Here is a 57,671-nt window from a genome sequence, read left to right on the forward strand (position 1 = left end):
GGGCTGGGGGGGGGGGGGGGGGGGGGGTTGGGGGGGCCCCGGGATCCGGTAGTGTTGGGGGCAGCCCCTCGTGTGGCGTTATCTCTCTGAACTCCCCCAGGGCCGGAAGGCAGCAAGGGTAGGAGGGCTCTGGCGGGTGCGCGAGGGGTCTTTGCGTTCCCGGGGGCCGGTGGGGGTGCGCGGATCGAGGGGCGACGCGTTTGTCGGTCCGTCCCGATATCGTCGGGGGTGTGTCCCTAGCCCTGTACCGCCGCTACCGCCCGGAGACCTTCGCGGAGGTCATCGGGCAGGAGCACGTGACCGCTCCGCTCCAGCAGGCCCTGCGCAACAACAGGGTCAATCACGCGTACTTGTTCAGCGGCCCACGCGGCTGCGGCAAGACCACGAGCGCCCGCATCCTGGCCCGCTGTCTGAACTGCGAGCAGGGGCCGACGCCCACGCCGTGCGGTGAGTGCCAGTCCTGCACGGACCTCGCCACGGGCGGGCCCGGGTCGATCGACGTGATCGAGATCGACGCGGCCTCGCACGGTGGTGTGGACGACGCGCGCGACCTGCGGGAGCGGGCGTTCTTCGCGCCGGTGCACAGCCGGTACAAGATCTTCATCCTGGACGAGGCGCACATGGTGACCTCGGCCGGCTTCAACGCGCTGCTGAAGGTGGTGGAGGAGCCGCCGGAGCACCTGAAGTTCATCTTCGCCACCACCGAGCCGGAGAAGGTGATCGGGACGATCCGGTCCCGGACCCACCACTACCCGTTCCGGCTGGTGCCGCCCGGCACGCTGCGCGACTACCTGGCGGAGGTGTGCGGCCGGGAGGGGATCCAGGTCGAGGACTCCGTGTTCCCGCTGGTGGTGCGGTCGGGCGCCGGTTCGGTGCGTGACTCGATGTCCGTGATGGACCAGCTGCTGGCCGGCGCCGCCGAGGGCGGTGTGACGTACGGGATGGCCACTTCGCTGCTCGGGTACACGGACTCGGCGCTGCTGGACGAGGTGGTGGACGCGTTCGCCGCGCACGACGGGGCGACGGTGTTCCAGGTGGTCGACCGGGTGGTCGAGGGCGGCCACGACCCGCGCCGGTTCGTCGCGGACCTGCTGGAGCGGCTGCGGGACCTCGTGATCCTCGCCACAGTGCCGGACGCGGGGGAGAAGGGGCTGATCGACGCCCCGGCCGACCGGATCGCGGTGATGCAGGCGCAGGCGGACGCGTTCGGGGCGGCGGAGCTGAGCCGGGCGGCGGACCTCGTCAACACCGGGCTGACGGAGATGCGCGGCAACGCGGCACCCCGGCTCCAGCTGGAGCTGATCTGTGCCCGGGTGATGCTGCCGGGGGCTTACAGCGACGAGCTGTCGTTGCAGGCGCGGCTGGACAAGCTGGAGCGGCGTGCCGCGAGCGGTGGGTTCGCCGCGGCCGGCGGCCCGGTGCCGGCGGCCCCGACGATGCCCACGACGCCGACGACGCCGATGGTGGCGGCGCCGATGGCACAGGCGGTGCAGGCGCTGGCGGTGTCCGAGGCGCCGCAGGTCGCGCCGCCGGTGCAGGTACAGCCGACGCCCGCCCCCACGCCGACGCCCACGCCCGCCCCGGCCCAGCCGGCCGGGCCGGCGCCCGGGGCGTGGCCGATCAAGCGGAGCTTCCCGCCCGCCGGGGAGCCGCCCGCGGCGGAGGCTCCGGCCCCCGTGGCCGCGCCGTCCCCCGCGCAGTCCGTTCCTCCGGTGGCCGCGCCGGCCGCGCCCGTTCCGGCCCCCGCCCCCGCTGCGGCGTCCGGCGGGCAGCCGTCGGCGGCGGCGCAGCAGGGCGCGGGCCAGGTCCGGCAGCTGTGGCCGCAGATCCTGGAGGCGGTGAAGAACCGGCGCCGTTTCACCTGGATCCTGCTCAGCCAGAACGGCCAGGTGGCCGGGTTCGACGGCAGCGTGCTCCAGGTCTCGTTCATCAACGCGGGTGCCCGCGACAGCTTCGTGAGCAGCAACAGCGACGACGTGCTGCGGGCCGCGCTGGCGGACGCGCTCGGCGTGGACTGGCGGATCGAGTGCATCGTCGACCCGTCCGGTGGCGCCGGCGGCCCCGGCGGGGGCCCCGCTGGTGCGGGGGCCGCCCCGAGTGGGGGCGGGGGCGGCTGGGGTGCCTCACCGGCGCGTCCGGCGGCGCCCGCGCCCCAGATGGCGCCTGCCGCGCCGGCTCCCGTTACCGCGCCCGCTCCGGCGCCCCGTCGGGCCGCCGCGCCGAATCCCGCGCCGGCCGCGCCGGTGCCGCCGCCCGTCCAGGCCGCGCCCCCGGCGTACCCGGCGCAGGGGGTGGCCCCGGAGGACGACGTGCCGGAGGAGGACGACCCCGATCTGAACGAGGACGTGTTCTCGGGCCAGGAGCTGATCATCCGCGAGCTGGGTGCCACGGTGCTGGAGGAGATCCGGCACGGCGGCAACTGAGCAGCACGTAGGCTCGTCGAGGACGTAGCAGGAGCCGACCGAACGCAAGGAGTGAGCCGTGTTTCCCGGTGGTGGCCAGCCCAACATGCAGGCGCTGCTCAAGCAGGCGCAGAAGATGCAGCAGGACCTCGCCCAGGCGCAGCAGGAGCTGGCCGAGGCCAAGGTGAGCGGTTCGGCGGGCGGCGGCCTGGTCGAGGCGACGGTGACCGGTTCCGGCGAGCTGGTGGCGCTGACCATCGCCCCCGCCGCCGTCGACCCGGAGGACACCGAGACGCTGGCCGACCTCGTCCTGGCGGCCGTTCGCGACGCCAACCAGGCCGCGCAGAAGATGCAGGCCGAGCGGATGGGCCCGCTGACCCAGGGCCTCGGCGGCGGGATCCCGGGCCTGCCGTTCTGACGGTGACGACCGGTCCGGCCGTGACGGTCCGACCGTGACGCCCCGCTGTGACGGACGACCGTGACGGCCCCGCCGTGACAGCGGGTACGGGCCGGGGCAGCGGAGCGTACGGAGCGGACAGTCGGGTCCGGAGTTCGGACAACGGACCTGTGTGATTAATGCGGGAGTCGGGCGCCGGGCGATGCGCCCGGTGTCCGATTCGTTGGATGATGGCACCGGAGCCCCCCGCGCGGGTGCCACCGGTCCAACCCGAGGGAAGGCGCGACGTTGTACGAGGGCGTGGTTCAGGACCTGATCGACGAACTGGGCAGGCTGCCCGGCGTCGGGCCCAAGAGCGCGCAGCGGATCGCCTTCCACGTCCTGCAGGCCGACCCGGTCGACGTCCGCCGGCTGGCGCACGCGCTGCTGGAGGTCAAGGACAAGGTCCGGTTCTGCGCCGTCTGCGGCAATGTCGCGGAGGCCGAGCGGTGCCGGGTCTGCCTGGACCCGCGCCGCGACCTCGCGGTCATCTGCGTGGTCGAGGAGTCCAAGGACGTCGTCGCCATCGAGCGCACCCGGGAGTTCCGCGGCCGCTACCACGTGCTGGGCGGCGCGATCAGCCCGATCGAGGGCGTCGGCCCGGACGATCTGCGGATCCGGGAGCTGCTGGCACGGCTCGCGGACGGCACCGTCACCGAGCTGATCCTGGCCACCGACCCCAATCTGGAGGGGGAGGCGACCGCCACCTACCTGGCCCGGCTCTGCAAGCCGATGGGCCTGAAGGTGACCCGCCTGGCGAGCGGCCTGCCCGTCGGCGGGGATCTGGAGTACGCGGACGAGGTCACACTCGGTCGCGCCTTCGAAGGGAGACGACTGCTCGATGTCTGACCGGACGATCAACCAGCAGCCCCACGCACCCCATCAGGCCGGGCCGGAGGAGGAGCGGGACACCGCGCAGGTGCCGCGCCCTCCGCACACCCATGCCCACGGCTCGGAACCGGACGACTTCGCGGTGCAGATCGCGGACTCGGTGGAGAGCTTCGTGCTCTCGGTGACCGAGGTCGCCAAGGGTGACGAGCCCGGCAGCGCGGTCTCCCTCCTCCTGCTGGAGGTCTCGCAGCTGCTACTGGCCGGCGGCCGGCTGGGCGCCATCGAGGACGTCGTCCCGGAGGACCGGTTCGAGCCCGACACCGGTCCGGAGCCGGACGGCGAGCAGCTGCGGGAGCGGCTGGCCGTGCTGCTCGCGCCGATCGACGTCTACCACGAGGTCTTCGACCCGTACGGGCCGCCGGAGAAGCCGAGCGCGTTCCGGATCTCGGACGACCTGGCCGGGGTGGTGAGCGAGCTGCAGCACGGGCTCACCCACTACCGCGAGGGCCGGGTCAGCGAGGCGCTCTGGTGGTGGCAGTTCTCGTACCTGTCCAACTGGGGCACCACCTGCACGGCCGTTCTGCGGGCGCTGCAGTCGCTGATCGCGCACGTCCGGCTGGACAGCCCGATCGGGGCGGCACCGGACGGGGCGGACACCGACAACGACGGCCTCACCGACGAGCAGCTGGAGCAGCAGGCCGGTGACCTGATGGCGGCCGAGCTCGGCGGGGGTCACTAGCCGGGTCACCAGCCGGTGGACCGAGCGTCATCGGACCGAACGCCACCGGCGCCGACCGAGGGCGCAAGGCCGCAAGGGCGACGGAGCACAGGGCCGGGAGCGCAGGGCCGCAACGGCGCGGAAGAGCAGGGACGCAGGCTGCCCGGGGCCCGGGCGGCGGGAGTGTGACGGACACCTCACTCCTGGCCACCGGACGGAAAACCCCGGGGCAGCCGTCCCTTCGTCCGCCGATTCTCCGGAACGGCGGACACCTGCCCGCAGACCTGCCGGTGGCAGCATCCGCACCCCCGCTCACCTGCTGAAACGTGTGTCTCATCATATGGAAAGCAGAGGTCGGGGCACCCCCGCTCGGTAGACTGGCGCCGACCGCACAGCCCCCGCCACCCGGGGGTGCGGGGGCCGATCGCCCCCGGAAACGACACAAGTCGAGGAGCGCACGTGGGCCTTGTCGTGCAGAAGTACGGCGGCTCATCCGTTGCGGATGCCGAGGGCATCAAGCGCGTGGCCCGTCGAATCGTTGACGCCAAGAAGGCCGGCCATGAGGTCGTCGTCGTGGTGTCCGCGATGGGCGACACGACGGACGAGCTCATCGAACTCGCGGAGCAGGTGTCACCTCTCCCCGCCGGCCGCGAGTTCGACATGCTGCTGACCGCTGGAGAGCGCATCTCCATGGCGCTGCTGGCCATGGCGATCAAATCCCTGGGCCACGAGGCGCAGTCGTTCACAGGAAGCCAGGCCGGCGTCATCACCGACTCCGTCCACAACAAGGCGCGCATCATCGATGTCACGCCGGGCCGCATCCGCACCGCCCTGGACCAGGGCAACATCGCGATCGTGGCCGGCTTCCAGGGCGTCTCGCAGTCGAGCAAGGACATCACCACGCTCGGCCGGGGCGGCTCGGACACCACCGCCGTCGCCCTCGCCGCCGCTCTCAAGGCCGAGGTCTGCGAGATCTACACCGACGTGGACGGCGTGTTCACCGCCGACCCGCGCGTGGTGAAGAAGGCCCGCAAGATCGACTGGATCGCCTACGAGGACATGCTGGAGCTGGCCTCGTCGGGTTCCAAGGTGCTGCTCGACCGCTGTGTGGAGTACGCGCGCCGCTACAACATCCCGATTCACGTACGCTCGTCGTTCTCGGGTCTTCCCGGGACGATCGTCAGCAACGACAACCCGCACCAGCCCGAAGGGGGCGAGATGGAGCAGGCCATCATCTCCGGAGTCGCCCATGACACGTCCGAGGCCAAGGTCACGGTCGTCGGTGTCCCCGACAAGCCGGGCGAGGCGGCGCGCATCTTCCGCGCCATCGCCGACGCCGAGGTCAACATCGACATGGTCGTGCAGAACGTCTCGGCGGCGTCGACCGGTCTGACCGACATCTCCTTCACCCTGCCGAAGACCGAGGGCCAGAAGGCCATCGACGCGCTCGACCGGGTCCGGGAGGGCATCGGCTACGAGTCGCTCCGCTACGACGACGCGATCGGCAAGATCTCGCTGGTCGGCGCGGGCATGCGCTCCAACCCGGGCGTCACGGCGACCTTCTTCGAGGCCCTCTCCGCGGCCGGCGTCAACATCGAGCTGATCTCCACCTCGGAGATCCGGATCTCGGTGGTCACCCGCGCCGACGACGTCAACGCGGCGGTGCAGGCCGTCCACTCCGCCTTCGGGCTGGACAGTGAGTCGGACGAGGCCGTGGTCTACGGGGGCACCGGGCGATGACCCGGCGGCCGAACCTCGCCGTCGTCGGCGCCACCGGCGCGGTCGGCGAGGTGCTCCTCGGCCTGCTCTCCCTCCGCCAGGACATCTGGGGCGAGATCCGTCTCGCCGCCTCCCCGCGCTCGGCCGGCCGCAAGGCGGTCGTGCGCGGGGAGTCCGTCGAGGTCCTCCCGCTGTCCGAGGAGCTCTTCGACGGGGTGGACGTCGCGCTGTTCGACGTCCCCGAGGAGATCGCCGCCCGCTGGGCGCCGATCGCGGCCGCCAAGGGCGTCGTGGTGGTCGACAACTCCGGGGCCTTCCGGCTGGACGAGGCCGTTCCCCTGGTGGTGCCCGAGGTCAACGCGGCCGCCGTCCGGATGCGCTCGCGCGGGATCGTGGCGAGCCCGGACTCCACCACCCTGACCATGATCGCGGTGATCGGTGCCCTGCACGCCGAGTACGCGCTGGAGTCGCTGGTGGTCGCCTCCTACCAGGCCGCCTCCGGGCTCGGCCGGGACGGTACGGACGCGCTGCGGGCCCAGCTCGCCCAGGTGGCCGGCACCGAGGTCGGCGAACAGACCGGCGACCTGCGGGCGATGATCGCCGACCACGGACCGTTCGCCGCCCCGCTCGCGCTCAACGCGGTGCCCTGGGCCGGGGTGCTGACCGACGGCGGCTGGTCGTCGGAGGAGCGCACGGTGCGCGACGAGTCCCGCAAGATCCTCGGCCTGCCCGGGCTCAAGGTCTCGGCGACCTGTGTGCGGATCCCGGTGGTGCGCACCCACGCGCTCGCCGTGCACGCGGTGTTCGAGCGCGAGGTCACCCAGGAGCACGCCCACGAGATCCTCCGCGACGCCCCCGGGGTGCTGCTGTACGACGACCCGGCGGCGGGCGAGTTCCCGACGCCGAACGACGCGGTGGGGACGGACCCGGTCTGGGTCGGCCGGCTGCGGCGCGCCCTGGACGACCCGAACGCGCTGGACCTCTTCCTCTGCGGCGACAACCTGCGCCGGGGTGCGGCGCTGAACGCCCTTCAGATCGCCGAGCTGGTGGCGCGGGAGATCGCCGACCGGGCCGCGGCGGCCGAAGCCGAGGGTGCCGGGACGGGCGCGGACGGTGTCGGAGCGGGCTGATTCCGCCCGTCCACCCGGAGTCTGCGCGGTTTGTTCGCGGACTGCTTGACGAATCCTCGCCGAATTCCCTGGAGGGGCGTTCGGCCCATGCGCGAGAATGTGCGTCGGGCCGGGCAACCATGACAGGGGATCGAGTGTCCAACGGGCGTGGCGAACGTGATGGTGGGGGCAGGGGCGGGCATCTCGGCGGCAGTCGCGGTGACGTTCCCGTCGCGTGTCCAGTGGCCTGCGGATAGGCCGGAAGAAAGCCAGATGACGGCAGTTGCACCCGGTGCCGCGGGTCCTGGCGCCGGTACCGCTGCCGGTGCCAGCGAGGACCTGCTCACCGAGACCTATCAGGCGCACTACCGCTCCTTGCTGCGGCTGGCCGCGCTGCTCCTCGACGATCTGTCGAGCTGTGAGGACGTCGTCCAGGAGGCCTTCATCCGGGTGCACGCGGCCAGGCGGCGGGTGCGGGAACCGGAGAAGACCCTCGCCTATCTGAGGCAGACCGTGGTCAACCTGTCCCGGTCGACGCTGCGGCGGAGGATCCTCGGCCTCCGGCTGCTGCCGAAGCCGATGCCTGACATGGCCAGTGCAGAAGAAGGCGCCTACGATGCGCTGGAGCGGGACCAGTTGAAGGTCGCGCTACGGGGACTGCAACGCCGTCAGCGGGAGGTGCTGGTGCTGCGCTACTTCGTGGACATGACGGAGGCGCAGGTGGCCGAGACCCTCGGCATCTCGCTCGGTTCGGTGAAGGCGTACGGCTCACGGGGGCTCGCCGCGCTGAGGGTCCAGATGGAGGCCGGGCATGGCTGAGGACGGTCGGGCGGGTGACGGCGGTCGGACGGGCGATGTCGGCCGGCCGGGTGGCGACGGTCGGGCGGGTGACGGCGGTCGGGCGGGTGACGGCCGTGGAGCCGGTCAGGAGGAGCGGCTGGTAAGGGAGTTGATGCTGCGGGCGGTCGCCGGCGTCCAGCCGGATCCCGGCGGACTCCAGCGCATCCGCCGGGCGGTGCCGCGGCGGAGGGCCGCCCGGCGCGGGGCCTGGACCGGCGCCGCCGCCGTGGCCGTGACCGCCTCCTTCCTCCTCCCGGCCCTGCACACCACGGACCACCTCGGCCTGTCCGGCGGTCCCGGCTCGTCCGGTGCGGGGAGCGGCGGCGCCTCCCCGAGCGTCACGAGCACCGTCCCCGGCGGAGGCACCGGCGCTGCCCACCGGCCGCCGGTCTCCGACAGCGGGACCTCGACCGCCCCCGGCAGTCCGTCCGGCAGCGTCGGCAGCGGGCCGAGCGCGGGGGGCAGTAGTGCCGGTTCGCTGCCCGGCACCTTCGACCCGAGTCCCTCCACCACCGGTGGCGGGGCCGACACCCCGGTCCTGGCGCTGTGCACCCGGGCCGACCTCGGACAGGGCAGCGCGCAGCTCGGTGCCCCGGACACGGAGGGCCGGGTCTACGGCTTCTTCACGATGACCAATGTCTCCGGACGCAGCTGCCGGCTCGGCGGGCCCGGATCGGTCACGGTCACCGGCAGGACGGGAGCCTCGGGCACCGGCGGCACCACGGGGGCGGACACCGCGAGGATCCCGATCGTCTTCCACACCGCCGGCGACCCGGCGACCGGTCTGCCCGCGCCCGGGCCCTCGGCCGGACCCGCGGCGGGGGCCGACGCCGGGAGCAACGGCCTCGTCCTCGCACCGCGCGCCGCCTACCGGGTCGACTTCGCGTGGATCCCGGACCAGGCGGGCTGTCCCGTCCCCGGCGGGACGACCTCACCGAGCGCCTCCGCCGGTTCCGGGGGAGCGGGCTCGACCGGCGGTACTACGGCGGGCGGCAGTCCGTCCGGCGGCGGGGAGACCGGCGGCGGCGGGGCGACCAGCAGCGCCACCGGGTCCGCGGGGGGTGACGGCGGCGCGACCGGCGGCCCCGGGACGGGCGGAGGCGGCGCGCTGCCGGGGGCCGGTGGTCCCGGCGGGGCCGGGGGCCCGAGCACCACGGGCTCGGGTTCCGGTGCCGGTCCCGGCTCCAGTGCGGGTGCGAGTCCGGGCGGTAGTACCGGCTCGGGTCCCGTCGGCCTCGCGGCGACCAGCGCCCGGCCGGGTGGGCCGGGGACGTCGACCGGCGGTCCGGCCGGGGCGAGCGGGGAGAGTGGGGAGAGTGGGGCGAGCGGCGCGACTCCGGCGGCCGGTCCCACCGGGTCGCCCAGCACGGCCCCGCAACCGAGCGGTTCGACGACCGGGGGAAGCACCGGGACCCCGAGCCCGTCCGCGACTCCGGCGCCCGGGCCGAGCAGGACCTCGGCGAGCGTCACCCTGGCGTACACGCCGGCCCCGGGCAATCCGGCCGCCGCGCGGGTCGTCCTGGCCGACGCCTGCGCGGGCACCGTCTACCGCACCGCGCCGCGGGCCGTCGTGCCGGACGCCCAGGCCCCGGCGCCGGGCGCCTCGCCGTCGGCGGGGTGAGGGCGGCGGGGTGACGTCCGGGGGGTGACCTCCGGGCGGGGGTGACGTCCGCCGGGTGACGTCCCTCGGGCAGCCGCGTCGTCGGGCCGCCTGGCCGGAGTCGCGCGCGAGAAGTCGGCGGGACCGACTTTCGGGTCCGAGGTGGGGGCCTGGGCGCGGGCGGAGTGTGAGGAGTGGTTACCGTGGGGGGTGTGTACCGGTTTCTCCTCACCCCGCGCTGGCTGAGCGGCACCGCGCTGGCCGTGACGGCCGTGGCGGTGTGCGTCTGGCTCGGCTCCTGGCAGCTCGGCCGGTTCGAGGACCGCGTCTCCTCGCACGAGGAGATCAGCCGGGCCGTGAACGACGCCGGCGCGCCCCGTCCGCTCGGCGAACTGCTGGCCGCCGACCGGCCGCAGGTCACCACCGACACCGTCGGCCGCGCCGTGACGGTCACCGGCACCTTCGATCCGGAGCACCAGCTGCTGGTCCCCAACCGGGTACTGGACGGCCGGCAGGGCTACTACGTGCTCACCCCGCTGCGCACCGCCGACGGCAGGACGGTCGCGGTCGTCCGGGGCTGGGCACCCGGGACACCGCCGGCCGGGGCGTCCGCGCCCGGGGAACCGGTGGACGCGCCCACCGGCGAGGTCACCCTCGGCGGCCGGCTCCAGGCCGGCGAGACCAGCGGCAGCAACGGCGCCGTGGCCGGCGGCCTCCCGGAGGGGCAGCTCGGCACCATCAACCGTGCCGCCCTCGTCAACAAGCTCGCCCTCGACGGCTGGTACGACGGCTGGGTGTCCGCGGACGTCGCGCCGGACGGGCTCACCCCGGTGCCGACCGTCCAGCCGCAGGGGGGTGACGGCCTCTCGCTGCGGGCGTTCCAGAACCTCGGCTACACGCTGGAGTGGTTCGTCTTCGGCGGTTTCGTGGTGTTCATGTGGTTCCGGCTGCTGCGCCGCGAGGCGGAGGCCGAGCAGGACCGGGCCCTCGGACTGGACCCGGTCCTGGACTGACCGGCCGGCGCCACCGGGGCCGGGGCCACCGGTGCCGCGGCACTGGGGCCGTCGCGTCAGCGGGTCGGCTTCGCCGGTGGCACGGCCGGTACCGCCGACTTGGACGGCAGCACCGGTGCCGGCGCCGGTGCCTTGCCGGACGGCGTCGGTGACGGTGGGGCGGTCGTCGACGGAGCGGCGGTCGGCGGCGGGTTGTCGCACCGGCGGCCGTTGTTGTTGCCGCTGCCGTTGGAGCCGTCGTCCGAGTCGTACCGGTCGGTGTGGTGGCGTGTGGTGCGGCCGCTCTTGGAACTCTTCGACCCCTTCGAGCCCTTCGAGCCCGACTTGGCGAGCAGGACCACACCGGCCTCCTCCCCGCCCGCGGCCACCGCCGTACGGAAGGCGGCCTTCACCACCGTGGAGGTGGCCGTCGGCGGAGCGACGGCGGACGGCGGGGACGACGAGGGCGGGGACGACGGCGCGGTTGAGGACGGCGCGGCGGAGGACGGCGAGACGGGCGGCGGACAGGCCGCACTCCCGCCACCGTCACCGCCGTCCTGCCCCGAGCAGCCGGTGAGCACCAGTGCCCCGGCCACCCCCGCCCCCAGGATCGTCAGCAGGCGTCTCACCCGTGTCCCCCGTTCGCTACTTCTCGGTGTCCGCCCGATTCTCGCCGACCGGCAGGCCGCCGAGGTACCGGCGGACGAAGTCGATCTCCAACCGCAACTGCTTGATCCGCTCGTCCACGACCAGCGAGCCGTGCCCGGCGTCGTACCGGTACACCTCGTGCGGCTTGCCGAGCTGCTCCAGCTTCTCGACGTAGTTGTCGATCTGCCGGATCGGGCAGCGCGGGTCGTTGACCCCGGCGCTGATGTAGACCGGCACCGCGACCCGGTCGATGTACGTCAGCGGGGAGGAGGCGGTCCAGCGCTCGGGCACCTCCTCCGGCGTGCCGCCGAAGAGCGTGCGGTCGATCGCCTTCAGCGCCTCCATCTCGTCGTCGTACGCGGTCAGGTAGTCCGCGACGGGCACGGCGGCGACGCCGAGGCTCCACAGCTCGGGCTGCACGCCGAGCCCGAGCAGGGTGAGGTAGCCGCCCCAGGAGCCGCCGGCCAGCACCAGCCGGTCCGGGTCGGCCAGCCCGCTGTCCACCGCCCAGCCGCGCACGGCCGCGATGTCCTCCAGCTCGATCAGGCCGACCCGCTCCCGCAGCGCGTCCGTCCAGGCCTGGCCGTAGCCGGTCGAGCCGCGGTAGTTGACCCGGACCACCGCGAAGCCGTGGTCCAGCCAGGCGGCCGGACCGGCGGCGAAGGAGTCGCTGTCGTGGTGGGTCGGGCCGCCGTGGATCTCGAACACGGTCGGGAACGGGCCCTCGCCCGCCCCGGCCGGACGCTGGACCAGCGCGTGCACCCGGCCGCCGGGCCCGTCCACCCAGACGTCCTCGACCGGCACCGAGCCGGGCGGAACGCTACCGGGCGCGCGCAGCACGACCGTGCCGGCGGTGGAACGGACGGCGGACGGGTCGGCGGCGGAGGACCACAGGAACTCCACCGTGCCGTCGGGGCGGGGGGTGGCGCCGCCGACCGTGCCGCGCGGGGTGTCCAGCCGGGTGAGCACGCCGTCGTCCAGGGAGTAGGAGAACAGCTCGCTGCGCGCCTCGTACTCGTGCTCGATCAGCAGCGCGCGGGCGCCGGGGCGCCACTGGGCGGAGAGGTCGCCGGGCAGTTCGCGGCCCTGCTCGTCGCGGAGCGCCAGGGCGGTCTCCTTGCCGGTCGCGACGTCCCAGATCATCGGCTCCCAGCGGCCGGTGCGCTGGTGGGCGACCAGCAGCCGGGTGTCGCCGTCGACGGGCGCGAAGCCCAGGCAGGCGACCCCGCGCGGGTGCTCGTGGCCGGTGACCTCGTCCAGCTCGGCGACGGTGGGGAGGGCGGTGGCTTCGGCACCGGAGACGGCGGCCTCGGCACCGGAGACGGCGGCCTCGGCACCGGAGACGGTGGCATCGCCGCCGGAGAGGCGGACGACCCGGATCGCGCCGTGCATCGCGTCACCGTGCTCGGTGTGGTCGATGGCCAGCAGGGTGCCGTCGTGGCTCAGGTCGCCGACGCCGCCGTACTCGGCGTGCCGGTAGATCTCGACGGCCTCGGCCGCGCCCGGGCGGCGCAGGTGCAGGGTGGTGCCGTCCTCGTCGGTGGACCGGCCGACCACCACGGTGCCGTCCCGGCCCAGGGCGAGACCCGCGTCGTAGGACGGGGCCAGACCGGGGACGGCCTCCTCGTCCGGACCGGCGGCGCCCTCGGGACGGCCCGCGAACGGCTGGCGGCGCCAGACGCCGTACTCGTCGCCGTCGCTGTCGTCGAACCACCAGATCCACTCGCCGTCGGGGGACAGCTCGGCGTCGGTGGTGCCGTTCGGTCGGTCGGTGGCCCGCCGGTGGGTGTCGGTGGCGCGGTCCCAGGCGTAGACCTCGTAGGTGCCGCTGGAGTTGGACACGTACAGCGCCCGGTCGGGGGCGTCCTCGGCCCAGTCCGGCAGGGAGACCCGTGCCGCCCTGAACCGCTGCTCCCATGCCGGTACGGCGCTCTTCTCCTCGCTCATCCACCCACCCAACCAGATCGGGGCGAGGAAACGGAACGGGACGGGGAAACGGGCGCGGGGAGGGCCGGCACGGCCCTCCCCACACCCGTTCCTTCGTGCCCCGCGTTTCGCGCTCCTGCCGGTCCTGCCGGTCCTGCCGGTCCTGCCGGTCAATCCGCCCATGCCGGTCATGCGGGCCCTGCGGGTCCTGCCGGTCACGCTGGTCCTTCCGGCCCGCTCACCCCCGCCGGCGGGGCAGCAACTGGACCAGGCCCGCCAGCAGCACCTCCAGGACCGCCAGCGCCCCCAGGCTGCGCCCGAACGCGGTGGCCGGGTCGGCGGCGCCGTAGTAGAGGATGCCGATCAGTGCGACCCCGAGCGCCCCCGCGACCTGCTGGACGGTGGCCACCAGACCCGCGGCCGAGCCGGCGAGGCGGGGTTCGACGCCGGCCAGCACCAGCGAGGTCACCGGGGCGATCACCAGACCCATCCCGAGGCCGTCCACGAACAGGCCCGGTGCCAGCCACCAGACGCTGCCGGTGGTGCCCGCCAGGTGCACGGCCAGCCCGAGCAGACCCAGACCGGCGGCCATCAGCAGCCCGCCCAGCGCGATCGCCTGCCGGCCGAGCCGGGCGGCCACCCGGTGCGCGGTGGTGGAGGTCAGCAGGTAGCCGAGGCCGATCGCGGTGAAGACCAGGCCCGCCCCGAGCGCGTCCAGGCCGAGGCCCGGCTGCAGGTAGAGGGCGAGCACCAGGAAGAACGAGGCCTGGCCGAGCCAGAAGGCCAGCTGGGCGAGCAGGCCGGTGGTGAACGCGCGGTCCCGGAACAGCCGGGTGTCCACCAGCGGCGAGCCGCCCGACCGCCCGCGCCGGTGCTGGTGGACGGTGAGGAGCACGAGCAGCGCCGCCGCGCCGCCCAGGCAGAGCCCGGTCCACAGCGGCCAGCCGCTCTCGCGGCCCTGGATCAGCGGCAGCACCAGGCCGGTCAGGGCGAGGGTGACCAGCACGACGCCCACCGGGTCGAGACCAGGCCGGTGCGGGCTGCGCGACTCGGGCAGGCAGCGCCGCACCAGGGCCAGGGCGGCCAGGCCGACCGGCAGGTTGAGCAGGAAGCAACTGCGCCAGTCCAGGCCGAACAGGTCGGCGCGGATCAGCACGCCGCCGATCAGCTGGCCGAACACCGCTCCGAGCCCCATCGTCAGCCCGTACATCGCGAACGCCCGGGCCTGCGCCGCGCCGCTGTACGCGGTCCGCAGGATCGCCAGCACCTGTGGGCCCATCAGCGCCGCGGCCAGCCCCTGGGCGACCCGGGCCCCGACCAGGGTGCCCGCCGTCGGGGCCAGGCCGCAGGCGGCCGAGGTCAGGGTGAACAGGGCCAGGCCGAGGCCGAACATCCGTCGGCGGCCGTACCGGTCGCCCAGCCGGCCGGCGGTGATCAGTCCGACGGCGAGGGCGAGGCCGAAGCCGGCCACCACCCATTGGACGGCGGCGGGGCCGGCTCTCAGGTCGGTCTGGAGGGAGGGGATGGCGACGTTGACGACGAAGACGTCGAGGGCGGTCATGAAGGTCGCGGTCAGCAGGACCGGCAGCAGGCCGCGCGGGGCGGGGGCGGTCGCCGTGCCGGGGGCGGTGGCTGAGGCGGTGGCTGAGGTGGCGGCCCGGGCGGCCAAGGTGCTGGACAAGGTCTGCTCCAGTGGGTTCGCGGCGGCGTGCGTGCGCGGGGTGGGCGGGGCGCTGGGCGGGCGAGGCGCTGGGTGGGCGGGCCGAGTCCGGAGGGGCCGGGTCCGGAGGGGCCGGGTCCGGACGGCGGCCACGAGGTACGGCGAGCCGTTCGGTACCGGCCGGGGCGGGCGCCGGTGCGGCCCGCCCCGGGAGCACTGCCGGCAGTCGGAGGACGCCGACGGCTCAGGCGCCGGGGACGCGGTCGAGGAAGCCGTACACCGAGGCGATCCGGCCCTCCGCGTCGGCGACCAGCACGTCGAAGCCGATGACCAGCGGCTCCTCCCCGGCCGGGCCGAGGTTCCACGTGAAACGGGCGATGTCGTGGTGGGCGTCGACCGGGCCGAGGGTGAACACCAGGCCGGGGAACTGCCCCTGCGCCGCGCCGATCAGCGCATCGACGCCCTCGCGCCCGGTGACGGCGGCCAGCGGGTCGGTGTAGCGGCCGTCCTCGGCCCACGCCTCGTCGATCAGCTTTCGGCGGGCGGCCGGGTCGGTCTCGTTCCACGCGGCGAGGTAGCGGGCGGCGAGCTGTCCGAGGTCGGTGTGCAGGTTGGCGGTCATGGTCTTCTCCCTTGTCCGGTGCGGTGGTTGGCGGGCCGTTCCCGCTGGTCGAAAACTTACGGAAGGCGGGCGACGGGCGAATCCGTCACGGATAGGTAGGGGGTACCGGGGTGGGCGCCAGTAGGGTCGGACCAGCGGGGCCATGGGGGTGTCGGGGGAGGGGGACCGGGGTGCTGTACGGGCGGGAACGGGAGCGGGCCGTCGTCGACGCGCTGCTCGAGGGGGCGCGCGGCGGTCGCAGCGGCGTCCTGCTGCTGCGCGGTGAGCCGGGGATCGGCAAGACGGCGGTGCTGGACTACGCGGTGGCGGCGGCCGGTGACGGGTTCCGGGTGGTCCGGGCGACCGGCGTCGAGTACGAGGCTGAACTCCCCTTCGCCGGGCTGAGTCTGCTGCTGGCGTCCGGCCTGGACCGGCTGGACGCTCTGCCCGGCCCGCAACGGCGTTCGTTGGAGGGCGCGTTCGGGCTCGGCGAGACGGCCGGCGGCTCCGACCGGCTGCTCACCGGGCTGGCCACGCTCAGGCTGCTCGCCGAACTCGCCTCGGAACGACCGCTGTTGTGCGTGGTCGACGATGTGCAGTGGCTCGACCGCTCCTCGCTGGACGCCCTGCTGATCGCGGCGCGTCGGCTCCAGGCCGAGGGTGTGGCCCTGCTGCTCGCCGCCCGGGACACGGGGGCCGGGGCGGGCGTCGGTGCTGCGGGCGTCGGTGCTGCGGACATCGGCACTGCGGACATCGGTGCCGGAGCGGACGTCGGGCCGCTGGCCGGCCTGCCCGAGCTGCGGCTCACCGGCCTGGCCGAACCGGACGCCGTCCGCCTGCTCGACGACCGTACGGGCGCGGCCCTCACCGGTCCGGCCCGGCGGCGGCTGCTCGCCGAAGCCGCCGGGAATCCGCTGGCGCTCGTCGAACTCCCCTCCACCGAGGCGGATCCGGCGTCCGGCGGGCTCGCCCTCACCAGCCGGCTCCGGATCGCCTTCCACGGCCAGGTCACCGGTCTGCCGCCCGCGACCCAGACCCTGCTGCTGGTCGCCGCCGCCGAGGAGAACGGCGAGCTGGACGTCGTCCTGGCCGCCGCCGCGGCGCTCGGCGCGGGCGCCGACGCGCTGGAGCCCGCCGAACGGGCCGGGCTGGTCACCTTCGGCGCCGATCGCCGGTTCGCCTTCCGGCACCCGCTGCTGCGCGCGGCCGTCCTCCAACGGGCCCCGCTCCAGCAGCGGTTGGCCGCTCACCGGGCGCTCGGCGAGGCACTGGAGGAGGGCGACCGGCGGACCTGGCACCTCGCGCTCGCCGCCACCGCGCCCGACGCCGGACTCGCCGACGCGCTGGAGCGGACCGCCGCCAGGGCCGAGGCCCGGGGCGCCCACGGCGGCGCGGCCGCCGCGTACGAGCGGGCCGCCGCGCTCACCCCGGACCGCGACGGGGCCACCCGGCGTCTCGTGCTGGCCGCCGAAGCCGCCACCGAGGAAGGGAAGTTGGAGCTGGCCGAGGCGCTCGCCGAACGGGCCGGCGCGCGCACCGACAGTGTCTTCGCCCACGCGCTGCTGGACCAGGTCCGGGCCGTCGCGCACTTCTGGCGCGGCGCCTACCCGGCCGCGTACCGGCTGCTGCTGGACGCCGCCGCGACCGACATCGAGCCCGCGCACGCGGCCCGGATGCTGCTCCAGGCCTTCCATGCCGCCTGGTACGTCGGCGAGGAGCAGGTGGCCACCGTGCTCGACCGGCTGGCCGCCCTGCCGCTGGGCGCGGACGAACCGCTCGCCCCGCTGGCCCGGCACCTGCCGGCCGCCGTACTGCCCGCGCTGGGGCGTCCCGCCGACGCCCTGCCCGACGTCCGCGCCACCGCGGCGGCCGCCCGGAAGGCCGGCGCGGAGAGCCCGGTCGACCTGGTGCAGCTGTGCGGCGCGGCCCTCGTCCTCGGCCGGGACCACGAGACCCTGGAGCTGGCCGCCGAACTCACGGCCGAGGCCCGGGCCAAGGGGACGGTCGGGGTGCTGCCGACGCTGCAGTTCTTCCTCGCCGAGGCCGAACTGTTCCACGGCCGGCACCGCGACGCCGAGGTGACGGCGACGGAGGGCCTCGCGCTCGCCCGGGACACCGGCCAGGCCCAGTGGACCAGCCAACTCGCCTCGCTGCTGGCCTGTTTGGCGGCCCTCTCGGGGGACGACGAGCGGTGCGCGGAGCTGGCCGCGGCGGCGCTGGTCCCCGGTTCGGCCGCGCCCGCTGCCGGGGAGCCGTGGGCGCACTGGGCGCTCGCCCTGCTGGACCTCGGCCGGGGCCGAGCGGCGGCGGCCGCCGACCGGCTGCACGCGCTCACCACCGGGCCGTACCGGCACCATGTCGGCGCCACCCGGGCGGTTCCCGACCTGGTCGAGGCGGCCGTCCGGCTGGGCGAACCGGAGCGGGCGGCCGAGCCGTACGAGCGCTTCGCCCGCTGGACGGGCGCGGCGGGGACGCCCTGGGCGGAGGCCCTGCGGCTGCGCTGCCAGGCGCTGCTGGGGCCGGACGAACTCGCCGAATCCGCGTACCGGGCGGCCCTCGACCTGCACGAGGGCGCCCATCGTCCGTTCGAACGCGCCCGCACCGCCCTGCTGTACGGCGAGTGGCTGCGGCGGGAGCGCCGCCGTACGGACGCCCGCCCGCATCTGGGCACCGCCCTGGAGACCTTCGAGCGGCTCGGGGCCGAGCCCTGGGCGGAGCGCGCCCGGACCGAACTGACCGCCACCGGCACCGCCGCCCCGGCCCCGGCCGTCGCCGAGGGCGCCCTGACGATGCTCACCCCGCAGGAGTTGCAGATCGCCCGGCTGGCGGCCCGGGGGCTGACCAACCGGGACATCGCCGCGCAGCTCTTCCTCAGCCCGCGGACCGTCGGGCACCACCTCTACAAGGCGTATCCGAAGCTGGGGATCGCCTCGCGGACGGAGCTGGCGACGTTGTTCCGGGCCTGATCCCACTCCGGCCCCACCCGGCCCCACCCGGTCCCACCTCGACGCCACCCCTGTCCCACCCTGACTCCATTGCAACGACTGCGCGGGCCGGCATTGCATTTCGACTTCGCAGCCATTGCAATGAACGACCTCGTGTCCAGCATTGGAAGGCCCTGTTGCCCTCTTTGGCGTTGACGAGCTTGTGAACGCAATGTAGCTTCTTGAGCGTTCGGAAGTTCACGAACACCACTGGGCGGGGAGAGTCAACATGACCAGCAGCAACGGCGGCTTCAGCGACGAGGGCCTGCGCAAGGTGCGCGAGGTACTGACGCGGCACGTCGAGTCCGGCCGGGTCCCGGGCGTCGTCGCCCTGATCGGCCGGGGCGGGGAGACGCACGTCGAGGCCATCGGCACCGTGCGCCACGACGGCGGCGCGCCGATGGGCCGGGACACGATCTTCCGGATGGCCTCGACCTCCAAGCCGGTCACCATGGCCGCCGCCATGGTCCTGCTCGACGAGTGCCGGCTGCGGCTGGACGACCTCGTGCAGACCTGGCTGCCGGAGCTCGCCGACCGCCGCGTCCTCAAGCGGATCGACGGCCCGCTGGACGACACCGTGCCGGCCCGGCGGCCGATCACCGTCCGGGACGTGCTGACCTCCACCTTCGGCCTCGGTATGGACATCACGGCCCTGGGCAGCCCGATCATGGGCGCGATCTTCGAGAACGGCCTCACCCCCGACCTGCCGCAGCCGATGCCGGAGCCGGACGAGTGGCTGCGCCGCCTCGGCACGCTCCCGCTGATGCACCAGCCCGGTGAGCGCTGGCAGTACCACATCGCCAGCGACCTCCTCGGCGTGCTCGTCGCCCGGGTCACCGGCCAGTCGTTCGAGAGCTTCCTCCGTGAGCGGGTCTTCGGTCCGCTGGGGATGGCGGACACCGGCTTCCACGTGCCCGCCGAGAAGATCGACCGGCTGCCCGCGCTCTACGCCCCCGACCCGCAGACGGGCGAGTTCCACGTCTGGGACGAGTCGGCGGACGGCCGTTGGAGCAAGCCCCCGGCGTTCCCCGGCGGTGGCGGCGGCCTGGTCTCCACCGTCGACGACTACCACGCCTACTTCCGGATGCTGCTCGACGGCGGCGTCCACGGCGGCGAGCGCATCCTCTCCCGCCCCGCGGTCGAGCTGATGACCACCAACCGCCTCACCGCAGAGCAGACCGCCCTGCGCGAGGCCCTGGCCAAGGACAACGTGCACCTGTCGTACGGTCAGGGGCAGCACGGCGGCTGGGGCCTCGGCTCGGCGGTCCGGACCTACCGCGGCGACTACGCCCCTGTCGGCCAGTTCGGCTGGGACGGCGGCAGCGGCACCTCCACCTACGCCGACCCGGAGCACGGGCTCGTCGGCATCGTGCTCACCCAGGTCGGGATGACCGTCCCCGACTCGGCCCGGCTGATCCACGACTTCTGGACCACGGTCTACCAGGCCGTCGACGCCTGACCGGGCGGGTGGCCGGGTAGCTGGGCGGCTGGGCCGCGCGGCTGGGCAGCTGGGCGGCCGGGCGGCTAGGCGGAGTCCCGGAGGGTGCCGCCGGCGGCCCTCGCCGTCCCGGCGGTCCCGCCACTTCCCCCGGCCCGGACGGCCAGGTCCCGGCCGAGCGCGTACGCGGCCGAGACCAGCGTCATGTGGTGGTGCCAGCCGGTGTACGAGCGGCCGGAGAAGTCCAGCAGGCCGAAGTCCGAACCCAGCCGGTCCACGGTGCTCCGGGTGGCCGAGGCGGCGTCCAGCAGCGCGAGCACGCCCGGCGCGTCCTCGGCCAGATCGGTCAGCCAGTACCGCCGCGGCCCGCCGTCGCCGTCGCACCGCGCCCACAGCCGGTGCACCGGCGCCGCCGACGTGCCCGTCACCGGTGCCGCCGTGGTCGCCGGGCCGGGCGGCAGGACGGGTGTGCCGCGCAACACCGGCTGCGGGTCCGCCGACGTCCGGGGCCGGCGCCGGGGGAACAGCGATTCGGCGGGCACGGTGCCCTGGTGCACCCGCCCGTGCCGGCCCGTGGTGGCCTGGAGCACCGGCCGGACTGCCTGGCCGCCACGGACCTCCAGCACGTACGGGACGGAGCGGCGGGCGAGCGCGGCGGCCAGCCGGATCGGGTCCTCCGCCGCGTCGAGCCCGGCGACCAGCGGTGCCACCGGATGGTGGGCGGCGAGCCGGTCCACCATCCCGACCAGGAGCTCACCCGCCGGGAGCGGGGCGACATCCCCGGGGATCCGGGCCCGGGCGCGCCGCTGCGGCTCGTCCGTCCAGCTCGGGTCGAGCAGCAGCGACCAGTCCACCGGGACGGCGTCCCGGTCGGTGGCGACGAAAAGGCCCGACGCCGCCTGACATTTGACGGTCCGTCCGGTCCTCGCATCGAATCGCCGGTGGACGCCCACCACCTGGTCGCCGCGCTTGGGGACGACCACCAGAGCGGCGGTCCAGGCCCGCACCGGGCGGGGACCGGCCGCGAGGCCGGCGAGCACCCGGCGGGCCGGACGCCAGTCCCAGGTGCTGCCGTTGACGAACTGCTGGAGCGAGAGGGAGACGGTGGCCGCCGCCGTCGGCCCGGAGGCCAGGCCGGCGGCCATGTTGGCCAGGGACTTGCGGCCGGGCACCGAGAGCAGTCCCTGCAGATAGGCCCGCGCCCAGCGACGCTGGTCACTCCGACCCAGGTGGGCGAAGACCTGCTCGGCGAACCGGGAGACGGCGGCTTCGCCGACCGGTGACAGGGGTTGCGCGTCCATTGATGAGCTCCCCGGGATGGTGTGGTGCCGTGAGGTGCCGTCCCCGGGAGGATAGTGAACGATCGCTCTGTTCCGACGTCCCCCCGGGCCCCGGAAGCGCTTTGGCGAATTCCGGCGACCCGGCGGCCGACGGTCGCGCAACGGACGCGGTCAAACGTTCGGCGCGGCAAGCCGGTTGAGCCTTGGCGCCGACGAGCCCGCAGGCGTGACGGCACCGGCCGCCGCGTGCTGCCAGAGCCGCTGGAGCCGCCGCCGCAGCTCCTCCGGAGCGACCGGGCCGGCGCCGCCCAGGCGGACGATCCCCCGCCGCAGCGCCGCCGATCCGGCCACCAGGCAGTGCGCCAGCGTCTCCAGATCGACCTCGTCCAGAACCGGCGCGGCGCCCGCGGACACGTCGTCCGCAGGCACGGCGGACCGTTCCCGGGCCAGCCGGTCACGCAGTTCGGGCCCCCAGGCCGCATGCCAGTCGCCCGCCGATCCCGGCTGCTCCCAACTGAGCCGAGCGGCTGCCCGCACACTCGGCTCCTCGTCCAGCAGCCGGGTGAGCAGGTCGATCAATCCACCTACACCCGGGTCGGGTCGGCGACCGCCACCGGCTGCCCCCGGCACCGCGGCACCGGTGACGGCGGCTCCCTCGGAGCGGACGGCATCCGCCAGCGCGGCCTTGGACGGGAAGTGAAAGGTGAGCGCCCCCAGGGTGACCCCGGCGGTCCGACTTATCCGCGCCAGCGAAGTCCCCTCGTACCCATGCAGGTCGAACTCCGTTGCCGCGGCGTCCAAAAGAGCACGACGGGTCTGCCGGGCACGTTCCTGCCTCATCGCCCGCCGCCGGGAACACGAGAAGTACCGGGTAGCGCCGCCGCGACGACGGCCAGGGAATGCGAGTGGCCCAACCACATGGTGGAGACGCCTCCTTCGGGCGATCCGAGCGCTCCGCTGCGTACCGGAACGATGACACTCCGACGCTACGCCGCCCCCACCCCACCCGCCCGACAACCACCGGATTCCCACCCCACCCGCCCACCAGCCCGGTCGCACCCCTCCACCGCACTCCCCGACCGCAGCACACAACCCGACAACCACCGCCACGGCCGCCACCCCAGCCACCAGAACCCCCCACACCCGCACCACCCGCCCAGCCAGGCCGACCCACCCGGTACGCAGTCGGACATGACCTGCGTTCCGGTAGCCATTCGCCCGGTCCTGCAAGCGAGCAGGACAGTCCGAGGCTCCGGTCACCATCGGGGATCCCTGCGTCCCAGGAGCCTGAGGCCCCGTCACTCAGATGGGCACGCAAAACGCCAGAGGGCCTATCGGATCTCTCCGATAGGCCCTCTGGACTGGGTCGGGGTGGCGGGATTTGAACCCACGGCCTCTTCGTCCCGAACGAAGCGCGCTACCAAGCTGCGCCACACCCCGGTCCTGCTGTTTGTCGCTCCGTCTCCTTCGCGACGAGTAGAACTCTACCGGACGCTCGCCGAGAGACGAAATCCGGTTTCTCGGCGAGCGGGGCGGGTGGGTCAGTGGGGGGTCGGGGTGAGGGTGAGGAGGGTGGCTTCAGGGGGGCAGGCGAAGCGGACGGGGGTGTAGCGGTTGGTGCCGCAGCCGGCCGAGACGTGGAGGTAGGAGCGGCGGCCGCCGGCCTGGTGGGTGGAGAGGCCCTTGACCCGCTTGGCGTCGAGGTCGCAGTTGGTGACCAGGGCGCCGTAGAAGGGGATGCAGAGCTGGCCGCCGTGGGTGTGGCCGGCCAGGATCAGCGGGTAGCGGTCGGCGGTGAAGGCGTCGAGGACCCGCAGGTACGGGGCGTGCACGACGGCGAGGGAGAGGTCCGCGTCGGGGGAGGGGCCGCCGGTGACCTCGCTGTAGCGGTCGCGGCGGATGTGCGGATCGTCCAGGCCGGTGAACTCCAGGTCGAGTCCGGCGACGGTGAGGCGGCCCCGGGTGTTGGTGAGGTCGAGCCAGCCGGCGGCGTCGAAGGCGTCGCGCAGCTTCTCCCAGGGGTTGTGGACGGCGCCGGTGATGCCGTGGCGGGCGCTGCCGTCGGCGTTGTTCATGCCGTGGCTGCCGGTGCGCATCGCCTGGAGGTAGCGGGCGGGGTTCCGGCGGGCGGGGCCGTAGTAGTCGTTGGACCCGAAGACGTAGACGCCGGGGAAGTCCATCAGCGGCCCGAGCGCGTCCAGGGTGGCGGGGACGCCGTCCGGGTCGGAGAGGTTGTCGCCGGTGTTGACCACCAGGTCGGGCCGGAGGCCGGCGAGGCTCTGCAGCCAGCGCTGCTTCCTGCCCTGGCCGCTCACCATGTGGATGTCGGAGACCTGCAGTACCCGGATGGGTCGGGCGCCTCGGGGGAGGACCGGGACCTCGACCCGGCGGAGGCGGAAGGAACGGACCTCGTACCCAACGGAGTAGGCGAGGCAGGCGGCGCCGGTGGCGGCGATTCCGAGGGGAACGGAGTACAGCGGTCGCATCGGTCCATGCTCTCAGACGGCGGATCAGCAGGTGAACTGTCGGGGTGCGCCCGGGGACACGTCCGGTCACCCCTCGGGTCGTTCGCGCCGGGCGCGCAGGGCCCGGACCTTGTGGCGGTTGCCGCAGCGTTCCATCGAGCACCAGCGCCGTCGGCCCGGCCGGGAGGTGTCGACGAAGAGCAGTCGGCAGTCGTCGGCGCCGCATTCGCGGATCCGGTCCGCGTGCGGGCCGGTGAACAGGGCGATGGCGTCCCGGGCGAGGGTGGAGGCGAGCTGGTCGCCGTCACCGGGGAGGGGTGGCGCCGCGGTGCCGTCGAGGGCGATCTGCGGGGCGAGCGGCGGGCGGGCGGCGGCCCGGTTGAGCACCGTGCGGTCGTCGGGGTCGGAAGGGGTGCGACCACCGCTCGCGCGGGCCGCGGTGAGGCGCCAGAGGGCGTCCCGCAGGGTGCGGACGGCGGCCAGCTGGTCGTCACTGATCCGGACGCTGCCGGGTGGCAGGCCGAGCCGGGACTGTCCGAGCCACTCCAGCAGGTCGGACGGCCGGTGCAGGATCTCGTACCGGGTGTAGTGGCCGGGGCCGCCGGTGGGCAGCAGTTCCAGGCAGAGCGTGCCGGGGTCGAAGTGGAAGCGAGTCCCGCCGGGGGAGTGCAGGACCAGACCCGGGCTTCGCTCATCCGTCATGTAACCACTTTAAGAGGTTATCGATGACTGGAGAAGGGGCGGGGCGAAGCGGGCGGAGTTAATGGTGCGCGTCGGAACGTGGCAGGTGGGAGACTCGGGGCCATGACGACGCTCAAGGAGCAGCTGCACCAGGACCTGACGGCTGCCATCAGGGACCGGGACGAGCTGCGCTCGTCCACCATCCGGCTCACGCTGGCGGCCGTCACCAGTGAGGAGGTGGCGGGGAAGACGAAGCGCGAGCTCTCCGACGCCGAGGTGCTCAAGGTGATCGGCCGGGAGGCGAAGAAGCGCCGGGAGGCCGCGGAGGCGTTCGAGAACGCCGGCCGGGCCGAGCAGGCCGCCCGTGAGGTGTCCGAGGGCGAGGTGCTGGCCGGTTACCTGCCGAAGCAGCTGTCCGACGACGAGCTGACGGCCATCGTGGCCGCCGCCGTGGCCGAGAGCGGCGCGGTCGGGCCGCAGGGCATGGGCGCCGTGATGAAGCTGGTGCGGCCGAAGGTCGACGGCCTGGCCGAGGGCGGCCGGGTGGCCGCCGCGGTGAAGTCCGCCCTCGCCGGCTGAGCGGTCCCCGGACCCGAGAAACTGCGCGGAACGGCAAGGCGCGTAACGGCAAAGCGAAGAACGGCAGGCGGGGAACCGCAAGGCGGGGAACCACAAGGCGAAGAACACGGCAGGACCAAGAGGGGCGCCCCCCGAGCGAGAAGCTCGGGGGGCGCCCCTCTTGGTCCTGCCGAAGCCCGTGGGCCGTCCGCTCAGTGGCGGCCGCGCCCGTTCCCGCCGTTCCCGCCGTCGCCGCCGTTCCCGCCGATGACCCCCGGCGGGAAGGTGAACCCGCCGCCGATCAAGCCGCCGGCGTTGGTGCCGGGGTTCGGGTTGCCCGCCGCCGGGGGCGGCGGGTTGCCGCCCGCGTTCGGGTCGCCGCCCGGGTTGGGCGCGGCCGGGGGGGTCGCGCCCGGGGTGGCGTTCGGGTCCGGCTTGGGGGCCGGGTCCGGGATGTCGATGGTCTGGAAGGTCTCCTTCGGGGAGCCCTTCAGCGCGCCGTCCATGGCCATCTTCCAGATCGGGCCGGGGCCGGTGGCACCGAAGACGCCGTCGGCACCGAAGTAGGTGTCACCGATCTTCATGTTCTTCATCTCGACGCCGCCGGTGGGGCCGCCGATCCAGACCGAGGTGGCGAGCTGCGGGGTGTAGCCGCTGAACCAGGCGGCCTTCTTCTTGTCGGTGGTACCGGTCTTGCCGGCGATCTGGCGGCCGTCCTCCAGGCCGAGGGTGGCGCCGGTGCCCTTCTCGGTCACATTGAGCAGGACGGTGTTCAGCGCGTCGGCGGTCTGCTCGGAGAAGGCCTGGGTGCAGGTGGTCTGCGGGACCTTGACCTCCTTGCCGTCGACCGTGGAGATCTTGTTGATCGCGATCGGCGTGCAGTGCTTGCCGCGGGCGGCGAAGGTCGCGTAGACGTTCGCCATGGTCAGCGGCGACATCTCCTTGGTGCCCAGGGTGATCGAGGGCACGACCTCCAGCTTGGCGCCGGAGGCGGTGGTGGTGATGTTGAGCTTGTCGAGCATCTGCTTGACGGGGCAGAGCCCCATCTCCTGCTCCATCTGAACGAAGTAGGTGTTGACCGAGAGGGCCATCGCCTGCTTCAGCTCGTAGGGGCCGATCTCGCTCTTGCTCTCGTTCGGGACGTAGCGCTCGTTGCCCTTGTAGGTGTTCTTCCAGGTGCCTTCGCAGGTCTTCATCGTCGGCCACTCGATGCGGTTCTCGGACGGGTACGGCTTGGTGGGCGCCATCCCGTTCTCGAGCGCGGCCGCGGCGATGATCGGCTTGAACGTCGAACCGGGCTGGAAGCCGTTGCCGCCGCCCATCGCCGCGTCGACGTTGAGGTTGACGACGGTCTGGTTCTTGGACGGCTCCAGGCCGTACGGGCGGGTCTGGGCCATCGCCAGGATCTTGCCGGTGCCCGGCTCCATCATGGTCGCGGCGGCCGACACCGGGTCGGTGACCTTGACCCTGCCGGTGACCGCGGCCTGGGCGGCGGCCTGCTTGTCCGGGTCGAGGGTGGTGTAGATGTTCAGGCCGCCCTGGTCCCAGAACTTCTTCCGCTCGGCGGCGTTCTTGCCGAAGGCCGGGTCCTGCTTGACCACGTGCCGGACGTAGTCGCAGAAGAAACCCATGCCCGCCTGGGCGGTGATGCAGCCGTTCTGCGGGTCCTTGTACTTCAGGCCCAGCGGGGCGGCCTTGGCCTCCTTGGCCTGGTCCGCGGTGGCGTGCTTGTTCTCGACCATCTTGTCGATCACGGTGTTGCGCCGCTTCACCGCGTTGTCCGGGAAGCGCACCGGGTCGTACTGCGACGGGTTCTGCACCAGGCCGGCCAGGGTGGCGGCCTCGGCGATGGTGAGGTCCTTGTTGCTCTTGCTGAAGTACCGCTGGGAGGCGGCCTCGATCCCGTACGCCTGGTGACCGTAGAAGGTGATGTTCAGGTAGTTGGTGAGGATCTGGTCCTTGGTCAGATCCTCCTCCAGCTTGATCGCGACCTTCAGCTCCTGGATCTTGCGGCCCAGGGTCTTGCGCTGGGCCTCCAGGACGGCGGCCTGGTCGTCGCCGGCCTTCTCGACGTTGACGTTCTTCACGTACTGCTGGGTCAGCGTCGAGGCGCCCTGGGACGCGGTGCCGCTCTCCGCGTTCTTGCTGATCGCGCGGAGCACGCCCTTGAGGTCGACGGCGCCGTGGTCGTAGAAGCGGGCGTCCTCGATGTCGACCTGCGCCTGCCGCATGTACGGGGACATCTGGTCGGCGGTGAGGACGGTGCGGTCGCGCTCGTAGACCTTGGCGATCAGTCCGCCCTTGGCGTCGAAGATCTGGGTCGCCTGGGTGAGCGGCGGCGTCCTGAAGTCGTCCGGGATGTTGGAGAAGCCCTCCGCCGTGTTCTTGGCGGTCAGGCCGAGCGCGCCGACGGCGGGCAGGGCCATGCCCGCCAGCAGTACGCCGGACAGCACGCTGACCCCCAGGAACTTCACTCCGTGTCCCGCATAGTCGAGCGGTGACCCGCGGCGCTTGCCGCGCGGAGCTCCGGTGTTGCCTGGGGGCTGGGGTGCCTGGGGGCGCTTCGGTGCCATGGGGAGAACCCTACGTTGCCGAATGCCGCACACCGGGGCAGGTGTTCGCCTAGGCTTGTCACAAGCTTGCGACAGCTTCGCTGCGTCAGCATCGATCACTCTTGTGAGTGATGAGATTTGCCCGAATTATCTACCTTCGCGGTGTTTTTGAGGCAGCTGATGGCGGCTGCACCCCTGTGTCCGGTAGCTCTGCGTGACGGTCCGCGTGGCGAGAGTGGTGAACGTGGCCCTGGCAATGCTTGCGACCTGCGATCACTCCAACGAGTGAGCTGATCGCCACCCATAGTCCAATTGGGTCATTCGAGATTGAGCCCGAAGGGGCTGTTGCAAGCTGTCGTTCTTCCGTAACGTCCTCAACTGGCAACGGTGAATATGCCGTTGCCGCCGTGGGGGAGCCTCGATTCGGGAGAGGACGGCGCCGGCATGGGCTGGGTAGACGACTGGAGTGCGCAGGCCGCCTGCCGCACGAGTGATCCGGACGAACTGTTCGTCCAGGGGGCGGCGCAGAATCGCGCCAAGGCGGTGTGCAGCGGGTGCCCCGTGCGCACGGAGTGCCTGGCGGACGCCCTGGACAACCGGGTGGAGTTCGGGGTCTGGGGCGGGATGACCGAGCGCGAGCGCCGGGCGCTGCTGCGCCGTCGGCCGACGGTGATCTCGTGGCGGCGGCTGCTGGAGACGGCTCGCACCGAGTACGAGACCTCGCTGGCCACCGGCGTGATACTGACGGACTACGCCCAGGCGGGCTGAGTCATCGCCGCACGGGCTTCGGCCGTGCGGAGCACAACTGGGGCGCACAGTCCGGGTCGGGGGGCTCGGGTCGGGGGGCTCGGGTCCGGAGGTCCGCGTCGACAGCCCGGGCCGCGCCGGTGCGACCACCCAATCCGAGCGGCAGCCCGGGCCGGTGCGACCACCCGCGCCGGAGCGGTAACCCGGACCGGCCCCGCTCACGGGCCGGCTGGACGGGTTCAGTCCGCGGACCCGCCGAGCCGCTCGCCGATCGTCCGCAGTCCTTCCAGGTCATGGACGTCCCCGGGCAGCGCGGCGACCTCGACGATCGGCACGTCCGGGTACACCGAGACGAAGCGGTCACGGGTCCGTCGCTCGCGCCCCATCACCTGCATCCGTTCGGCGTGCAGTCGCAGCAGCCCGGCCGCCAGCAGCTCGGCGTCCGGCGAGACCTGCTCCGAACCGTTCTCCTCCAGCGCCTCGGCCGCGGCCAGCGCCCGCTCGGCGGTGAGCTGCGGGGCGCCGGTCCCGTGCACCCGGTTGAGGACCAGTCCGGCCAGCGGCATCCGGTCGGCGGCCAGCCGGTCGACGAAGTACGCCGCCTCGCGCAGCGCGTCCCGCTCCGGGGCGGCCACCACCAGGAACGCCGTGCCCGGCGCCTGGAGCAGCTGGTAGGTGCGGTCGGCCCGTTCCCGGAAGCCGCCGAACATCGAGTCCGTCGCGCTGACGAAGGTCTGGACGTCCGTCAGCAGCTGGGCGCCGAAGATCTTCCCGAGGGTGCCGGTGAGCAGGCCCATCCCGGCGTTCAGGAACTTCATCGCGGACCGCCCGCCGACCTTGGCCGGGGCGGTCAGGATCCGGATCACCTTGCCGTCGAGGAAGGACCCGAGCCGGTTCGGCGCGTCCAGGAAGTCCAGCGCGGACCGGGACGGCGGGGTGTCGACGATGATGAGGTCCCACTCCTCGGCCGCCCGCAGCTGGCCGAGCTTCTCCATCGCCATGTACTCCTGCGTGCCCGCGAAGCCGGCCGACAGGGACTGGTAGAACGGGTTCTCCATGATCGCGCGAGCCCGCTCGGGGTCGGCGTGGGCCAGCACGACCTCGTCGAAGGTCCGCTTCATGTCGAGCATCATGGCCTGGAGCTCGCCGTCGCCGGTGACGCCCTTGACGATCCGCGGGGTGTTGTCGAGCTCGGTCAGACCCATCGACTGCGCCAGCCGCCGGGCCGGATCGATGGTCAGGACGACGACCTTGCGGCCGCGCTCGGCGGCCCGCAGGCCGAGCGCCGCCGCGGTGGTGGTCTTGCCCACGCCGCCGGAGCCGCAGCAGACGATGATCCGGGTCTTCGGATTGTCGATCAGCTCGTCCACGGCGAGCCGGCTGCCGCCGACTGCCGCGCCGCCCTGTCCGGTGGTGCCGGTCCGCCCGCTCACGCTGCCCCCTGACGCTTCAGTTCGCCCGCCAGCCGGTAGAGCGTGCCGAGGTCCACACCCTCGCCCAGCAGTGGAAGTTCGTACGTCGGGAGCTTCAGGTGCTGCAGGTCGGCGCGCCGGGCGCGCTCCAGCTCCACCCGCTCGGCGTGCTCCCTGGCCTGTTCCAGCAGTGGATCGATCAGCGGTTCGACCGCAGCCCGGACGGTCTCCGGCTTGCGCGAGCGGCCCCCGAGACCCGCCTCGCCGAGGGCCAGCGCGACCTCCTCGCGGTGGTCGCCGTCGACCGCGGCCACCGCGGCCGCGTCCAGCAGCGGAGGCCGGACCATGTTGACCAGCACCCCGCCCACCGGCAGACCGGCCTCGCGCAGCTCGGCGATGCCGTCGACGGTCTCCTGGACCGGCATCTCCTCCAACAGGGTGACCAGGTGCACGGCGGTCTCCGGCGACTTCAGCACCCGCATCACGGCCTGCGCCTGGCTGTGGATCGGCCCTATCCGAGCCAGCCCGGCCACCTCGGAGTTGACGTTCAGGAACCGGGTGATCCGGCCGGTCGGCGGTGCGTCCATCACCACCGCGTCATAGGTCCGCCGTCCGTCCGGGCCCTTGCGGCGGGCGGCCTCGCAGGCCTTGCCGGTCAGCAGCACGTCCCGGACGCCGGGGGCGATGGTGGTCGCGAAGTCGACGAACCCGACCTTCTGCAGCGCCTTCCCGGCCCGGCCGAGCTTGTAGAACATGTCGAGGTACTCGAGCAGGGCCTGCTCGGTGTCGATGGCGAGCGCGTGCAGCTCACCGCTCACCGAGCCGCCTGCCGAGCCGCCGGCCGCGCCGCTCACCGAGCCGCCTGCCGCGCCGCCGGCCGGCCCGCTCGCGGGCAGGCCCAGCTGGGCCGGGGTGACCGTGGCGATCCGGCGTTCCTCGTAGGGGAGTGCCGCGATGCCGAACAGCTCGGCGATGCCCTGCCGGCCCTCCACCTCGATCAGCAGGGTCCGGCGGCCGTCGGCGGCGAGCGCCAGTGCCAGCGCCGCGGCCACGGTGGTCTTCCCGGTCCCGCCCTTGCCGCTGACCACGTGCAGCCGTACGCCCTCCCAGTCGGGATCGCGCCGGGCCGCCTGGCCGGGGGTGCGTGCCACGCTCCGTCTCCGTCCGTCTCCGAGGGCCGGCACCACGCAGGTGCCCTCCCGCGAGGGTAACCAGGGACCGCACCGGATGCCGGGACTACCCGGGGCGCCGGACCCGAATCATGCCCGCTTTGTGGGCCACCTCACACGCAGGAGCGCGCCCGGACGCGGACCGGGGCCGATCGCCGGGACGGAACGTCTAGAGTCTGGCCATGACCAAGTGGGAATACATGACGGCACCTCTGCTGGTGCACGCCACCAAGCAGATCCTGGACAACTTCGGCCACGACGGCTGGGAGCTCGTCCAGGTCGTACCGGGTCCGAACCCGGAGCAGCTGGTGGCCTACTTCAAGCGGGAGAAGCAGGCATGAGCAAGGTCGAGGAGAAGCTGGCCGAACTGGGTCTGACCCTGCCGCCGGTGGCCGCCCCGGTCGCCGCCTACGTGCCCGCGCTGCGTACCGGTGACTTCGTCTTCACCTCCGGCCAGCTGCCGATGGTGGCGGGCAAGCTCCCGAGCACCGGCAAGGTCGGCGCCGAGGTCACCCCGGAGGAGGCCAAGGAGCTCGCGCAGATCTGCGCGCTGAACGCCCTGGCCGCGGTCAAGTCGGTGATCGGTGACCTCGACCTGGTCGAGCAGGTCGTCAAGGTCGTCGGCTTCGTCGCCTCCGCCCCCGACTTCACCGGCCAGCCGGGCGTGATCAACGGCACGAGCGAGCTGCTCGGCAAGGTCCTCGGCGACGCGGGCGTGCACGCCCGCAGCGCGGTCGGCGTCACCGTGCTGCCGCTGGACGCCCCGGTCGAGGTCGAGATCCAGGTCCGCGTCCGCGCCGGAGCCTGACCTACCGCACCTACCGCACCCGCGGCCGGACGCCCTCATGGCGCCGGACGCCCTCAACGCGCTCGACACCCTCGACACCCTCGGGCGCGCTGGACACCCTCAACGCGCCCGACGCCCTGAACGCGCCGGACGCCCTCGACGCCCCGCCCGCCCCGGACCCGCACGGAGTCCGGGGCGGACGTGTGTCCGGGCGACGACGCCCTCCCGGCCCGCGAGGGGACGGTCTGTCGGAGACGGTCCGCCCAACGGATCACCCCTGTCCAAGCCCACCCCCGGGCGCTTAGCATCCGGGCATGGACCAGCGAGCAACGACGCTCCCGATGCCCCCCGGCTGGCCCGCCCGGATCAGGGCGGCCGACGCCGGAGAGCTGACCCCGCCCGTGCCCAGGCAGTCCGCCACCGTGGTGCTGCTCCGGGACACCGGGACGGACGCCGGACCGGAGGCGTACCTGCTGCGGCGGCGGACGTCGATGGCCTTCGCGGCCGGGATGTACGCCTACCCGGGCGGCGGGGTCGACCGGCGGGACGCGGAGGCCGAACTCGGCTGGGCCGGTCCCGGCCCGCAGGAGTGGGCCGAACGGCTCGGCGTGGACGCCCGGACCGCGCAGGCAGTGGTCTGCGCCGCCGTCCGGGAGACCTTCGAGGAGGCCGGCGTCCTGCTGGCCGGTCCGGACGCGGACAGCGTCGCCGAGCCCCGGGACTGGACCGCCGAGCGCGCCGCCCTGGAGGCCCACGAGCTCTCCTTCGCCGACTTCCTGCGCGACCACGGGCTGCTGCTCCGCAGCGACCTGTTGGCCGGCTGGGCCCGGTGGATCACCCCGGCCTTCGAGGAGCGCCGGTACGACACCTGGTTCTTCGTCGCGGCCCTGCCGACTGGGCAGCGTGCCGCCCGCGAGGTCGGCGAGGCGGACCGGGTCGCCTGGCTCACCCCGGCCGAGGCCGTCCGAGGCTACGAGGAGGGCCGGTTCGGGATGCTGCCGCCGACCGTCACCGTGCTGCGCGAGCTGCTGCCGGTGCGCAGCGCCGCCGAGGCGCTGGGGGCGGCGGCGGGCCGTTCACTGGAGCCGGTGCTCGGCCGGGCCGAGGTGCGCGGGGAGCGTCTGACCGTCCGCTGGCCGGGGTACGACGAACTGACGATCGACGGTACGTTCCCCGTGGAACGCGTCGGCTGACCGCGCCTCACCCGTTCCCGTTCCACCCCTGGTCCGACCCGACCGTTCCCGTTCCGTCCCTGCTCCACCCCCGAGTGATCCGTACGAGAAAGGACCGACGCCCGATGACCCACAACGATGTGGCTCGCCGGACGGCACCCGAGATGCCCGCCCGCCGCCTGAACCCCCGTCGCCCGGCCTGCGAGAGCGACTCCGTCAGCTTCGCCGAGGTGGCCCAGCGCGCCCTCACCCGGGCACTGCCGCTCCGGGCGTTGCACCGCGTGACCGAGGACCGCCGGTGAGCGGACTCCTGCCGGGCGACCCCGCCGCCGGGATCGGCGGCGAGGCCACCCCCCGTGCGCTCTGCGTGCTGGCGCCGAACCCCTCCCCGATGACGCTGGACGGCACCAACACCTGGCTGCTGTCCGAGCCGGACTCGGACCTCGCGGTGGTGATCGACCCGGGCCCGCTGCACGAGGGCCATCTGCGCCGGGTGATCGAGACCGCCGAGCAGCGGGGCAAGCGGGTGGTGCTCACCCTGCTCACCCACGGGCACGCCGACCACTCCGAGGGAGCGGCCCGGTTCGCCGAACTGACCGGCAGCGAGGTCCGCGCGCTGGACCCGGCGCACCGGCTCGGCTCGGAGGGGCTCACGGACGGGCAGCGGTTGGACGTCGGCGGCCTCGACCTGCGGGTGGTCGGTACCCCCGGCCACACCTCGGACTCGCTCACGTTCCACCTGCCGGCGGACGGCGCGATCCTCACCGGCGACACCGTCCTCGGGCGGGGCACCACGATGGTCGCGCACCCGGACGGCAGGCTCGGCGACTACCTGGACACGCTGCGGCACCTGCACGGCATGGCCGCCGAGCACGGCGTCCGGACGGTGCTGCCGGGGCACGGGCCGGTGCTCGCGGACGCGCTCGGCGCGGTGGACTACTACCTGGCCCACCGGGCCGGCCGGCTGGCCCAGGTCGAGACCGCCGTCGAGGCCGGCTGCCGGACGGCGGCCGAGGTGGTGGCACGGGTCTACGCGGACGTGGACCGCGCGCTGTGGCCGGCGGCCGAGCTGTCGGTCCTCGCCCAGCTCCAGTACCTCAGGGATCACGGGCTCATCCCGGAGTGACCACCCGCCGGACCGGACCCGCCGAATCCGTAGGACCAAGTAGGACCAGTAGAACCAGTAGAACCGGTAGGACCGGTCGCGACTGGCGAAGGGCCCGTACGCCGGAGCGTACGGGCCCTTCGCACGGACTCGGGGAGCGCGGACTACCGCGAGCGGCGGGAGAGCCGCTCGACGTCCATCAGCACGACCGCGCGGGCCTCCAGCTTGAGCCAGCCGCGGCCGGCGAAGTCGGCGAGCGCCTTGTTGACCGTCTCGCGGGAGGCGCCGACCAGCTGGGCCAGCTCCTCCTGGGTGAGGTCGTGGGCGACGTGGATGCCCTCCTCCGACTGCACGCCGAAGCGGCGGGAGAGGTCCAGCAGAGCCTTGGCGACGCGCCCGGGCACGTCGGAGAAGACCAGGTCGGACATCACGTCGTTGGTCCGGCGCAGGCGGCGGGCGATGGCGCGCAGCAGTGCGATCGAGACCTCGGGGCGTGCGTGCAGCCAGGGCTGGAGGTCGCCGTGGCCGAGGCCCAGCAGCTTGACCTCGGTCAGCGCGCTCGCGGTGGCGGTGCGCGGGCCCGGGTCGAACAGCGACAGCTCGCCGATCATCTCGCTGGGGCCGAGGACGGCGAGCATGTTCTCGCGGCCGTCCGGCGAGGCCCGGTGCAGCTTGACCTTGCCCTCGGCGACGACGTACAGCCGGTCGCCGGGGTCGCCCTCGTGGAACAGCGACTCGCCGCGGGCGAGCGTCACCTCGGTCATGGAAGCGCGCAGCTCGCCGGCCTGTTCGTCGTCGAGTGCCGCGAAGAGTGCGGCGCGCCGCAGAACGTCGTCCACGTGCTTCCTCCTTCTCGGCCGGCCGGCCGTCAAGCCCTCCGGCACAAGTTCGTACAGTGCTCTGCATCACCAAGCATGGCGCATGTCGCTCCGATCATATGAGGAGGGGGTGTGCCGAGGTGTGCTGCGCGGGGCCATTCGTACCGTCGGAACCATCCCGGCCCCCGCTCCCGGGCAGCTCGGGGGCCGGTGCGGAGGCCGGTTCGGGGACCTCCTCCGGGACCGGTTCGGAAGCCGTCGGGCGGTCGCCGGAGGCTCACCCGACCCGGCCGACCGTGTCCGCCCCCCGGCCGACCGTGTCCGCCGCCCGGCCGTCCGCGTCCGCCGCGAGCAGGGCGTCGGCGACGGCGGTGCGCGCGTGCAGGACGGCGTGCCCGGCCCGCTGCGCGCTGGTCAGCCCGGCCGCGCGCAGGGCGGTGAGGTGCTGGGAGGTGCCGGCGGTGGAGAGCCCGGTCCGCCGGGCCAGCTCGGTGGTGGAGGCCGGCGCGTCCAGTTCGGCGAGCAGCCGGGCCCGGGAGCGCCCGAGGACGGCGGCGAGCGCCTCGGCGGGGTCGGCGACCGCCCCGGACTCCCACAGGGTGGCGACGCCACGCGCCGGGTAGGCGAGCTGCGGCGGCTCCGGCGGCAGCGTCCGGGTCAGCACCCGGGGCCAGGCGAACACCGAGGGCACCAGGACCAGCCCAGCCCCGGCGTCCAGCCGCTGGACCGCGCAGTGCCGCTGCTCCAGCCGTAGCGCGCCGCCGTCCCAGCGGACCGTTTCGTGGAGGTCGTCGAGGACGTGGGCGCTGCCGTGCCCGGCGGCCTGCCGGGCACGGTGCAGCACGTCCGCGTCCAGCAGCGCGCGGATCCGGGCCCAGTGCGGTTGCAGCGCGAACTCCCAGTACGCCTCGATGTCGGCCGCCAGGAGGGGCAGCCCGCCGTCCGGGTCGCGGTGCAGGGGCTCGAGGACGGCGGGCAGCCGGCCGCCGCGTTCGGCGGCCAGGATGCCGAGATCGGCCCGCACCCGGTCGGGCGGGGTCGCGGCGATCGCGGCCAGTTCCTCGGCGAGCGTGGGAGCGGCGCCGGCGGGGACCGGGGTGAGGAAGTCCGGCAGGTGGCCGGCGGCCGGGACCAGCGCGGCCAGCCGCCGTAGGGCGGGCCCGGCGGCCTCCGCCGCCCGACGGACCTGCGCGGCCCACGGCCGGTGCAGGGTGGGCACGGCCCGGTGGGCCAGCACCCGGAGGCTGGTCACCACCTCCCACATGGGGGAGACGGCGAACCTGGTCCGTGCCAGGTCGTCCGTCGAGAACGCGAGTTCGGTCCGCATCGGTGCCCGCCCACTTTCCCGCTCCGGCCCAGGATTCGGCCTCAGCTTAATCACTGGAGTGCGCCTGCCGACCGGCCGCAGGATGTCGACGGCGGGCAACCGCCACCGCCGCCAGGGCTCCTCCCGAACCCCTCGCCCGCCGGCTGTCCGTCCCGCTGCCCCTCCCGAACCGAAAGCCGGTGACCCACATGTCCACCTCCTCCCCGCTCCCGCCGTCCACCCTCCGCGCGCGGGCCGAGCGGCTGAGGGCGCTGGTCGCGGACGGCGTGCTCGTCCTGCCGAACGCCTGGGACGCCGGGAGCGCCGCCGTCATCGCCTCGGCCGGCGCCGCCGCGATCGCCACCACCAGTGGCGGCGTCTCCTGGTCGCTGGGCCGGGGCGACGGCCAGCGCCTCGACCGCGCGACGGCCGTCGAGGCCGCCCGCCGGGTCGCCGCCGCCGTCGACCTGCCGGTCACGGTGGACGCCGAGGGCGGCTACGGGCCCTCGCCGGACGATGTCGCCGAGACGGTCCGGGCCCTGGTGGGGGCGGGCGCGGCGGGGGTCAACCTGGAGGACTCGGCCGCGCCCGGCGGCCCGCTGTTCGCGGTGGAGGAGCAGGCCGGACGGCTGCGCGCCGCGCGGTCGGCGGCGGAGGCGGCGGGCCTGCCGGAGCTGCTGGTCAACGCCCGGACGGATGTCTTCCTGTTCGGGCTGGGCGGGCTCGACGACGTGCTCGTCCGGGCCGAGGCGTACGCGGCGGCGGGTGCGGACGGCCTCTTCGTGCCCGGTCTGCTGGACCTCGACGCGCTGGCCGCGCTCTGCGCCCGTTCGCCGCTGCCGGTCAACGCGATGGCCGTGGCCGGCGGGCCGGGCGTCGCCGAACTCGCGGCCGCCGGGGTGCGCCGGATCAGTGTGGGCACCGCGCTGACCCAGTTCGCCTACACCGCCGCCCGCCGGGCGGCCGCCGAACTGCTCGGCCCCGGCACCCTGACGGAGCCGGACGGCGCGCTCGGCTACGGCGACGTCGACGCGCTGTTCCGGGGCTGACACCCCTTCATTCCCCGTCAGTACCCGTCCGTGCCAGTCCTTCCTCGTCCGGTCCTCGTCCGGTCCTCACCGGTGGTCCTGGCCGATCCGCCGCAGGAGCACGGCCGTCCGGCGTAGCCTTCACGCATGGCAGAGAGCAAGGTCCGGACGACCGCGTCTGCGGGGAAGCCGGTGGGGAAGGCAGGCGGGCCGCCCAAGCCCGAATCGCGGCTGGCGATGGTGCGGCGGGCGCGGAGGATCAACCGGGAGCTGGCGGAGCTGTACCCGTACGCGCACCCGGAGCTGGACTTCGACAACCCGTTCCAACTGCTGGTGGCCACCGTGCTGTCGGCGCAGACCACCGACCTGCGGGTGAACCAGACGACGCCGGCGCTGTTCGCCAAGTACCCCTCACCGGAGGACATGGCGGCGGCGAACCCGGCGGAGCTGGAGGAGATCATCCGGCCGACCGGGTTCTTCCGGAACAAGGCGAAGTCCCTGATCGGCCTCTCGATCGCGCTGCGCGACGAGTTCGACGGCGAGGTCCCCGGCCGGCTGGCGGACCTGGTCACCCTCCCCGGGGTCGGCCGCAAGACCGCCAACGTCGTCCTCGGCAACGCGTTCGGCGTCCCCGGGATCACCGTGGACACCCACTTCGGCCGCCTCGCCCGCCGGTTCGGGTGGACGACCGACGAGGACCCCGTGAAGGTCGAGGCGGCGGTCGCGGAGATCTTCCCGAAGTCCGAGTGGACGATGCTCTCGCACCGCGTGGTCTTCCACGGCCGGCGGATCTGCCACTCCCGGAAGCCGGCCTGCGGTGCCTGCCCGATCGCACCGCTCTGCCCCTCGTACGGCGAAGGCGAGACCGATCCCGAGAAGGCGAAGAAGCTGCTCAAGTACGAGATGGGCGGGCAGCCGGGCCAGCGGCTGCGTCCGCCCGCGGACTTCCCCGGCGAGGCCGGCGCCCGCGCGGACGCCGCCGCCCACCACGGCGAGGTCGCCGACCTGGCGGTGGCCGAGTGAGCGACCGGGGGATGGTGCGGGGGGTCGAGCGGGACGCGCTGCCGACCTGGCTGGAACCGGTCCGGGACGCCGCCGAGCGGGTGCTGCCCGAGCAGCTCAGCCGCTTCCTGCCGCCGGACGACGGCGGCCGCGCGGCCGCCGTGCTGATGCTCTTCGGTGAGGGCGCGTCCGGTCCGGACCTGCTGCTGATCGAACGGGCCCGCTCGCTGCGCTCGCACGCCGGCCAGCCCTCCTTCCCCGGCGGTGCGCTGGACCCGGAGGACGGCGACCCGGCCGGGCCCGGCCCGGTGGCGGCGGCGCTGCGCGAGGCCTGGGAGGAGACCGGCCTGGACCCGGACGGGGTCCAGGTGTTCGCGACCCTGCCCGCGCTGTACATCCCGGTCAGCCGGTTCGTGGTGACGCCGGTGCTCGGCTGGTGGCGCGAGGAGTCGCCGGTCCGGCCGGTGGACCTGGGGGAGACCGGCGCGGTGTTCCGGGTGCCGATCGACGAGCTGACCGATCCGGCGAACCGGGCCAGGCTGCGGCACCCGTCCGGCCACATGGGGCCGGCCTTCGCGGTCGGCGGCCGTCTGGTCTGGGGCTTCACCGCCGGGGTGATCGACCGGGTGCTGCACCACAGCGGGCTGGAGCGGCCGTGGGACACCGACCGGATCGTCGAGCTCTCGGACGAGGCGCTGGAGCTGGTGCAGGGCGACCGCGAGCGTTCCCGGGCGGTGCTCGGCCGCGACGCCGGGTCGTAGTGGACCGGACGGCGGGCGGATTCGACGATCGCCCGCCCGGCGGGGTGGTCCGTCGTGGGAGGGTGTCCGGGTGAATGTCCTGGATGTGCTGTTGATCGCCGCCGCGATCGGATTCGCCGTGTCGGGCTACCGGCAGGGTTTCGTGGTCGGCGTGCTGTCGGTCCTCGGCTTCCTGGGCGGCGGACTGCTCGCCGTCCAACTGCTGCCGCTGCTGCTCGACCACCTCAGCCCCGGGACGACCGCCTCGGTGATCGCGGTGGTGGTGGTGATCGTGCTGGCGGCGATCGGCCAGGCGATCACCACCCACTTCGGCTGGAAGCTGCGCGGCCACATCGACCGCCGCCCGGCCCGGGCGCTGGACGCCGCCGGCGGCGCCGTGGTCAATGTGATCTCGATGCTGCTGGTGGCCTGGCTGATCGGCTCCGCGCTGGCCGGGACGTCCCTGCCGACCGTCTCCAAGCAGGTCCGCACCTCGGCGATCCTGGGCGGGGTCCAGGACACCCTGCCCTCCGACGCGCCCAACTGGTTCTCGGACTTCTCCAAGGTGCTCGCCCGCAACGGCTTCCCGCAGGTGTTCAACCCCTTCGAGCACGAGCCGATCACCCAGGTCGACATCCCCGATCCGACGCTGGCCGGCAGCCCCGCGGTGGCGAAGGCCCGGCAGAGCCTGGTCAAGGTCGTCGGCACCGCCACCTCCTGCGGCAAGACGCTGGAGGGCAGCGGCTTCGTCTACGCCCCGCACCGGGTGATGACCAACGCCCACGTGGTCGGCGGGGTCAACGAGCCGACCGTGCAGATCGGCGGGGTCGGCCAGCTGTACGACGCGACGGTGGTCCGCTACGACTGGCAGCGCGACATCGCGATCCTCGACGTGCCCAAGCTGAACGCGCCGGCCCTCGCCTTCGCCGGCGAGGCGAAGACCAACGACAGCGCGATCGTGGCGGGCTTCCCGGAGAACGGCGCCTTCAACGTCCAGCCGGCCCGTATCCGCGGCCGGATCCAGGCGAACGGACCGGACATCTACCACCGCGGCCAGGTGGTCCGCGACGTCTACTCGGTGCGCTCGCTGGTGCGCCAGGGCAACAGCGGCGGGCCGCTGCTCACCCCGGACGGCCAGGTGTACGGGATGGTGTTCGCCAAGTCGCTGGACAGCGCGGACACCGGGTACGTGCTGACCGCGGCCGAGGTGCGCGAGGACGCCGAGCAGGGCAGCGTGGCCTCGGGCCGGGCGGACACCCAGGGCTGCGCGCTCTGACCCGCCGGGCCGCCGCCGGGCCGCCGTTCCGTCGGCTCGTGCCGCCGGCGTGCCGGCTCGTGGGGCCGGCGGCGGGCCGGCGAGTCCGCGGGTGCGTGGACGTGGACGTGGACGTGGGCCGATCAGTTGTCGCGGCGGAGCCGGGCGCCCACCCAGCGGGCGCGCCGGCCGAGGATGCGCGGAATACCGAGCCGGTCCTGCGTCGCGCGGGGGTGGCCGTCCGTGCCGTCGAAGCCGCCGTCGTACCCACTGTCGTAGCCGTTGTCGTAACCGCGGTTCTCGGCCCACTCGGAACGGTGGGCGGAACGCTGCGAGCTGTCGCTGTGCTGTCGGCCGCGCGGGGCGCTGCCGCGATCGGGCATCCAGGTCATACCGCAATGGATGCCCCTGGGCCGACGGGGGTAACCGCCCGTCCGGCCACCAACGTGGCCTATGCGCTTGTCATATGTGCGTCAGGTGAAGGGAGTTGGGACCTTGGACCCGGTTCCCCCGATCGGGTGCCGGGACCTTCTGCCCCGGTCCCGAGGCCCCCACACCCCTCAGTCCTTGTGCCGGCCGATCCAGTCCAGCAGCTCGGCCGTGAACTGCTCCGGCGCCTCCTCGTGCGGGAAGTGCCCGATCCCCGGCAGCAGCCGCCAGCGGTACGGCGCGGCGACGTACTCGCCGCCGCCCAGCGCGGTGTGGGACAGGAGCACCGGGTCCGCCGCCCCCTGGATGTGCAGGGTCGGCGCGGTGATCGGCTTCTTCATCCGGCGGGCGAACTGGATGCCGTCCGGCCGGGCCATCGAGCGCAGCAGCCACCGGTACGGCTCGATCGAGCAGTGCGCGGTGCTGGGGATCCGGATCGCCTCCCGGTACGCGGCCACCGCCGCGCGGTCCAGCTGGTTGCGCCCGGTCCAGGCGTCCAGGTAGCGGCCGACCAGCGCGGCGTCGTCGGCGACCAGGCGGCGCTCCGGTATCCACGGCCGCTGGAATCCCAGGATGTGCTCGAAGGCGGCCATCTGCCGCCGGTCGGTCAGCAGCGCCCGGCGGAGGTCCCGGGGGTGCGCGGCGGAGACCACGGTGAGGCTCTGGAGCACCGAGGGCCGCATCACGGCCGCCACCCAGGACAGGGTGCCGCCGGAGGCGTGGCCGACCAGGTGTGCCCGGTTCTCGCCGAGGGAGCGGATCACCCCGGTGATGTCCAGCGCGAGGTTGCCCGGGTCGTAGCCGCGGGGGGTGCGGTCGCTGCCGCCGATGCCGCGCAGGTCCAGGGCGACGGCCCGGTAGCCGGCCTCGGCGAGCGCGGTCAGCTGGTAGCGCCAGGCCCACCAGTACTCGGGCCAGCCGTGGACCAGCAGGACCAGCGGGCCCTTGCCGAGTTCGGCGATGTGGAAGCGGGCGCCGTTGGCGGCGAGGTCGCGGTGGGTCCAGGGTCCGGCCTGCCGGACGTCCCAGGTGGCCGGAGGCGTGCCCTGGGCGTCGCCGCCGTCACCGTGGGCGGTGTCGCCGGAGTCGGTGACGGTGCCGCCGTTACCGTGGGCGGTGTCGCCGGAACCGGCGGACGGCTGTGCGGGCACGGGCTTCTGGTCGAGCGACATACCGAGAGCGTGTCACATCCGCGGGCCGGACACGCGCCCGGCACTCGCACTCGGGCCGTTCGGGCCCGCTGAGCGCCGGTCGCGTGTCCGCGGCCCCGGGCCGGGCCTACTGGATGCGGCCCAGGGCGCGGTCGATCTCCTCCTTGGTGGCGGGACGCGGCCGCGCGTTCTTCAGGACGTCGGCGGTCTTCTGCGCGCCCTCGATGGTGCGGACCGGCTTCTCGATCTTCTTGAACGAACGCAGCGCCAGCAGGCCCAGCAGTACGGCCAGCAGCAGGTACGCACCGGCCACGACCAGGAACGACCAGCCGAGCGTGAGGCCCAGCGCGTGGATGCCGAACGCCGCGGCGGCGCTGAGCATCGGGACGGCGGCCAGGGCCACCACACCGGCGACAGTCAGCGAGACGCCGCCGGAGACGCCACGCTTGACGTCGGCGCGGATCTCGGCCTTGGCGAGCGCGATCTCGTCGTGTACCAGGGCGGACAGGTCGGCGGTGGCCGCGGCGAACAGCTGCCCCACCGAACGCTCGCCCTCATAGGGCGCCCGGCCGTTGCTGGACGGGTCTGCGGCTCCTGCGGGCATCAGCGGTTCTCCTCTTCGGCCGTGCGGCGAGTGACGCCGCCGCACGGTGCGGCTCCCCGGTGGTTCCCGGGTACCAGGACGGGCCCGGTGGCGTCGATGGACTGTCGACAGTTCAGAATCATGCCCCTACCGGAGGAGCGGACACCACTCCGGGGGGCCCGGCGAGGGACGTGTTCCGGGCAGGTCCGCCTCGGGCCGGACTCAATGCGGGCGGTTCGGGCCCTCGTCGGCCGGGCGCGCGCCCTGTTGCGGCGGGCCCGGCCGGCCCTGCTGCCCGGCCGTGCGCGCCTGCCAGGCCGGGTCGTCCAACTGGTAGACGTCCGGGATGCCGTCGCCGTCGATGTCGCGGTCCTCCTCCTCGCACAGCTCGCGGTAGTGCCGGTTGCGCACCTTCAGCAGCACGGTGGCGATCAGCGCGCAGAGCAGCGAACCGACCAGGACGGCCGCCTTGGCCCGGTCGGCGAGGGCCGGGTCGTCGGGGAAGGCCAGTTCGCTGATCAGGAGCGAGACCGTGAAGCCGATGCCGGCCAGCACCGAGACGGCGAACATGTCCGCCCACTTGAGTTGCGGGTTCAGCTCGGCGCGGGTGAAGCGCGCGGCCAGACGGGTGCCGCCGAAGATGCCCACGGTCTTGCCGACCAGCAGGCCGAGCACGATGCCGAGCGGGGCCGCCTGGGTGAACACCTCGCGCAGTGCCGGTCCGGAGATCGTCACCCCGGCGGCGAACAGCGCGAAGACCGGTACGGCGATCCCGGCCGAGACCGGGCGGATCAGGTGCTCGATGTGCTCGCCGGGGGAGGACTTCTCGTCGCCCTCCCGGTGGCAGCGGAGCAGCAGGCCCATCGCGACGCCCGCCACCGTGGCGTGCACGCCGCTCTCGTGCATCAGTGCCCAGATCACGAAGGCGAGCGGTACGAACAGGTACCAGCCGTGGACCCCGCGCCGGTGCAGGAACCAGAACAGCACCAGCCCGGCGAAGGCCAGCCCGAGCGCCCAGAACTTGATGCCGGAGCTGTAGAAGACCGCGATGATCAGGATCGCGATCAGGTCGTCCACCACCGCGAGGGTGAGCAGGAAGGCGCGCAGCGCCGAGGGCAGGTGGCTGCCGACCACGGCGAGTACGCCGAGCGCGAAGGCGATGTCGGTGGCGGTCGGGATGGCCCAGCCGTTCGGATGCCCGCCGGAGCCCGCGTTGGCCACCGCGAACACGATCGCGGGCAGCGCGACGCCGCAGACGGCCGCTATGACGGGGAGGATCGCGGCGCTGGGGCTGCGCAGTTCGCCCGCCACGAACTCGCGCTTGAGCTCGATTCCGGCCACGAAGAAGAAGATCGTCAGCAGTCCGTCCTTCGCCCACGCGTCCAGACTGAGATCCAGGTGGAGCGGGGCGGAGGGGCCGACGGTGTAGTCCAGGACGGACTGGTAGGCAGCCGGCCAGACATTGGCCCAGATCAGTGCGACGACCGAGGCGAGGAGCAGCAGCACGCCGCCGACGGTCTCGGTGCGCAGCGCGTCCGTGATGTAGGTGCGCTCGGGAAGGGACAGCCTGCCGAGGAGCTGGCGGCGTCGGGTCGTCGGCTCGTGGACGGGCGGCTGGCTGGCCACGCGCGGCCTCCTGGGGGCGGGGACGGGTGTACGGAGATGCACCGGTGGTGCATGCCGACCAGACTTCCCGGCTCGCCCTGACGCGAGTCTTGATGCGTCGTTGACAGTATAACGGGAACGACAGGGCGACATCTGGATTGTCATACTTCAGGACTTAAGCCTTGGTGGCCTGTTGTGCACCCGTCCGCAGGGTTGATCGGCACCCGAACGGAGTCGGCGGCATGCAGACGGGTGAACGGCTCCCTATCGTCGGTCGCAGGGCCCGGCCGAGGTCGGAGCCCCGGGCCGGGGGCTTTCCCCGGTCCCCACCTTCGCGCTGTGGAGGCGCCGCCATGCCCCGACCGCCCCTCTTATCCTTCCGTTCGTGTACGTCTCGCGTGTGCTGCGGCTGTGCCTCTTGTACGCCCCGCCCCGGTGGGTCCCAGCCCGGTGCGTCGCGGCCCGGCCGTCGGAGCGCCCTCCGATGAATGCCCCGCTGTACGGCCCGCCCGACCCAGAACTCGACCGCCTGCTCCGCCCGCTGTTCCGCGCCGCCGCACCGGCTGGTGGCGCCGCCGTCGTGGTGATCCGCGGCGACGAGCGGACCGTCGCCTGCCGGGGCCACGCCGTCCGCTCCACCGAACGCCCGGTCCGCGCCGACACCCGCTTCGAGCTCGGCTCCGTCACCAAGACGTTCACCGGCCTGCTGCTCGCCGAGATGGCCGCCCGCGGCGAGGTCGGCTACGACGATCCGATCGACCGCTACCTGCCCGCCGACGCTGCCCCCGGCTACCCGCAGGAGCGCCCGATCACCCTGCTCCACCTGGCCACCCACACCTCCGGCCTGCCCCGGCTGCCGGACGGGGTGCTGCCCGGGCAGGTGCCGCGCTGGTTCACCCGTCCTTACGCGACCTTCGGACCGACCCACCTGTTGCGGGCGCTGCCCCGGACGGCGGTGCGCGGCACGCCGGGCACCCAGGTCCGGTACTCCAATCTCGGCTGCGGACTGCTCGGCCTGCTGCTGGCCAACGCGGCGGGGCAGCGGTACGACGATCTGCTCGCCGCCCGGGTCTGTGGCCCGCTTGGCCTGGTGGACACCTCCTGCGGCCCCGGCCGGGAGGAGGACGCCGGGTACCGGCGCGGGCGAAGGGTGCCGTCGTTCCGCCTTCCCGCCCTGCCGGCCGCCGCCGCGCTCCGCTCCACGGCGGACGACATGCTCCGGTACCTCCAGGCGCACCTCGCGCTGGACGCCGTTCCGCTCCCCGAGCGGGCCGACGCGGCGGTGCTGCGGACGGCGCTGAACGAGGTGCGGCGCCCGCGCACCGACGGGCGACGTGGCGGGCCGCGGATCTGCCTGGGATGGAACCACCGCGCCCTCGCGGCGGGGGGAGCGGGGGCGTCGGGGGCGGCGGAACCACGGGCGGCCGGGGCGTTCGGGCGGCCTGCGACTGACGGCAGACCGGTGGTGCCTGTGCCCGCGGCGTCCGACGGTGCGGGGCCGCTCGAGGCCGGCGAGCTGGTCTACCACGTGGGTGCCGCCCGGCGGTCCACCGCCTTCGTCGGGTTCAGCCCCCGGGACCAGGTGGGCCTGGCGGTCCTGGCCGGCGGACAGCCGCTGCGCAGCCGTGCCCTGGTGCAGAGCGCGCACGAGACCCTGCGCGTCCTGATCGCCGAATTCGGCGAGCGCTGACCGCCGGACGTGCGCCGGTGTCGTGCGCTGGGGTCGTGCTCCGTTGTCGGGTCCGGAGCACGTGGTCCGGACCCGACGGTGCCCCGGGCGGTTGCTCCCGCCCGGGGCACCGTCGGGTCTGCCGCGCCGTGCCACGTTCAGGAGTGGCGCGGCGGGCGAGGCCGGACCTCCTGGGTCAGCCCTCGGAGCCGGCCGGCGGGAGCTGGGCCTGGATGAGGTTCATCACCGTGGAGTCGGCCAGGGTGGTGGTGTCACCGATCTCGCGGCCCTCGGCGATGTCGCGCAGCAGGCGGCGCATGATCTTGCCGGAACGGGTCTTCGGCAGCTCGCCGACCACCTTGATCTGCTTCGGCTTGGCGATCGGGCCGAGGGTGCGGCCGACGTGCGCCCGCAGCTCCTCGACCAGTTCCGGGCTGTCGGTGGCGGTGCCGCGCAGGATGACGAAGGCGACGATCGCCTGGCCGGTGGTGGCGTCGGTGGCGCCGACGACCGCCGACTCGGCCACCGAGGGGTGCCCGACCAGCGCCGACTCGACCTCGGTGGTCGAGATGTTGTGGCCGGAGACCAGCATGACGTCGTCGACCCGGCCGAGCAGCCAGATGTCGCCGTCCTCGTCCTTCTTGGCACCGTCGCCGGCGAAGTAGCGGCCCTCGAAGCGCGACCAGTAGGTGTCGATGTAGCGCTGGTCGTCGCCCCAGATGGTGCGCAGCATGGAGGGCCACGGCTCGGTGACGACGAGGTAGCCCCCGGAGCCGTTGGCGACCTCGGCGCCGTTGTCGTCGACGACGGTGGCCGCGATGCCGGGCAGCGCGCGCTGGGCGGAGCCGGGCTTGGTCTCGGTGACGCCGGGCAGCGGGCTGATCATGATGGCGCCGGTCTCGGTCTGCCACCAGGTGTCCACGATCGGGGCCGTGGAGGCGCCGATGTGCTCGCGGTACCAGATCCAGGCCTCGGGGTTGATCGGCTCGCCGACGCTGCCCAGCACCCGCAGGGAGGACAGGTCGAACTTGGCGGGGATGTCGTCGCCCCACTTCATGAAGGTGCGGATCGCGGTGGGCGCCGTGTAGAGGATGGTGACGCCGTACTTCTGCACGACCTCCCAGAACCGGCCCTGGTGGGGGGTGTCGGGGGTGCCCTCGTAGATGACCTGGGTGGCGCCGTTGGAGAGCGGGCCGTAGACGATGTACGAGTGCCCGGTGACCCAGCCGATGTCGGCGGTGCACCAGTAGACGTCGGTCTCCGGCTTGAGGTCGAAGACGGCGTTGTGGGTGTAGCTCGCCTGGGTGAGGTAGCCGCCGGTGGTGTGCAGGATGCCCTTGGGCTTCCCGGTGGTGCCGGAGGTGTAGAGGATGAACAGCGGGTGCTCGGCGTCGTGCGCCTCGGGGGTGTGCTCGGTGGACTGGCGGGCGGTGAGCTCGTGCCACCACACGTCCCGGCCCTCGGTCCACGCGGTGTCCTGGCCGGTGCGGCGCACGACGAGGACGTGCTCGACGCCCTCGGCCTTGGTGAGGGCCTCGTCGATGGCGGGCTTGAGGGCGGAGGGCTTGCCGCGCCGGTAGCCGCCGTCGGCGGTGATGACGAGCTTGGCCTGGGCGTCCTGGATGCGGGAGGCGACGGCGTCGGCCGAGAATCCGCCGAAGACGACGGAGTGCGTGGCGCCGATGCGGGCGCAGGCGAGCATCGAGACGACGGCCTCGGGGATCATCGGCAGGTAGATCGCGACGCGGTCGCCCTTGACGACGCCGAGTTCGAGCAGGCCGTTGGCGGCCTGGGAGACCTCGTCCTTGAGCTGGGCGTAGGTGATGGAGCGGCCGTCGCCGGGCTCGCCCTCGAAGTGGATGGCGACGCGGTCGCCGTGGCCGGCCTCGACGTGGCGGTCCACGCAGTTGTAGGCGATGTTGAGCTTGCCGTCGGCGAACCACTTCGCGAAGGGCGGGTTGGACCAGTCGAGCGTCTGCGTGGGCTCGACGGCCCAGGTGAGGCGTCGGGCCTGCTCGGCCCAGAAGCCGAGGCGGTCCTCGGAGGCCTGAGCGTACGCAGCCGCGGTGACGTTGGCGGCTGCGGCGAGCTCTGCCGGCGGGGCGAAACGCCGCTCCTCCTTGAGCAGATTGGCCAGGCTCTCGTTGCTCAACGCGCACTCCTCATGAGTCATGATCGGGTCGTTTCCCGTGCGTGGGGATTGTCCCGTGTGTCCCAGCGCACAGCTCACCAGGCGAAGAGGTCTCTTGACAAGAGGCTCTGGCTAATTGGTGTAGACCTTTGATCGCTCCTCGAACGGCCGCCCGAGGTCGGAGGCGTCTCGGGCGGCTCGAGGAGGTGGGCCCGCGTCCGTGGCCCGCCCGGCTGGACGCGGGCCCGGCTCTCAGGCGGCCAGGCCGGGGCCTCCCCCGTCCCTGGCCGGATCCGCGGCGACGGTACCGGTGGTCGGAACCTGTTCGAATTCATTCACTCGTCCGGGCGTGTCGTGCTCCCCGTGCGGGGTGGACGGCAGGGCCGCGAGGGCGGACGCCGGTGCGGATGCGGTGGATGCGGTGGATGCGGTGGATGCGGTGGATGCGGCGGGTGTGGGAGCGGGTGTGGGCGCGGGCGCGGGCGCGGGTTTGGGCGCGGGGGCGGGCGCGCATGCGGTGGCGGGCGTCGGCGCCAGTGCCTCGACCGGGCCGAACCGGCCGCTCTCCGGGTCGAGCACGTAGGCCTGCGCGGTGGCGAAGTCGAAGTACATGCCGACCAGCCGCAGGGTGCCCTCGGTGACCCGCCGCTCCACGGCCGGGTTGGCCATCAGCTGGTCCAGTTGCTGGACGACGTTGGTGACACAGAGCTGCTCGGTCACATCGACCACCGGGCGGTCGGTGAACTCCGCCGGGATCCGGCGCAGCCGGTCCAGCGAGCCGCGGCCGTTGCGCAGCCAGCGGGCCAGCGGAGTGGGCCGGCCGGGCTGCTCGTGCACCCCGTCCAGCAGGGCCTTCATCGCACCGCAGCCCGAGTGCCCGCAGACGGTGATCGACCGCACCTCCAACACCTCGACCGCGTACTGCACCGCCGCGGCCACCGAGTCGTCGGCCGCTCCCGGCTCGTGCGGCGCCGGCACCAGATTGCCGACATTGCGCACGGTGAAGAGGTCGCCGGGGCCGCTGTTGGTGATCATGCTGGTGACCATCCGGGAGTCGGCGCAGGTCAGGAACAGCTGGGAGGGCGTCTGCCCCTCCCGGGCGAGCCGGGCGAGTTCGGGTCGGACCAGCGGGGCGGTGTGCAGTTGGAACACCCGCACCCCGTCCAGCAGCCGGACGTGCGGGTCCTCCTGCTGTTCGATGCAGTGGTGGCCGACCCAGGGCGTCCACGCGCGGCAGCGGTGCGGGCCGGGGGAACTGCCGGTGCGGACGGTGCCGTCCGGGTCGAGCACCTCGTCGTCCTGGCGGCGGGTCACCATCGACACGCGCCCGCCGCCCGCCTGGTGGCCGGTGCGCCAGCTGTGCAGCGTCTCGTAGGCGGCGTGGTCCAGGAAGGAGCCGTCGTGCACGACGGTGACCTCGGCGCCGGCCGGGACACCGGCGAGTTCCCGGCTCAGCCGGGGCACGGCGGCGAAGGTCAGCGGACCGTGCGTCTCCACGGTGAACGCGCCGTCGGTGCCGGCCAGCACATCCACGTGCGCCCGGGTCAGCCGGTAGAGCGCGAGCAGCACGGCCGTCGCGGCGCCCAGCGCCACACCCGGCAGCACGCCGAACAGCACCACGGACACCACGGTGACCAGGTAGACCGGGAACTCCCGGTGCCGGTGCACCTTCCGGATGTGCGCGAAGCTCACCATCTGCAGGCCGACGATCAGCACCAGGGCGGCGAGCGCGGCGAGCGGGATCCGGCGCAGTCCGCCGGTGAGGGCCACCGCGGCCGCCAGCACCCACACCCCGTGCAGCACTGAGGACCAGCGACTGCGGGCCCCGGCCCGGACGTTGGCGGTGCTGCGCACCGCGCCGCCGGCGATCGGCAGTCCGCCGGCCAGTCCGCTGATCATGTTGGCCAGCCCCTGCCCGCGCAGCTCGCGGTCGAGGTCCCCGGTGCGGTGCGACATCCGGTCGACCGCGACGGCGGAGAGCAGTGATTCGACGCTCGCCACGGCGGTGACGGTCAGCACGGCGGCGAGGACGGCGAGAGGCGGGCCGTGCGGCAGGTCGGGGACGAGGTCGTGCGGTTGCCAGGCGGGCAGGTCGACCCGGGCGAGCCGCAGGTCCAGTGTGGCCGCGAGCGCGGTGGCGGCGGCGACGGCGGCCAGCGGCCCGGGGACCTTGGTCAGCCGGGTGCCGAACTCGCCGTAGCGGCCGGGGAGCCGGCTCAGCCGGGGCCAGCCGAGCAGTACCGCGGCGGTGACCGCGCCGACGGCGAGGGCGGACGGGTGCGGGGTTGCCAACTGGCTCGGCAGGGCGAGCAGATTGGCCAGGGCCGAGCTCTGCGGGGAGCCGCCGAGGACGACGTGCAACTGCGCGATCGCGATAGCGAGGCCGACGCCGGCCAGCATGCCGTGCACGATGGCGGGCGAGACGGCCAGCGCCGTCCGGGCCACCCGCCTTACTCCCAGCAGGAGTTGGAGCAGACCGGCGGCAAGCGTGATGGCGCAGGTCGCCTGCCAGCCGTGCTGGGTGATGAGCCCGGCAGTGATCACGGTGAGTGCGGCGGAGGGGCCGCTCACCTGCAGCGGGGTCCCGCCGAACAGTCCGACCACGATGCCGCCGACGGCCGCGGCGGCGAGGCCCGCGGTGAGCGGGGCGCCGGTGGCCAGGGCGATGCCGAGGGAGAACGGCACGGCGATGAGGAAGACCACCAGGGAGGCCGAGAGGTCCTGCGCCCAGGAGGCGCGGGGACGTCTGCCCGGCGGGGCGTGGTCGGTGGTGTCGGAGGCGATGGGTGCGCTGGAGATGTCGAGGGTCATGGGTCTTCCCGTCTGTCCGGGGGAACGAACGCAGTCAGGTCCGGCGGTGAGTCCGGTCATGGGCTCGATGGAGCGGATCGGCTGTCGTGGGTCGCGACGGTGTGGCGGGATGGCGCGGACGGGCCGGGAGTGCGGGTGTCACCGGCCGGGCCTTGGACCATCGGGGGCTCCGGCGGTCGCTCGGCGGGCGCTGGGAGGAGCCAGGGCACGGCGAGGAGTACCGGAACGGATGCGGAACATCAAGACTCGGTAAACCGAGGGTAATGAGAGCTTTGCACAGCGTCATCCGGAGCGACAGGCAATATTCGCCTGATTCACCCCATTGGGTGGTGCTCGAACGGACGGGAATCTGCTGGTCGCGGTGCTGCGACCGTGGTCGTGGCGGTGTCGCGGGCCGGGCCGGGGGCGGACATGCGAGGGCCGCGGCCCCTTCTGGGACCGCGGCCCGTGGTCGCTGCGGTGGTGCCGCGCGGCGCTGCTCCGCGTCGGTGCTGTGCGTCGGTGCTGTGCGGTGCCGCTCCGGTCAGACGGCCGCGCCGGCCGCCGCGGGCTCGTCACCGAGCACGAAGTCCGGGTCGACCTGAGTGGCGAGGTCGATGCCGACCTTGGCGTTCGCCCAGCTCTCGGCGTTGCGCAAGTGGAAGAGGACGGCCTGCTCGGTGTAGCGGCGCGGGTCCCGCAGGTCGTACGCGGCGTCCGCCGCCGTCCGCAGCTCCTCCAGCACCTCGCGGTTGGCGGCTTCGAGGGCGCGCAGCGGTGGCTGCGCGCCCTGCTCCAGCCGGCGCACCCAGTCGGAGTGCCCGAAGGAGGTCAGCAGGTCCTCGCCGACCTCCCGACGGAGGAAGTCCAGGTCGTCCGGGCTCTGAACCTTGTTGCCGACGACCCGCAGCCGGACGCCGAAGTCCTGCGCGTAGTCGCGGTACTGGCGGTACACCGAGACGCCCTTGCGGGTGGGCTCGGCCACCAGGAAGGTGAGGTCGAAGCGGGTGAACAGGCCCGAGGCGAAGGAGTCGGAGCCGGCGGTCATGTCGGTCACCACGTACTCGCCCCGGCCGTCGACCAGGTGGTTGAGCAGCAGCTCGACCGCGCCGACCTTGGAGTGGTAGCAGGCGACGCCGAGGTCCTCCTCGGTGAACGCGCCGGTCGCCAGGAGCCGCACCGAGCCCTCGTCGAGCGCGATCGGGCGGGCGCAGGCCGCGTAGACCGGGTTCTCCTCGGCGATCCGGAGCAGCCGCGAACCGCGCCCCGGCGGGGTGGTCTTGATCATCTCCTCGGCGGAGCGGATCAGCGGGTTGCCGCCGCGCAGGTACTCCTTGATGCCGGGCAGGTGGGCCCCGAGCGAGGGCAGGGCGGCGGACTGGTCGTCCGTCAGTCCGAGGGCGAGGCCGAGGTGCTGGTTGATGTCGGCGTCGACGGCGAGGACCGGGCGGCCCGCGGCGGCCAGGTGGCGGACGAACAGTGCGGACAGCGTGGTCTTGCCGCTGCCACCCTTGCCGACGAAGGCGATCTTCATCTTGGGACTCCGGCTCTCGCTCCAGGACCCGCCGCGTCCGCGGTCCGCGCCGCGACGAGGTCGACGATCTTCCGAGTTGGAAATCGTTATCGTCTTCGACAGTCATGCTATCCGGGGTTTCGGACCGTTTGCGGGAGGGAAGTGAGGATTGCCTCGAACGGGTGATGAGTGGTTGCTGTTCCGGCAGGGGCGTCCCAGTCATTACTCTCGGGTAGGTGAGCACTGGAACAGATCCCCTCGCCCCGCTGGCCCAGCTCCCCGGGGTGCCCGACGCGGTGGCCGAGGTGCGCAAGGCCGTCGACCGCCTCTACGGCCACCGGGTGATGCGCCGCCGCGCGGCCGAGGTCACCTCCGAGTCGGCCCTCCGCGGCGCCCGCGCCTCCGCGGCGCTGGCGGGCTCGGACTGGCCGCTGGAGGAGGTCCGCCGTCGCAGCGACTTCGGCGCCGACCCCGAGACCCGGACGGTGGGCGCCGCCCTGCGGATCGCCGCCGAGGCGGGGCAGCTGCTGAGCATCTGGCGGCACTCGCCGCTCCAGGTGCTGGCCCGGCTGCACCTGCTGGCGGTCGGCGACGCCGACCCCGTGGCGGGTCGGCCGAGGCAGGCCGGGGAGGGCGTCGAGGACCTGTTCCCGCTGGAGCTGAAGCCCGCCGAAGGGGTCGCGGCGGAGGTGGCCCCGGCCGCCGTGCCGACCACTCCGACAGGGCCCGTGCCGGCCCTCTCCGCGGCTCCCGGCCCCGAGGAGGTCGCCGCCCGGCTGGACCAGCTGTCCCGGCTGCTGGTGTCCCGCGCCGAGGGCCAGGGGGTCGGGACCCCGGCCCTGGTGGTCTCCTCGGTCGTGCACGGGGAGCTGCTGGCGCTGCGGCCGTTCGGCTCGTACAACGGCCTGATCGCCCGCGCCGCCGCGCGGATCGTGCTGATCGCGGAGGGCCTCGACCCGAAGTCGATCTGCCCGGCCGAGGTGGGGCTCATGGAGCTGGGGACGGAGGCCTACCGGCGCGCGCTGGCCGGTTATCTGGCGGGGACGCCGGAAGGGCTGGCCGCCTGGATCGGCCATTGCGGGCGGGCCCTGCGGCTCGGCGTCCGGGAGAGCACGGCGGTCTGCGAGGCGATGCAGCGCGGCATGGTCTGAGCGGGCCGCAGGCGGCCCAGGGCCCGCGCGCCGGACACAAGGATGCGGCGGCACCTGATCCTGCCGGGTGCCGCCGCTGGCACAGATGCCGGGTGACCATGCATGCACCGGAAAGTGCCGATCAGACGGGGATCCTGCCCGTTCGTCTGGTCCAGCGGCCCGACAGCGGGTCGGCTGCATGTGGGTGCTCGGTTATCTGTACACGCGGTCCGTGGGGCCTGAACTGCGTTGTCGGTTTGACCTCTTAAGGTCCTGACCGGGTCTCGCGGGCCGTGATTCCTTTGTATCGCGTTTCGGGCGAAAGGGGAACCCGAAATGAGAAGTCTTCGACTTTTGCCCGTTTTGTCCAAATGGCTGTCGGGACCGCTCGCGGCCTCGGTCTGGCCGCTGTCGCCGCAGGCGGCGTCCCCGCCGGGTCAGGCCGGGAGGTGACGGCGACGGCGGGTGGCGTACCAGACGGCGCCCGCCGTCAGGATCGCCGCGCCGACCGCCACCGCCGTCAGTACCGAGCGGCTGGGTGCCGAGAATTCCGGGAGCCGCCGCCGGAGTTCCACCGGCCGGTCGAAGACCAGTACCGGCCACTCCCGCGCCAGCGCCTCCTTGCGCAGCGCCCGGTCGGGGTTGACCGCCGACGGGTGGCCGACGGCCTCCAGCAGGGGCAGGTCCGTCGACGAGTCGCTGTAGGCGTAGCACTCGGCCAGGTCGTAGCCCTCGACCTCGGCCAACTCGCGGATGGCGGCGGCCTTGTTCTCGGCGTAGGCGTAGTACTCGATCTCGCCGGTGTAGCAGCCGTCCTCGATCTGCAGCCGGGTGGCGATCACATGGTCCGCGCCGAGCAGCGCGCCGATCGGCTCGACCACCTCGGAGCCGGAGCTGCTGACGATGACCACGTCCCGGCCGGCCGCGTGGTGCTGCTCGATGAGCGAGGCGGCCTCGTCGTAGATGATCGGATCGATCAGGTTGTGCAGGGTCTCGGCGACGATCTCGCGCACCTGCTGGACGTTCCAGCCCCGGGTCAGCGCGGAGAGGTACTGCCGCATCTTCTCCATCTGGTCGTGGTCCGCGCCGCCCACCAGGAAGACGAACTGGGCGTACGCACTTCGCAGGACGGCCCGACGGTTGATCAGGCCGCCCTGGTAGAACGGACGGCTGAACGCCAGGGCGCTCGACTTGGCGATGATCGTCTTGTCCAGGTCGAAGAAGGCGGCGGTCCGCGGGCCGGCCGGGTGCGGGCGCGCGGTCGCCGGAGGGGTCGCGGACGGGTCGGAGTCGGTCGCTCCGGGCCGCGCGCCGGTCACGGCCGTCCCGTCGGACCCGGGGGTCCCGTCGGTTCCGGCGGCGGCTGCGGCGGTGGAGTCCGGGGACTCGTCGGCGTACTCGTCGGCGTTCTCGGTGGTGTCCACGGGAACCGAGGATAGAGGGCTCCGCAAAACTGCCCGCCATTCGGCGTACTCGCGTGCGTGCGGGTTTGTGTTTCTGGCCGCTCGGGTACACCATGGAAGTCACGGATCGTTCGCGACCGTGCTAACCCGGTCCGGCTCCTCCCCCCCGAGTCGGGCTGTGGATAGACGACCCCCGCTCTCCCCCCCGGCGGGGGTCGTCGCACGTCCGGAGCCATTTTCGGGCTCGGACGGCCGGCCCGGCGGAACCGCCGGTTGATCCGGGCGATCTCTACGGGGGGTGTCGGTCCACCCGACTGTCTCGACGTTTTCGTCACTCTCCGTAGAGCTTTGGTCATGTCCGGCTCCGGAGCCGCCGCCCCTGGAATGAGTCCCGGACCTGCTCCGGCGGCACGTGGTGCGTGCGGCGCTATCCCGCCCCGCCAGGTATGGCGGTTGATCTCCGTGAGCCCGATTAGTCAATTCTTTGTCCAATAGCCCCCCGTCCGGGTGAACGTTTTCTTCCACAGCCCCGAGTTGTCCACAGGGATTCGGAACCTGGAGGACGGAATCGGGATCACCGTCCAACGTGATGCCCGGCAGCGGTTGCCGGGCCCGATCCCATGGGCCCCCGACCGACTGCCGGACCTTTCGTAGGTGTGCCCGGCCGCCGTGCGCGCCGGGCACCGGGACAGGGGAGCCGCCATGTCGAAGCCGATCACCGACCACGCCGCCGCCGGTGGGCCCGAGTCCGCCCGACCGCTCGTTCTCACCGGGAACGACGCCCTGGCGGAGCACCTGCTGCGGATCTGCGCGGCGGCCGGCACCGATCCGAGGCTGATCCGGGGCACGCCGCCGCGCGAGCTCTGGGAGGAGGCCTCGCTGGTCCTGGTCGGCGACGACCGGGCCGGGCACTGCGCCGCGATGCCCCGCAGACCGGGGGTGCTCCTGCTCGGGCTGGACCTCGACGACGCGGGCGTCTGGGTCAGGGCCGTCCAACTCGGCGCGGAGCACGTGCTGTTCCTGCCGGACGCGGAGACCTGGCTGCTCGACCGGATCGCCGACGCCGTCGAGGGCGTCGGCCCGCCCGCCCGCACCGTCGCCGTCCTCGGCGGCCGGGGCGGCGCGGGTGCCTCCACCCTGGCCTGCGCGCTCGCGGTCACCGCCGCGCGCCGGGGCCTGCGCACCGTCCTCGTCGACGGTGACCCGCTCGGCGGCGGGCTCGACATCCTGCTCGGCGGCGAGACGGCGGCGGGCCTGCGCTGGCCGGATCTCGCCGGCTCCCGGGGCCGGGTCAGCGGCGCCGAGCTGGCCCGGGCGCTGCCCGCGCTCAAGCGGCTCGGCACGCTGGCCTGCCTGTCCTGGGACCGCGGCGACACCCCGGCGGTACCGCCCGAGGCCATGCGCAGTGTCCTCGCCGCCGCGCGCCGGGGCGGCGGCCTGGTGGTGGTCGACGTGCCCCGGCGGTTGGACCCGGCGGCCGGGCAGGCGCTGGAGCAGTCCGACACGGCGCTGCTGGTGGTGCCTGCGGAGCTGAGGGCGGTGGCGGCCGCCGACCGGGTGGCCGCGTCCGTGCGGATGCGGCTCGACGACGTACGGGTGGTGGTGCGCCCGCCGGGGCCGTTCGGGCTCCCCGCGCACCGGATCGCCCGGGGGCTGCGGATGCAGCTCGCCGGGGTGCTGGATCCGGAGCCGGGCCTGGCCGTCGACCTCGAGCAGGGGGTGCCGCCCGGCATCCGCGACGGCGGGCCGCTCGCCCGGTTCTGCGGTGCCTTCCTCGACGAGGTGCTGCCGACGGTGCCGGCGGTCGAAGGGGGCGTGTACTGATGGTGCGGCTGCGGAGGACGAGCGGTGCCGGGGATCCCGGTGCGGATCGGCCGGGCGCCGGTGGGGCCGGTGGAGCGGCTCCGACCGGCGGGTACCGGTCGGGGCGCGGAGGTGACGGACCGGGCGAGCGGCGGGTGCTGCGGGGCCTGCCCGGCCCCGGGAGCGGTCCCGCGGCGCGGCCGGAGCCGGAGCCGAACCCCTACGGGCGGACGGCGCGGGAGGAGCGGGCCGCCGCACTGGTGGACGCCGTCCGCCTGCGGCTGGCCGAGTCCGGGGCCGCGCCGACCGCCGGTTCGGTGGCGACCGCCCTGCGCGCCGCCCGGCCGCCGCTCGGTGGTGACGACGTCCTCGACACCGTGCGCTCGCTGTGCGCCGAACTGGTGGGCGCGGGCCCGCTGGAGCGGCTGCTGGCGACGCCGGACGTCACGGACGTGCTGGTCAACGGGCCGGACGAGATCTGGTTCGACCGGGGCGGAGGTCTGCGCCGGGCCACCGGCGTCCGCTTCGCCGACGCCGAGGCGGTGCGGCGGCTGGCCCACCGCCTCGCCACGGCGGCCGGGCGGCGGCTCGACGACGCGCGGCCCTGGGTGGACGCCCGGCTGCCGGACGGCACGCGACTGCACGCCGTCCTGCCGCCGATCGCCGCCGGATGCACGCACATCTCCCTGCGGGTGTGCCGCCCCCGGCCCTTCACCGTCGACGAGCTGGTGGCGGGCGGGGCACTCCCGCCGCGCGGCGGCGAGCTGCTGGCCGCCGTCGTGCGGGCCCGGCTCTCGATGCTGGTGAGCGGGGGCACCGGTACGGGGAAGACCACCCTGCTCGCGGCGTTGCTCGGCCTGGTCGGTCCGGAGGAGCGGATCGTCGTCGCCGAGGACTCCGCCGAGCTCCTGCCCGACCACCCGCACGTGGTGCGGCTCCAGGCCCGGCCTCCCAACCAGGAGGGGCTGGGCGAGCTGACCCTGCGGGACCTCGTCCGCCAGGCGCTGCGGATGCGCCCCGACCGGCTGGTGATCGGCGAGGTGCGGGGAGCCGAGGTGGCCGACCTGCTGGCCGCCCTCAACACCGGCCACGAGGGCGGCACCGGGACGGTCCACGCCAACACGGCGGCGGACGTACCGGTCCGGCTGGAGGCGCTCGGTTCGCTGGCCGGGATGGACCGGCCGGCCCTGCACAGCCAGCTCCGGGCGGCCCTCGACCTGGTGGTGCACCTGGTGCGGGAACCGGGCACCGGGCGGCGCCGGGTCGCCGAGATCCACACCCTGGGCGGCGATCGGCACGGGCTGGCCGTCACGACGCCCGCTGTGACGTTCACAGCGGACGGCGCCACGGTGGCGGGGCCCGGGTGGTCCCGACTCGGGCGGCTGCTCGCCGCTCGTGGGGTCGTGCTCGCGGACGGGCCACCGTGACGGCGGGCCCGGTGGAGGGGGTGTTCCTGCTGATGCTGTGCGGCTGCGCGGCGGGT

General features: G+C 73.8%; 47 protein-coding genes, 1 tRNA gene and 1 other RNA gene. 27 read left to right on the forward strand and 22 right to left on the reverse strand.

Going from position 1 to position 57,671, the window contains the following annotated elements:
* Positions 1-59 precede the first annotated feature (59 nt).
* From ffs to SM793_RS20430, 10 genes are all read left to right on the forward strand, one after another.
* Positions 60-156, forward strand: an RNA gene (gene ffs / locus SM793_RS20385) — signal recognition particle sRNA small type.
* A gap of 74 nt (positions 157-230) precedes the next feature.
* Positions 231-2,423: a DNA polymerase III subunit gamma and tau gene (locus tag SM793_RS20390; protein ID WP_320439664.1), complete on the forward strand. Its 2,193-nt coding sequence runs from the start codon at positions 231-233 to the stop codon at positions 2,421-2,423.
* 58 nt (positions 2,424-2,481) lie between these two features.
* Positions 2,482-2,820: a YbaB/EbfC family nucleoid-associated protein gene (locus SM793_RS20395; protein WP_078879765.1), complete on the forward strand. Its 339-nt coding sequence runs from the start codon at positions 2,482-2,484 to the stop codon at positions 2,818-2,820.
* Positions 2,821-3,087: 267 nt separating this feature from the next.
* The gene (gene recR / locus SM793_RS20400; RefSeq protein WP_266312323.1) at positions 3,088-3,687 is read left to right on the forward strand and encodes a recombination mediator RecR; all 600 of its coding nucleotides are present in this window, start codon (positions 3,088-3,090) and stop codon (positions 3,685-3,687) included.
* On the forward strand, positions 3,680-4,408 hold the full coding sequence (locus SM793_RS20405) for a DUF5063 domain-containing protein (RefSeq protein WP_320439665.1): 729 nt from the start codon (positions 3,680-3,682) through the stop codon (positions 4,406-4,408). Before recR ends, SM793_RS20405 begins: the two co-directional genes overlap by 8 nt.
* 438 nt (positions 4,409-4,846) lie before the next feature.
* Positions 4,847-6,127: an aspartate kinase gene (locus SM793_RS20410; protein WP_320439666.1), complete on the forward strand. Its 1,281-nt coding sequence runs from the start codon at positions 4,847-4,849 to the stop codon at positions 6,125-6,127.
* Positions 6,124-7,236, forward strand: a complete 1,113-nt coding sequence (locus tag SM793_RS20415; RefSeq protein WP_320439667.1) for an aspartate-semialdehyde dehydrogenase — start codon at positions 6,124-6,126, stop codon at positions 7,234-7,236. The genes SM793_RS20410 and SM793_RS20415 overlap by 4 nt, the downstream gene beginning before the upstream one ends.
* Positions 7,237-7,488: 252 nt before the next feature.
* Positions 7,489-8,034, forward strand: a complete 546-nt coding sequence (locus SM793_RS20420) for a SigE family RNA polymerase sigma factor (protein WP_266271797.1) — start codon at positions 7,489-7,491, stop codon at positions 8,032-8,034.
* On the forward strand, positions 8,027-9,676 hold the full coding sequence (locus SM793_RS20425; RefSeq protein WP_320439668.1) for a hypothetical protein: 1,650 nt from the start codon (positions 8,027-8,029) through the stop codon (positions 9,674-9,676). Before SM793_RS20420 ends, SM793_RS20425 begins: the two co-directional genes overlap by 8 nt.
* A gap of 191 nt (positions 9,677-9,867) precedes the next feature.
* On the forward strand, positions 9,868-10,668 hold the full coding sequence (locus SM793_RS20430) for an SURF1 family protein (protein WP_320439669.1): 801 nt from the start codon (positions 9,868-9,870) through the stop codon (positions 10,666-10,668).
* A 56-nt stretch (positions 10,669-10,724) separates the two neighbouring features.
* On the opposite strand, the gene SM793_RS20435 is transcribed toward SM793_RS20430, so the two are convergent.
* The 4 genes from SM793_RS20435 to SM793_RS20450 all read right to left on the reverse strand — a co-directional run bounded on the left by SM793_RS20435 (position 10,725) and on the right by SM793_RS20450 (position 15,503).
* Positions 10,725-11,276, reverse strand: a complete 552-nt coding sequence (locus SM793_RS20435; protein WP_320439670.1) for a hypothetical protein — start codon at positions 11,274-11,276, stop codon at positions 10,725-10,727.
* A 16-nt stretch (positions 11,277-11,292) separates the two neighbouring features.
* Complete coding sequence (locus SM793_RS20440; RefSeq protein ID WP_320439671.1) at positions 11,293-13,242, reverse strand: S9 family peptidase; 1,950 nt, start codon at positions 13,240-13,242, stop codon at positions 11,293-11,295.
* A gap of 217 nt (positions 13,243-13,459) precedes the next feature.
* Positions 13,460-14,902, reverse strand: coding sequence for an MFS transporter (locus SM793_RS20445; RefSeq protein WP_320439672.1), 1,443 nt, complete (start codon positions 14,900-14,902; stop codon positions 13,460-13,462).
* Positions 14,903-15,125: 223 nt separating this feature from the next.
* A complete protein-coding gene (locus tag SM793_RS20450) occupies positions 15,126-15,503 on the reverse strand; it encodes a nuclear transport factor 2 family protein (RefSeq protein WP_320439673.1) in 378 nt (125 codons plus the stop codon).
* Positions 15,504-15,673: 170 nt separating this feature from the next.
* On the opposite strand from SM793_RS20450, the gene SM793_RS20455 reads away from it, so the two are divergent.
* Together SM793_RS20455 and SM793_RS20460 are read left to right on the forward strand one after the other, a co-directional pair.
* Positions 15,674-18,448, forward strand: coding sequence for a helix-turn-helix transcriptional regulator (locus SM793_RS20455; protein WP_320439674.1), 2,775 nt, complete (start codon positions 15,674-15,676; stop codon positions 18,446-18,448).
* A 247-nt stretch (positions 18,449-18,695) separates the two neighbouring features.
* The gene (locus tag SM793_RS20460) at positions 18,696-19,925 is read left to right on the forward strand and encodes a serine hydrolase domain-containing protein (RefSeq protein ID WP_320439675.1); all 1,230 of its coding nucleotides are present in this window, start codon (positions 18,696-18,698) and stop codon (positions 19,923-19,925) included.
* Between the two features lie 65 nt (positions 19,926-19,990).
* Here SM793_RS20460 and SM793_RS20465 read toward each other — a convergent pair whose 3' ends face one another.
* From SM793_RS20465 to SM793_RS20485, 5 genes are all read right to left on the reverse strand, one after another.
* Positions 19,991-21,205, reverse strand: coding sequence for a transposase (locus SM793_RS20465; RefSeq protein WP_320439676.1), 1,215 nt, complete (start codon positions 21,203-21,205; stop codon positions 19,991-19,993).
* 150 nt (positions 21,206-21,355) lie between these two features.
* The gene (locus tag SM793_RS20470) at positions 21,356-21,985 is read right to left on the reverse strand and encodes a helix-turn-helix domain-containing protein (protein ID WP_320439677.1); all 630 of its coding nucleotides are present in this window, start codon (positions 21,983-21,985) and stop codon (positions 21,356-21,358) included.
* Between the two features lie 565 nt (positions 21,986-22,550).
* Positions 22,551-22,624: transfer RNA gene (locus tag SM793_RS20475), tRNA-Pro, on the reverse strand.
* A gap of 101 nt (positions 22,625-22,725) precedes the next feature.
* Positions 22,726-23,670, reverse strand: coding sequence for a metallophosphoesterase (locus tag SM793_RS20480; RefSeq protein WP_320439678.1), 945 nt, complete (start codon positions 23,668-23,670; stop codon positions 22,726-22,728).
* 66 nt (positions 23,671-23,736) lie between these two features.
* Positions 23,737-24,351: a CGNR zinc finger domain-containing protein gene (locus tag SM793_RS20485; RefSeq protein ID WP_320439679.1), complete on the reverse strand. Its 615-nt coding sequence runs from the start codon at positions 24,349-24,351 to the stop codon at positions 23,737-23,739.
* A gap of 102 nt (positions 24,352-24,453) precedes the next feature.
* Here SM793_RS20485 and SM793_RS20490 point away from each other — a divergent pair, with 102 nt between their 5' ends.
* On the forward strand, positions 24,454-24,909 hold the full coding sequence (locus tag SM793_RS20490) for a GatB/YqeY domain-containing protein (protein WP_320439680.1): 456 nt from the start codon (positions 24,454-24,456) through the stop codon (positions 24,907-24,909).
* A gap of 191 nt (positions 24,910-25,100) precedes the next feature.
* On the opposite strand, the gene SM793_RS20495 is transcribed toward SM793_RS20490, so the two are convergent.
* Positions 25,101-27,362 carry a transglycosylase domain-containing protein gene (locus SM793_RS20495; protein WP_320439681.1) on the reverse strand — a complete coding sequence of 754 codons (2,262 nt, stop codon included), beginning with the start codon at positions 27,360-27,362 and terminating at the stop codon, positions 25,101-25,103.
* A 522-nt stretch (positions 27,363-27,884) separates the two neighbouring features.
* Here SM793_RS20495 and SM793_RS20500 point away from each other — a divergent pair.
* Positions 27,885-28,208, forward strand: a complete 324-nt coding sequence (locus SM793_RS20500; RefSeq protein ID WP_037779213.1) for a WhiB family transcriptional regulator — start codon at positions 27,885-27,887, stop codon at positions 28,206-28,208.
* A gap of 218 nt (positions 28,209-28,426) precedes the next feature.
* On the opposite strand, the gene SM793_RS20505 is transcribed toward SM793_RS20500, so the two are convergent.
* Positions 28,427-29,620 carry an ArsA family ATPase gene (locus SM793_RS20505; RefSeq protein WP_413815997.1) on the reverse strand — a complete coding sequence of 398 codons (1,194 nt, stop codon included), beginning with the start codon at positions 29,618-29,620 and terminating at the stop codon, positions 28,427-28,429.
* Positions 29,617-30,750 carry an ArsA-related P-loop ATPase gene (locus SM793_RS20510; protein ID WP_320439682.1) on the reverse strand — a complete coding sequence of 378 codons (1,134 nt, stop codon included), beginning with the start codon at positions 30,748-30,750 and terminating at the stop codon, positions 29,617-29,619. Before SM793_RS20510 ends, SM793_RS20505 begins: the two co-directional genes overlap by 4 nt.
* Before the next feature lie 200 nt (positions 30,751-30,950).
* Here SM793_RS20510 and SM793_RS20515 point away from each other — a divergent pair, with 200 nt between their 5' ends.
* The 5 genes from SM793_RS20515 (at position 30,951) to SM793_RS20535 (ending at position 33,853) form a co-directional block, all read left to right on the forward strand.
* Positions 30,951-31,109 (forward strand): DUF4177 domain-containing protein, encoded by a 159-nt coding sequence (locus SM793_RS20515; RefSeq protein WP_093860985.1) that lies wholly within the window; start codon positions 30,951-30,953, stop codon positions 31,107-31,109.
* Positions 31,106-31,576 (forward strand): RidA family protein, encoded by a 471-nt coding sequence (locus SM793_RS20520; RefSeq protein ID WP_030392643.1) that lies wholly within the window; start codon positions 31,106-31,108, stop codon positions 31,574-31,576. Before SM793_RS20515 ends, SM793_RS20520 begins: the two co-directional genes overlap by 4 nt.
* Positions 31,577-31,869: 293 nt before the next feature.
* Positions 31,870-32,748 carry an NUDIX hydrolase gene (locus tag SM793_RS20525; RefSeq protein ID WP_320439683.1) on the forward strand — a complete coding sequence of 293 codons (879 nt, stop codon included), beginning with the start codon at positions 31,870-31,872 and terminating at the stop codon, positions 32,746-32,748.
* A 104-nt stretch (positions 32,749-32,852) separates the two neighbouring features.
* A complete protein-coding gene (locus SM793_RS20530) occupies positions 32,853-33,029 on the forward strand; it encodes a hypothetical protein (RefSeq protein WP_320439684.1) in 177 nt (58 codons plus the stop codon).
* Positions 33,026-33,853: an MBL fold metallo-hydrolase gene (locus tag SM793_RS20535; protein ID WP_320439685.1), complete on the forward strand. Its 828-nt coding sequence runs from the start codon at positions 33,026-33,028 to the stop codon at positions 33,851-33,853. The genes SM793_RS20530 and SM793_RS20535 overlap by 4 nt, the downstream gene beginning before the upstream one ends.
* A gap of 143 nt (positions 33,854-33,996) precedes the next feature.
* On the opposite strand, the gene SM793_RS20540 is transcribed toward SM793_RS20535, so the two are convergent.
* The gene (locus SM793_RS20540; RefSeq protein ID WP_030240972.1) at positions 33,997-34,671 is read right to left on the reverse strand and encodes a Crp/Fnr family transcriptional regulator; all 675 of its coding nucleotides are present in this window, start codon (positions 34,669-34,671) and stop codon (positions 33,997-33,999) included.
* A gap of 256 nt (positions 34,672-34,927) precedes the next feature.
* Positions 34,928-35,977 carry an ArsR/SmtB family transcription factor gene (locus SM793_RS20545; RefSeq protein WP_320439686.1) on the reverse strand — a complete coding sequence of 350 codons (1,050 nt, stop codon included), beginning with the start codon at positions 35,975-35,977 and terminating at the stop codon, positions 34,928-34,930.
* 188 nt (positions 35,978-36,165) lie between these two features.
* Between SM793_RS20545 and SM793_RS20550 the strand changes: the two genes are divergently transcribed.
* The 4 genes from SM793_RS20550 to SM793_RS20565 all read left to right on the forward strand — a co-directional run bounded on the left by SM793_RS20550 (position 36,166) and on the right by SM793_RS20565 (position 40,002).
* The gene (locus tag SM793_RS20550) at positions 36,166-37,005 is read left to right on the forward strand and encodes an isocitrate lyase/phosphoenolpyruvate mutase family protein (RefSeq protein ID WP_320439687.1); all 840 of its coding nucleotides are present in this window, start codon (positions 36,166-36,168) and stop codon (positions 37,003-37,005) included.
* 126 nt (positions 37,006-37,131) lie between these two features.
* The gene (nth, locus tag SM793_RS20555) at positions 37,132-38,007 is read left to right on the forward strand and encodes an endonuclease III (RefSeq protein ID WP_413815998.1); all 876 of its coding nucleotides are present in this window, start codon (positions 37,132-37,134) and stop codon (positions 38,005-38,007) included.
* An 11-nt stretch (positions 38,008-38,018) separates the two neighbouring features.
* Complete coding sequence (locus tag SM793_RS20560; protein WP_320439719.1) at positions 38,019-38,747, forward strand: CoA pyrophosphatase; 729 nt, start codon at positions 38,019-38,021, stop codon at positions 38,745-38,747.
* Between the two features lie 70 nt (positions 38,748-38,817).
* Positions 38,818-40,002: a MarP family serine protease gene (locus tag SM793_RS20565; protein ID WP_320439688.1), complete on the forward strand. Its 1,185-nt coding sequence runs from the start codon at positions 38,818-38,820 to the stop codon at positions 40,000-40,002.
* 122 nt (positions 40,003-40,124) lie between these two features.
* Here SM793_RS20565 and SM793_RS20570 read toward each other — a convergent pair whose 3' ends face one another.
* The 4 genes from SM793_RS20570 to nhaA all read right to left on the reverse strand — a co-directional run bounded on the left by SM793_RS20570 (position 40,125) and on the right by nhaA (position 43,770).
* Positions 40,125-40,373 carry a hypothetical protein gene (locus tag SM793_RS20570; protein ID WP_320439689.1) on the reverse strand — a complete coding sequence of 83 codons (249 nt, stop codon included), beginning with the start codon at positions 40,371-40,373 and terminating at the stop codon, positions 40,125-40,127.
* 168 nt (positions 40,374-40,541) lie between these two features.
* Positions 40,542-41,582: an alpha/beta hydrolase gene (locus SM793_RS20575; protein WP_320439690.1), complete on the reverse strand. Its 1,041-nt coding sequence runs from the start codon at positions 41,580-41,582 to the stop codon at positions 40,542-40,544.
* Positions 41,583-41,688: 106 nt separating this feature from the next.
* On the reverse strand, positions 41,689-42,165 hold the full coding sequence (locus SM793_RS20580; protein WP_320439691.1) for a phage holin family protein: 477 nt from the start codon (positions 42,163-42,165) through the stop codon (positions 41,689-41,691).
* Positions 42,166-42,366: 201 nt separating this feature from the next.
* Positions 42,367-43,770, reverse strand: a complete 1,404-nt coding sequence (gene nhaA / locus SM793_RS20585; protein ID WP_320439692.1) for a Na+/H+ antiporter NhaA — start codon at positions 43,768-43,770, stop codon at positions 42,367-42,369.
* A gap of 463 nt (positions 43,771-44,233) precedes the next feature.
* On the opposite strand from nhaA, the gene SM793_RS20590 reads away from it, so the two are divergent.
* A complete protein-coding gene (locus SM793_RS20590) occupies positions 44,234-45,439 on the forward strand; it encodes a serine hydrolase domain-containing protein (RefSeq protein WP_320439693.1) in 1,206 nt (401 codons plus the stop codon).
* A gap of 175 nt (positions 45,440-45,614) precedes the next feature.
* Here the strand turns inward: SM793_RS20590 and acs are convergent, their stop codons facing one another.
* The 3 genes from acs to SM793_RS20605 form a co-directional block, all read right to left on the reverse strand.
* Positions 45,615-47,591, reverse strand: coding sequence for an acetate--CoA ligase (gene acs, locus SM793_RS20595; RefSeq protein ID WP_413815999.1), 1,977 nt, complete (start codon positions 47,589-47,591; stop codon positions 45,615-45,617).
* A 210-nt stretch (positions 47,592-47,801) separates the two neighbouring features.
* The gene (locus tag SM793_RS20600; RefSeq protein WP_320439695.1) at positions 47,802-50,360 is read right to left on the reverse strand and encodes a SulP family inorganic anion transporter; all 2,559 of its coding nucleotides are present in this window, start codon (positions 50,358-50,360) and stop codon (positions 47,802-47,804) included.
* Positions 50,361-50,883: 523 nt separating this feature from the next.
* Positions 50,884-51,873: an ATP-binding protein gene (locus tag SM793_RS20605; protein WP_320439696.1), complete on the reverse strand. Its 990-nt coding sequence runs from the start codon at positions 51,871-51,873 to the stop codon at positions 50,884-50,886.
* Between the two features lie 215 nt (positions 51,874-52,088).
* On the opposite strand from SM793_RS20605, the gene SM793_RS20610 reads away from it, so the two are divergent.
* Positions 52,089-53,003, forward strand: coding sequence for an oxidoreductase (locus tag SM793_RS20610; protein WP_320439697.1), 915 nt, complete (start codon positions 52,089-52,091; stop codon positions 53,001-53,003).
* Positions 53,004-53,419: 416 nt separating this feature from the next.
* Here SM793_RS20610 and SM793_RS20615 read toward each other — a convergent pair whose 3' ends face one another.
* The gene (locus SM793_RS20615; RefSeq protein ID WP_413816001.1) at positions 53,420-54,196 is read right to left on the reverse strand and encodes an HAD family hydrolase; all 777 of its coding nucleotides are present in this window, start codon (positions 54,194-54,196) and stop codon (positions 53,420-53,422) included.
* A gap of 891 nt (positions 54,197-55,087) precedes the next feature.
* Between SM793_RS20615 and ssd the strand changes: the two genes are divergently transcribed.
* Together ssd and SM793_RS20625 are read left to right on the forward strand one after the other, a co-directional pair.
* Positions 55,088-56,209 (forward strand): septum site-determining protein Ssd, encoded by a 1,122-nt coding sequence (gene ssd / locus SM793_RS20620; RefSeq protein WP_320439699.1) that lies wholly within the window; start codon positions 55,088-55,090, stop codon positions 56,207-56,209.
* A 134-nt stretch (positions 56,210-56,343) separates the two neighbouring features.
* Complete coding sequence (locus SM793_RS20625; protein WP_320439700.1) at positions 56,344-57,615, forward strand: TadA family conjugal transfer-associated ATPase; 1,272 nt, start codon at positions 56,344-56,346, stop codon at positions 57,613-57,615.
* The last annotated feature ends 56 nt before the right edge of the window (positions 57,616-57,671 follow it).

This window comes from Kitasatospora purpeofusca (assembly GCF_034043715.1).
GTDB lineage: Bacteria > Actinomycetota > Actinomycetes > Streptomycetales > Streptomycetaceae > Kitasatospora > Kitasatospora purpeofusca_A.

Bases quoted from the DNA above. Each gene is read 5' to 3' on its own strand.
- SM793_RS20405 (WP_320439665.1), top strand. From the start codon at position 3,680: ATGTCTGACCGGACGATCAACCAGCAGCCCCACGCACCCCATCAGGCC.
- SM793_RS20415 (WP_320439667.1), top strand. From the start codon at position 6,124: ATGACCCGGCGGCCGAACCTCGCCGTCGTCGGCGCCACCGGCGCGGTC.
- SM793_RS20420 (WP_266271797.1), top strand. From the start codon at position 7,489: ATGACGGCAGTTGCACCCGGTGCCGCGGGTCCTGGCGCCGGTACCGCT.
- SM793_RS20425 (WP_320439668.1), top strand. From the start codon at position 8,027: ATGGCTGAGGACGGTCGGGCGGGTGACGGCGGTCGGACGGGCGATGTC.
- SM793_RS20440 (WP_320439671.1), bottom strand. From the start codon at position 13,242: ATGAGCGAGGAGAAGAGCGCCGTACCGGCATGGGAGCAGCGGTTCAGG.
- SM793_RS20450 (WP_320439673.1), bottom strand. From the start codon at position 15,503: ATGACCGCCAACCTGCACACCGACCTCGGACAGCTCGCCGCCCGCTAC.
- SM793_RS20460 (WP_320439675.1), top strand. From the start codon at position 18,696: ATGACCAGCAGCAACGGCGGCTTCAGCGACGAGGGCCTGCGCAAGGTG.
- SM793_RS20465 (WP_320439676.1), bottom strand. From the start codon at position 21,205: ATGGACGCGCAACCCCTGTCACCGGTCGGCGAAGCCGCCGTCTCCCGG.
- SM793_RS20480 (WP_320439678.1), bottom strand. From the start codon at position 23,670: ATGCGACCGCTGTACTCCGTTCCCCTCGGAATCGCCGCCACCGGCGCC.
- SM793_RS20485 (WP_320439679.1), bottom strand. From the start codon at position 24,351: ATGACGGATGAGCGAAGCCCGGGTCTGGTCCTGCACTCCCCCGGCGGG.
- SM793_RS20490 (WP_320439680.1), top strand. From the start codon at position 24,454: ATGACGACGCTCAAGGAGCAGCTGCACCAGGACCTGACGGCTGCCATC.
- SM793_RS20500 (WP_037779213.1), top strand. From the start codon at position 27,885: ATGGGCTGGGTAGACGACTGGAGTGCGCAGGCCGCCTGCCGCACGAGT.
- SM793_RS20515 (WP_093860985.1), top strand. From the start codon at position 30,951: ATGACCAAGTGGGAATACATGACGGCACCTCTGCTGGTGCACGCCACC.
- SM793_RS20520 (WP_030392643.1), top strand. From the start codon at position 31,106: ATGAGCAAGGTCGAGGAGAAGCTGGCCGAACTGGGTCTGACCCTGCCG.
- SM793_RS20525 (WP_320439683.1), top strand. From the start codon at position 31,870: ATGGACCAGCGAGCAACGACGCTCCCGATGCCCCCCGGCTGGCCCGCC.
- SM793_RS20530 (WP_320439684.1), top strand. From the start codon at position 32,853: ATGACCCACAACGATGTGGCTCGCCGGACGGCACCCGAGATGCCCGCC.
- SM793_RS20545 (WP_320439686.1), bottom strand. From the start codon at position 35,977: ATGCGGACCGAACTCGCGTTCTCGACGGACGACCTGGCACGGACCAGG.
- SM793_RS20550 (WP_320439687.1), top strand. From the start codon at position 36,166: ATGTCCACCTCCTCCCCGCTCCCGCCGTCCACCCTCCGCGCGCGGGCC.
- nth (WP_413815998.1), top strand. From the start codon at position 37,132: ATGGCAGAGAGCAAGGTCCGGACGACCGCGTCTGCGGGGAAGCCGGTG.
- SM793_RS20560 (WP_320439719.1), top strand. From the start codon at position 38,019: ATGGTGCGGGGGGTCGAGCGGGACGCGCTGCCGACCTGGCTGGAACCG.
- SM793_RS20570 (WP_320439689.1), bottom strand. From the start codon at position 40,373: ATGACCTGGATGCCCGATCGCGGCAGCGCCCCGCGCGGCCGACAGCAC.
- SM793_RS20575 (WP_320439690.1), bottom strand. From the start codon at position 41,582: ATGTCGCTCGACCAGAAGCCCGTGCCCGCACAGCCGTCCGCCGGTTCC.
- SM793_RS20580 (WP_320439691.1), bottom strand. From the start codon at position 42,165: ATGCCCGCAGGAGCCGCAGACCCGTCCAGCAACGGCCGGGCGCCCTAT.
- SM793_RS20590 (WP_320439693.1), top strand. From the start codon at position 44,234: ATGAATGCCCCGCTGTACGGCCCGCCCGACCCAGAACTCGACCGCCTG.
- acs (WP_413815999.1), bottom strand. From the start codon at position 47,591: ATGACTCATGAGGAGTGCGCGTTGAGCAACGAGAGCCTGGCCAATCTG.
- SM793_RS20600 (WP_320439695.1), bottom strand. From the start codon at position 50,360: ATGACCCTCGACATCTCCAGCGCACCCATCGCCTCCGACACCACCGAC.
- SM793_RS20605 (WP_320439696.1), bottom strand. From the start codon at position 51,873: ATGAAGATCGCCTTCGTCGGCAAGGGTGGCAGCGGCAAGACCACGCTG.
- ssd (WP_320439699.1), top strand. From the start codon at position 55,088: ATGTCGAAGCCGATCACCGACCACGCCGCCGCCGGTGGGCCCGAGTCC.